A 57,671-nucleotide genomic window follows, 5' to 3' on the forward strand; every position below is an offset into this window, starting at 1 on the left:
CCGTCCATGCCAAATTAATGAGGAGTGGTTTCACTACATCGCCCGTCGTATAACCTGTATTGCTTAGACCCAGCAGATGCACAAGCTGACTGCTTGGCATGTAATCCAGCACTTTGAAGACCGGATAATCCTTCACTAGTACTTCTCCCCACGGTGCCCCCATAAATATGAACGCCACAGGGAGTATAGATAATGAGGATTCAAGCAACGTCTTGGAGAATAAACCGCAGATCGTCCCGGCTGCAGTGTACAGAATAATCGAAAGAATGATTACTGCCACAAATGCCCATATATTAGCTGGCTCATAGCCAAATAATAATGTAGAAATAGCGAGAACAACAGCAGACATGACAAAGACCAAACTGCTTTTACCGATTAGTACATCCATGGTCGTAGCCGGTGTCATCATTAATGACCGTAAAGTGTTACGTTCCTTCTCTTCCGCAATCAAGCAGGCTTGTGCGAAACATGTTAGCAATACAAACGAACTATTAAAAAGAAAACCGCTGGCTCCAGGTAAAGACGCACCTGCCCTCTTGAAAATCAGAGCGATAATAATAGGAAAAATCAGCATAATGGACAGCGCGTAGTTACGTGAAAACTCTTTGTAATCCTTCACAAATATCGCCCGGGCACGTTTGTATGAGATACTCATAGTAGCTCACTTCCTGTCATTTTAATAAAAATATCACCTAGACTTGGCTCTTTCGTTTCTAACCGGTCAATTAGCCCCCGCTTCATCCAATCCGCGATTTGGTCAGCCGCCCCCTCATCGATCGGGAGCTCGTAGGTTTCCCCATTGATTAAGTCCACACTAATTACGTTCTCCCGGTGCTGCCGTTTAAGTTCCTTCGGTGAACCGATGGTTTGGATTTGACCCTGATACAGAATCGCTACACGGTTGCATATCAATTCTGCTTCAGACATATCATGCGTAGTCAGAAAAATCGTAGTTCCTTTCTCATTTAAGTAGCGTAAGCCTTTATAGATATGTGCTGTGTTTACCGGATCTAGAGCCGAAGTTGGTTCATCCAGGAATAATAATTCCGGCTCATGGATAATCGCGCATGCCAGCATGACACGCTGACGCATCCCTTTGGATAAGAGGTTAGCTTTCTTTTTGCGCTCCCCGCTTAAGTTTACAAACTGCAGCACCTTGTCGACCGCAGATTTGGGAAGATCATATAACTTACGATACAACTCCAGATTTTCCTCAATACTTAACCTCTCATATAGACCACTGTTATCCGTCAAAATGCCAAAACGCATCTTCTGAGCAGACTGCTGCATCATCTCCGCCGGCTGGTCAAATACACTTGCCTGTCCACTTGTCGGATTTAACTGTGCCGTTAGAATCTTAATTAATGTTGTTTTGCCTGAGCCACTCGGGCCAAGGAAACCAAAAATTTCACCCTTAGGAATTGAAAAAGAAACATCTGCTAACGCATCCTTTTCTCCAAATCTCTTATGGATACGTTCTACCCGGATAACATTCATTAACTCCACATCCTTAGTGTTGATGGCTTAAACATATACAGATTACATGCTTCCTGCCATCAAAACGCGCCGAAATGTAGCTGTAAGCGCCTGAATGGTACCATTTAAATGTTAAGAAGTGCTTTTAATTCAGGCAATTTTGAACGGGATAACGGAACCACGGCATCTTGACCTGTATTTAATCGCAAGCTGTAGCTATTTTTCGTCCATGTAATAATCTCTCTTACTTTTTGCAGATTAACAATGTAAGATCGGTGACACCTAAAAAAACCGAAATTTAATAATCGCTGCTCGAGCTCGGTCAGCGTCAACGCACAGTCATAATTTTCACCGCCCACATGAACAAGGATTGACCCCTCTACACTTTCTATAAAATCAATTTCAGGCGGATTAAATAAAATCACTTTATCATTTCTTTTGGTAGAGATCTTCTGCAAGGTTATATTGGCCTCGTCTTGTTTCTGTACTTCCTGCTTATCCTCGTCGAAGTCCCGAATATCCAATGGATGAAATCCCGATTCGTTCAACCGATAAATGGCATCACAGGAAATAAGGGCATCCTCTAAATTCGAAGTTAAAATTAAAATCTGCTTTTCTTGAGAAAGATCATCCAGAATCCGTTTGAGTTGACGACAATCTTGCTCTTCCAAGTAAAAATAGGGTTCCTCCAGTACAAGTGTAGGCTGATGCGCAAAAAAGACACGCAGCAAGGTCACATACATCCTTTTCGATGAGCTTAGATCCTTGATCTTTACCTTCCGTTCTTCTTTTAAAGCAAAATAATCTATCAACGAAGCGGTACGCTCATTCCTCTCTGTTACTCTGATTAGAAAAGTGATTAGTTCCTCCACCGTTAAACGCATATACTCGTTTTGCCCAGCCCGAAATAAATAATATTGGGAATGATCCCCTAATTGATTCATTAAAAGCTGCTTTCGCTTCAAGTCCGTTATGATGCCAACCGATTGGTTCGGTGTCATATTTAATTCGATCTTCGGTAGAAATAATTCCCCATTATAATAAATTGGTTGAAATTGCATGCCATCCTCCCGGTCAGTGCTGCTATAGGGTATACTTTTTCAATTTTGTTCCTGTTATTTCCTCCTCGATAAATACGATTTAGGTAATATTTAATGCAAATATTAGTAGTCAAGGCATCTAGTTTACCGCATCTCTAGTGAGCAGGAATTCCCTCAACTTAAATTCCTCACTGAGATTTAATACATTTATTTCGAAAATTTTGGAAGAGTTTTGATTTTGTGACTAAATTCACATAATAAGTAGATTTAAAATTATAGAATAACATTGTAAATAAATGGGTTATTAGGGTATCTAAAGAATCAATGGATGTCATTAGGTTTGGGTTAACAATTTTATCTAAAAGCATCTTTCTTCTAGATAAAAATAATATAAAGGAGGTTTACATATGTCGAGTGAAAATCAATTCAAAACTCGCTCCGTGAACGACGACAAGGATCTATGGACAGAATTATTTGATCAGGTAGAAACATTGGAAAATCGTGACGAAATGGCCTGCATTAATCTTTGTTGCTGGAATTGTTGTTTCCAAATTTGAGTCGATGAAAAAAGCCGTTCTCTGCGGCTTTTTTTTACGAATAATTCTTTAATACCCAATATAAGTGATTCACAATAAATTATACAATTAAACAATATTTTTTAATAATTCCAAAATTGTATAGAGGTGAAAATATCATGATAGTAAATAAATACCATTTAAGATATGAGTTTGATGAAAAAAACCTTGTTATCAATACTTTGACAGGTGCTGTAGATTTTTTCTCTGCAGAAATGCTTGATTTACTGGATTCAGCAGAGAGTTGGGAACTATCTAATTACCCGCCTGAGCTTAAAGAAGACGATATCGAGTTCTTATTGAGGAGAGGCTACATTTTTGAGAATAATGAAGATAAGGAGCGACGATTAAACCAAGCATCACAAATCATGAATTATGATCAATTCATGCATTATATTATTTGTCCGACTTATGCCTGCAATTTTCGTTGTACATATTGCTTTGAAGATCATTTGCTTCATGAGAGTACACGCTTCATTACCGAAGAACAAATAGAGCATGCGTTTTCCGCAATTGATATTCTGCATAAAGAAAGCGGAATGGACAAAGGATTAATTAACCTATTCGGAGGTGAGCCCCTCTTACCTCCCGCCAAGAACATGGTAGAAAAAATCTGCGAAGAAGCGGAAAAACGAAATTTTATAATCGGTTGTAATACAAATGGTTATCACTTGAAAGCTTACGCCGACATTTTAGAACGCTTTCGCGATTGTTTAAGTGTTATGGTTTCTGTCGATGGCCCTGAGGAAATACATGATAGTCGGCGCTTTTTATCTGGAGGACAGGGTACATTTCAACGGATACACCAAGGCGTTAATGAATTATTAAACCGTAACATCCCTGTTATGATCCGGATTAATATAGATCAAACTAATATTAAAACTGTACCTGAGTTAATAAAGTACTATCATCAATGCGGCTTCTTCGGGCATCCTTCCTTCTCAATAACCTTTGCTCCTGTAACAGATCATACTTGTCTAGGTCTGAGTTCTACTTTGATGAAAGGTTATGAGATTGCAAAGTCTTTAATCCGACACGTCCCTAACTTTACAGAACTTGAAAAACAAAAGAAGATCGGCCTTAGTCCTGAAATGTTCCGTTTCTTCCGGACAGGCATGTTACTTGATCCTGAATTACAAGATAGAGTTGGGATTATTTCGCCACAACTTGTCTACTGTGAGGCTACTGAAGGAAAAACCTATGCTTTTGGACCTGATAATAATATGTATGCATGTCCGGATTTAGTGGGAAAATCAGAATATCGCATCGGCCAGTTCTCCCCTGTTTTTACGAAGGAACCCGTTTTTGACCAATGGAGAAATTTTAATGTTCTACAAATACCCAAATGCAAAGACTGCTCTGCAGCAATGATTTGCGGCGGCGGCTGCGCTGCACAAGCTTTATCAACATACGGAGATCTGGACCTTCCTTGTTGTCCGGATGCAAAGAACATGCTTGGTCAATATCTACACGAATTGCAGGAGGAAGCTGCACAATACGAGGAGGCTAAATCATGATCAAAAGCACATATAATTCTATTCATCCTATTAACAATGGGAATTATATCTTGATTAATTCTCTTAGTGGAGCAGTAGATGTAGTGGATGGTCTAGTAAAGGAACGGCTAGATCGGATTGAACAGACTAATCTGCAACGAGATAATCAAGATGAGGTTGAACTACTTACTTTTTTCAAAAAAAGAGGGTATATCTTTCATAGCCTTGCAGAAGAACAACAAATACTTTTTAAAGTTAAAGATGCAATGGAAAAAATGACGGCAAAGAGTAAATGGGGTATGACCTTCAATGTTTGTACAACATATGCTTGTAATCTAAGGTGCCCCTATTGCTATCAAGGCCATCAAATTCATGACCATAATCATGCATTAGACTCAGATGAAATAACCAAAATGTTCGAAGCTATTACTCAAATTATTAAAATGGAAGAAAATCGTGGCCGCTTCATAGGAGCACAACATCGTATGGTTTTATATGGAGGAGAACCACTTCTTCCGCAGACTAAAAATACAGTTAAAGAAGTGGTAGAACGTGCTGTTAATGAATATGGTTTCCGTATGTGCGCTATTACTAACGGGACATTCTTGCATCAATTTTTAGATATTTTTCAACCTTACCGTGACCAATGGGATTTCTTTCAAATTTCACTTGACGGCCCCAAAGCTGTTCACGATAAACGGCGTATCATGGCTGGTGGACAAGGAACATTTGATCGTATAGTCCAAAATATTGATATGGCCCTGGAACGAGGCTTTGCCGTTGCTACTAGGACAAATGTTAACAAAGAAAATCTGGGTCATCTGGTCGAACTGGCTAATTTCATTGAACAAAAGGGCTGGAATAAGTTCCCCCACTTTGGTTGGCAAGTCACGCCTGTTACTAATCACTTCAGTGAACCAATGCCCGACCACTTACCTGAACATGAACTGTTGATAGCCCTATATGAAATGTTCGGCGACTTGGATTCTTTTATTGATAAATACAACGCAAGACTGGGATCAGTGATAAACATGCGCACCTCACGAATTAGAAACACGATCCGATCTTTTGATTGGAGCAGGATGGACGATATGGATGCTTGTACTTCCTCGGGGGTCACTAGTGTTCCACATTTTAAAGAATGCAGCGCGCGCGAACAACGTTTCTATTCATTTGGGACAGAAGGACTTATCTATGCCTGTCCCGACTCTGTAGGCCGTGCAGAGACCGCCGTTGGATCATTTTTCCCAAAATATGAGCTGAATTCTGAAGCTCATCAGCAATGGGACCGGGGAATTACAGATTCCAAGGAATGCACGGAATGCTCTATCTCTCTCTTTTGTGGTGGTGGTTGTGCTTATGCCAATTTAATGAGGAATGGAGATATTACAAAGCCCTATTGTAATTATGCCAATGAAACAATAGATGTTTATATCAAACATAATAAACACCTTTTCGAAGAATTGGGTACCGTCTAAAGAAAGAGGGGGATAATTATGAATGCGATAGCAGCAACAAAATATCCCCAATTAATACCCTATATTATCCATGAAATGGATGTTTGGGAAGAGGGGGCTCGCTATTTAGTTCACTTTGACAATGGTCTACAAATGAAAGTAACAGAAAAGATTTTAACCATTTTTAACTGTATGGACGGAAAAAAGTCGCTTTTAGAGATTTCTGAGCAATTATTAGAGAAATATGAAGTTGCCCCACGCTTAGAAGAGCTACAATATTTATTAGAACATCTTCTAACTGAGAAGGGTATCGTTGTAGGGAGCGAAAAAATAGCAGAACATTCCTCGGCCATCCGTTTTCGTACTCCACTATTAAATGCAAGCCGACTGGAAGGCTGTTCCCAACCCTTTCAGCATCTTTTTTCTTTAAAAGGTATTTGTATTTTTGGAGTTCTTATGAGTATTGCCCTCTACAACTACATAATAAATTTAAGTCTTTCTGCAAATAAAGCAGATTTAGGTTCTTATCTTTTTTGGATTATTACTTTTTTCATGATTTTGTTTTCGGCTATATTCCATGAATTTGGGCATACAGTGGCGGCTTTTAAATATAATGTTAAACCAAGAGATATGGGGATCGGATTGTTTTTTTTAGCCCCTGTTCTTTTCGTGGATTTGAGTGATGCTTGGAAAGCAAGTAGAAAAGAGCGAGTAGTGATCGACCTTGGAGGTATATATTTTCAATTATGGATATTTATTATATATGAATTATCATCTATAATAACAGGGAGCAATATACTATTTACTGCCAACCATTTTATTTTGCTTTCCATTATTAGCAATCTAAATCCATTATTACGTCTTGATGGTTTCTGGGTACTTACAGATATCCTCGGAATTCCCAACCTGCATACTAGAACTTTTACATTGGTAAAACAAGGATTATTGGGATATGTATGTAGGAAACGACTTTTCCGCGAGAAATTTAGATTAAATATTATCAATATGAGCAGTACTTACAAGAAAGTGTTTTTAGCGTATTCCTCTTTATACTTAATTGTTTTCAGCATTGCTTTAATGTATATGTTACGTTTTATTTTTTCATTTACTTCCCTCTTTCATTCTTGGAACTGGACAAACTTCAAAGGCCTTTTGATAGTGATTGTGATATTAATTCTTCATTTCACCATATTACTTATTAAAAAAATTAACAGAAAGAAGGAAAATTCAGTTGATTGTAGAACAACCGATTCTGGCCATCCAAAATCTTAACAAAGAGTACGAATCCGAAGCCGGCATAATATCTGTTCTTAAGGGAATAAATCTGAAGTTTTACAAAAGTGAGATTGTAAGCATTATGGGACCCAGCGGCAGCGGAAAATCAACCCTGCTTGGGATTATGGGATCCCTAGATAAGCCTAGTACAGGGAAAATCGCACTTGAGGGTAAGTCAATCGAATCTTTATCTGAAGAAAAACTTTCTGATTATCGCGCACAAAAAATTGGGTTTGTTTTTCAATCCTTCAATCTAATCTCTACAATGACCGCTCTTGAAAATGTAATGCTTCCCATGTTCTGCATCAAAGGCACCCGACATAGTGAAATACGTAAAAAAGCAGAAGAAATGTTGAAGCTTGTGGGGATGGGCGATCGGATGAAGCACCTGCCTAATCAACTATCCGGCGGACAACAGCAACGTGTCGCTATTGCAAGAGCTCTGATTAATAAGCCCTCTCTAGTCATTGCTGACGAGCCAACCGGCAATTTAGATCGTGATTCCGGACAGAAAGTTCTTGACCTTATCTTCCGCTTAAAACAGCAAATGAGAATGACCTTCATTATTGCTACCCATGATCCAGAGGTTGCTTCAAAATCCGACCGAGTGATTTACATTAGAGATGGAAGGGTTGAAACTGAGGATCCTTGTCTGAGTAAAGGAAGGTGAATATCTGATGATATGGCTGAGCTCTGCCGGGAGAAGTTTATTACGTAACAAATTAAGAACAATTTTCACTATATTGTCTCTCATTATTGGAAGTGCAAGTTTCTTTAGTATGTTCCTATTATCTGAATTGGCGCCACGTTCTATTGAGAATTCTGCCAAACTGCTATTAGGTGGGGATGTATTAGTCCAGTCCTACCTTAAGCCACTACAGAGCAATATAGTGAATGATATATTCCAAGACATGGGAGAAATCGACAGCCATTCATCTTCATATGTCGGACAGAGCATGGTGCAATCCAAAAATAAAACAACAAGCGTGATCTTGAAGGGAATTGATACGAAGACTTACCCTTATTATGGGGAAAATCAATATCCTGGCATCCGTTCACTTCAAGCAAATGAGGTCCTTCTTGCTGATAATGCAGCAGATCGCCTACAGGTAAAGGTTGGAGAAAAAATTTGGTTGCCGAGCGCGTCTGATGGAAGTCTGCATGAGTACAAGGTAAAAGGATTAGTACTTAATGTTCAAGAGTCTTACGGAGATGCGGATATTTTTGGAGCTGCTTATCTTCCGTTGAATGAAGCAGCTAATCTGCTAAACGCTCCAGCCGGAAGCACAAATGAAATTCTTATCCATTGGAAAGCGGGCACACCAAAGACTTCTTGGCAAGCAGAACTTGAGAAGCATCTGCCAAGTGCTACACTAACGGACACGAAAGAGCGGACAGACGAAAGCTTGGCTCAAGCCAAGACCCTTCTTTTACTTTTACAATTGTTCAGTCTGCTTGCACTGGGAATCAGCGCTTTGACAGTTTCAAATACAATGAAGCAGGCAATGAGCACTAGAATGCGCGATATTGCAGTTATGAAGGCAATAGGTGTACGCTCTCGCTCAGTTGCCGGTACCTTTTTAACAGAAGGTATTCTTATCGGGACGATAGGAACTATTACTGGAATAGTAACAGGTCTTCTAGTGAGTACTTGGTTAACTTCTTACGTAGGCAAAATGTTAGCTATACCGTTGTCTTGGGAGTTTTCATGGAAAGTCACAATTGTTACCTTCGCAGTAGGAATGCTAATGGCACTGATATCAACATGGATTCCTCTAAAAGGAATGCTCATCGTCTCTCCTATGCAGCTATTGCTTGAAGGAAACCATCAGATCCCTTCTTATCGGGTACGCTTTTGGAAAAGAGGACTCTTATTATTACTGATTTCGCTAGTTGTAGCATTCTACTTACAAAAAACACTTTTTCTGGGTTCAACCGAATCCATTAGTTCTAGAGTCGTTCTATCTTTTTTAGGGATTCTACTGATTATTATATTGGTAAGTATATTTGTGAAGGTATGTTCTTCTGCTTTCTCTTTCATTTTCAGAGTGGTTGGAAGCATGAGGAAACTCATCTCTCCTCGTTGGTTTATCCCTTTTCATAATTTATCATCTGGAAGAAAACGATACGGACTATTGGCTCTTATCTTGAGTGTTGGTGTTGCATCAGCAGTATCAAGCGAACTTTTCGCTGATAACTTAACTCAGTCTGTCAGTCAACAGTTAGAGACCGAGGCCAAAGGAAATCTACTCATCACAAGCTCCTTAGTAGAGTCTGAAGCAGTCAAGGAAGCTTTTCAATCTCTCGATATTAAAAAGTGGACAGAGGGTGTCCAGATGAACGGTCTTTTAAGTTCAATTAACGGAAGTGAAGCAACTTCTCTTTTTCAGCAAAAGTCAGACGGGAATAAGTTCTTCGCTTCCAATAAATTGAGCATTGAAGGTGTTGACCCTTCACTTGCATCAAGGTCCTATTCCATTATTGGTGGACGTGACCTTATAGAAGATGATTCATCGCACAAGACCGCATTATTATTGGAAGATTATCAACAGTTGGGAATTAAGACAGGCGATACAGTTGAAGTTACAATGGGAGAAAAGAAGATTCCTTTCAAAATTGTTGGCTTTTTTGAATCAGGGTTCGTAAAAACAGTAGGTATGAGAACAACTAAAGATATATTGTCTAAATATGGGGCGCCTAACCGGGTAATGTTTTCTATTGACGGAGGGACCCTGACTACGGGTTTACTCTCTGAATTAAACGGTGTACTTCCAGCATCCGCTATGGCGTATTCAGTATCAAGTACAGCCTCCGAAAGCTTAAATTCAATGATACGTATGATAAGTGTATTCTTCTCTATAGTGACTTTATTTGCCTTCATTACAGCGATACTTACCATCGGGAATCAAATTGTGATAAGCCTTTTAAGAAAACGCAGAGAAATTGCAATCATCAAAGCAGTGGGAGTATCCAATGGTAAGACATTACGGTCAATCTTGTTAGAGAACTTTGTTTTATCTTTAGTCTCAGGAACTGCTGGTACAGGGATAGCTTTGTTGTTAACGACTGTAGCTCTAAAACTTATGTTCAAGTTACCTGTCCTGGTTGATGTTAAATGGGTGATTTATGGGATTGGCCTATGTGTTATAACCACACTCTCAGTGGCTTGGATAGCGGCGAGGCCTGCTCTGCTTACTAAACCTACGCAGCTCTTACAGACCAACCAGTTATGATCTAATAAGGCTCTAATGAATTGGTACTTAAATAGTTACTGTCCCTCTCTATTACGCAGAGAGGGATTTTTTTATACCTTGTCATAACTACGTTTGGTGTAAAAATACATTAATTTGTGATACGGTTCACAGTATTTTAATTGCCTCAATACAAAGCTCGATCCTCACTTCATTTCCGACTATAATTCCACCCGTTTCCAGAGGCGAGTTGAATTTCAAACCAAATTCATTACGATCAATACTGGCTGTTGAATGAAATCCTACACGTTCCCGTCCGCGTGGGTCCTTGTTTAGTCCTTCAAATACAGTATGAAAAGTAACAGATTGGGTTACTCCATGCAGAGTTAGATTGCCTGTAAGTTCATATTGCCGCTCACCAGCAAAGACGCAGTTGGTGCTTTGAAACGCAATGGTTGGATACTTGGCAGCATGAAGGAAGTCGTCGCCCCTCAAATGTTCATCTCGCTGCGCTTGGCGAGTTGTGATACTATTTGCGTCTATGGAAGCCTGAATACCCATAGTTGTTAACTCGTTGGGATCAAAACTTAAGATAGCCTGGAAACGCTCAAATACTCCTTTGATTTTATTAATCATTAAATGCGTCACCGAAAACTCGACGGAGCTGTGGTCCGGATCCACTTCCCATTTGATATTACTCATGAATAAATTCCACCTCTATAATAAGATTATGAGCAAGGTCACCCTATCTCCAAAACACTGCGCTACTCGCTATACCCCTAATATACAAAAACGCTACTGACAACGTTGTGTCAGTAGCGTTTTAGCATTTTTGCGGCTTCCTCGTAAATCCGATTTCAGAATGGTTCCCCATTGAATCCGTAATTCCTTTTACCCGAATATCCACCATCGCAATAAACATTGAGCTGTGTGTGAACAGTCATAATCTGCAACTAGTCGAATCTTTGCAACGATTCAAATAAACGCCTTAAGTTATTCAATAAGCTGTTCTTTTCCTCTAGAGTCCAGTCATCCAAAGCTTCATGCAAAATGCGTTCACGGGTGAGGCTAATCATTGCATTGATTTCCTCCCCGCTTTTCGTCAATTCAGACACACGAATGCGGGAATCTGCACTTGATGGATACGTATGAACCAACCCCGCGTTTTCTAACTTATCAATTTGCCGGCTAACACTCGAATAGTTTTTTCCCATCATGGCGGCCAAATCACCAACACTAGTCGGTTGGAGATGCACGATGCCCACAAAGACACGAAAGGTTGCTGCTTCCAAATTTACGCCAGCATTAGCAATCATCTTCTTATCACGGTCTGGCCTATTGATAATGGAAACTAAATCGATCAGTGCTTTAAAAATATCGTTTTCCATTTTATTTCACCCTTACAACAGGACGAGGCATTAGCGGGGCATTCCAAGCCTCTTCAATATCTTCTAGAGCGAACTCTTTTGTGGTAATTTTTATCTTCCCCTCGGCAGCCATTTCAAAGACACCTCTAACAGCAGATAGCATATCAGCTTTAGAAACACTCTTATCTCCGCTACCTACGAGTTCGATTGTTGATGAGCGTAAAAGAGATGAAGGTAAATGAATGCTTTCTTGGCCAGATGAAGTTCCAATGCTTACAAAACGAGTTGAACGATCCGTTTTCGCCTTAACAAGAGCTGACATGATAGCGAGTGCGCTGTCGCCCCAAAGATAATCCAATATAACATCAACACCTTCAGCAATAACTGGCATTAGGGCGTTTTCAAACATTTTTTGACCGTTGTCGGCTGTCATATCAAATGCAATAGCCTCATCAGCTTCAAGTGCTTGCAACTTCGATTCGTTGCGTCCTGTTACAATGACCTTCTTGGCCCCCAGACCCTTAGCAATCTGAACTGCTAAACTACCGGATGCACCAGTAGCGCCATTAATCAATACAGTTTGACCGGATTTAAAACCAGCTCGAAATACCAATGCAGCCCATGACGACATAGCAGGGTTGGCGATAGCGGCAGCAGTGAGATCATCAATACCATCTGGTAAACGGACAGTCAGCTTTTCGTTGACGATTGTTTGCTCAGCCAAACTGCCATATGGTGCAGTAGGCAGCGCAAAGTAAACACGAGACCCATCTTTCAAAGTTCCTACACCGTCGATACCGGCTACAATTGGAAAGTTAACTTCAGAAGAGTAGTGCATACCCATTGAACGGAACTTGCTAACTCGACTCAAGGCTGTGGCCGTAACGTTAATTATAACTAGCCCCTCTGTCCCAACGGGGGAATCACAATGACCCATTACGGGAATCGTCCCCTTATCCTTTACGATTGCTGCCTTCATATTTACACCCTTCTTCCACCCCATATTATGTGCATATTGCACATAATAAAGTATAACACAAATTATGTGCAATATGCACATTTTATTTGGAATCCATATCCGAACGCAAGTCCATTCTTATTTCCAAAAGAAACGGCTGGTCAGGTTCCCCTGATCCAGCCGTTTTTTGATTACTTTAATATTACATTATCGATTAGTACTGCCGTATCGTAGATACTATCTCCTTGATCCCAAACATGGAACCGAAGGACAATGGAGCCCTTGCCGGCAAATTGGCTTACATCAAATTGTACATGCTTCCAATTCGTCATGTATGTTGTATGATCCCCGCCGTAGAAATCAATCGCTACTTTGTTCTCTTCAATCCAATAGGCCGTGGATTCATTAATCGATTCAGCCCCGATAATAACAGAATCATTGCCATAGACACTGGACGTCACTGTATTGCCGCCATTCATGTGAGAAGTAATGAGGGAAGCCGTATTAATGTATACACTGGAAGTTACCGTTGCTCTGAAGGTGTCATTGAATTTGCTTCCAACGAATTCCTTAGGCTCCTCAGAAATGAAATTGTAATCAAACGATAGGGTTGTTGCACCCGCTGGAACAATGAAACTTTGCTCGATATAACTATCTGAATTGTAGTCATATCCTCCTTGATCATTGTTTTCATACCCAAGGCCAGTGCTGATAATAGCCATGTAGTTCCCCTCTGTCGGTTTAAGCGGTCCCAGCTTGGAGATCACCCGAACATCGCCGTTTCCATTCCAGCCGGTCCAAGTTCCGTTTTCAAAGGTTCCGTTGATGACCCCTTCGGTCTTAGTGCCAATGCTGCTTCCTTTCATGAAGAATGCTGCCAATCCATCGTTTGCTCCATGGGCAGCCACTGCTGCTTGAAAGGCTTTTTCGGTTGTCATGTTCTCATCGTTTAAAGCGGTAAATACGGATTTAGCAATAGCTTGATCATATGCAAGCTTTACATAATCGGTATATCCATAATAAGTGCCAGCACCATTGTTGATGAAGGCATCTGCCATGGAATCGTTGTACGCGCTGCGGCAGCTGCCATTATATACGATGGTATCAGGAAGCATATCGTTGTACCGTGTAATAAAAGACGGTGTAATAGCATAATAACCGGATATAATAGCCAATCTTCCCTTTTTCAAGTCCAACTCATAGGTCTTTTTGCTCTCTGTCGTTGCCTTTTCTCCTGTCAGGAACATGACTTGCGGTCCAGCGTATTTGAAATCAATGCCGTATTTATTATGGAGCTTCTGTAGCACTATTTCATCATAATAAGTATCTCCGTGGGTATCCAAGACCACGACGCCATACTGATTCAGTCCTTTAAAGAAATTCACGCCCGCTGCGGTGTCCTTTACTCTTTCCACAAGGAAAGGGTAACTCGACTGGTCAAAGCTGTGATATACAGCGTCATAAACAGTCGAAGATGGAAGTGTGCCGGAGAACGGAGAAATTACAGCAACCCGCTGGCTTCCTATGGTGGCTACAGTTTGTTCCACATTTTGCGTTAGCGCCTCAGCCGCCAATGCAGTACTGGACGCAGCCTCTTCTACGGTGCTGCTTAACCCTTTTGTATTCTCAGGAGCTGCGGATATCCCCCCTAGAATCCCGTTGTCCAGCAAATACCAGATGCTTCCTCCTTCACCCGAAATTCCAGCATGCTCTACTTCTGCTTGGGTTTGGAGCCAAGCTACAGTTTCTTCCTTTGCTTTTTGCAAATTACCATATGAAGTAGCCAGTTGATCAAGCTTACTCTGTGTATTATTTTCAATGATTTCCGTTTGTGCAAGCTGTTCATCCGTAAGATGCTTCATTACAGATAATTTAAAAACTGTGCTGCTTGGCACATCTCCCACAAACGCCTGCAGATTTATGTAACCCTCCGTACTTTCAGTCAATACTGCTTTGCCACTGTACAGCCCGTCTGCCTCAAGACTGTCTCCATGGGCTTCCAAACCGTCATCGTACAACGAAATGATTTGGGAAATCACTTTGCCGCTATCATCTACTTGATAGACACTAGCGATTACCGTTCCTGCCGCATTAATCGATGAGCGGAATATAACTTCTGTTGGCTCTTCCACATAAATGGCATCTGAACTCTCCCCCTTCACCACAACCTGGAGAGCATTTGCCGGTGCCGGGGTTGCCGGTGTCGGTGTCGATGTCGGTGTTGGTGTTGGTGTCACTGGTGTTGGTGTCACTGGTGCTGGGGTTGCCGGTGCTGCCGATGCTGGCGTTCCCGGACCTGAAGCTCCCGGCGCTGGTGCTGTCACAGATGTCCCGCGGTCAGTTGTTGCCGGGGTGGCAGTCGGTGTTACCTCAGGACTCTTGCCCTTATTAACCTCTTCAGCCAGAAGCTGTTTGGATTTCTCGACATATACTGACTTATTGGTTTTGAACTCATAAGCCAGACGAGCCAGAGCTTGGCGCTCCGCATGCTCTTTGGGTTTGAATTTCAGGGTGCCGTCACTGCCTTGGACCCCGTTGATGAAACCATTTTTAAAGGCAAGGGATACTTGCGCTTTTGCCCATTCGGACACCTCTGAGATATCTGACAGCTTGCTATCAACCGGAAGCTTCTTCGCTGTTTCATCCAATTCGAAAGCTCGGATGAAAAATACGACCAGCTCTTCACGGGTGACATTTGCATTAGGACTGAAGGTGGTCGCCGATGTCCCCTCCGTAATGCCTGCCTTTACCAATGCACCTACATAACCGCGATACCAACTGTTCGCGGCAACGTCTTTAAACGGTGCGGCTTGATCAGCATTTGCTTCTAGACCCAACGACAGGACTATGATTTTCGCCAGTTCGGCACGTGACATAGCCTTTTTCGGTTTAAAAGAGTTATCTTCATACCCTGAGATTATTCCTGCTTCAGTTAATGAATGAATCTCCTTTTGCGCATAAGAGCCTGTGATGTCTTTGAACTGTGCGGCCTCACCAAACACCATATGTGGCGTAAGAGTGCTTACTAATAGGGCAAACACAATCATCAGACTGAGTTTACGGCGTGCTGCTTGGAATAACATTGTTTCTTCCCCCTTCTTACTCTAAAAATATCAATGAGTCTGTCGTCCTAGTGAGTTCCAAGGATGGCATTTTACACCATTATTCGACAACTTCTTGATTCTACAATAGGACCAGGGTAATTGACAATGTCTATTACATAAAAAAAATAGATATATTTGTAGACTGGAGATTAAATGGCATAAAAAAAAGACCATCGAGTATAAGCTTGGATTGATGGCGATTTAATCTTTTATCGTATTATTCTTCACATGCACCAATATTTTACAATGATAAGCTTAACAATGTATACCTTATGACATTTTAGGAGGTAGTATAATGAGCAAGTACGACGAAGCCATGAAGCTGCTGGAAGAACAAGTGGGTAACAAGGACGGCCTGATTACTCTGTCTACCATCGCGCTGGAACCCGGGGCCAATGGTATAAGCCGTCCCGCCGCCCGCATAGTGGACGCCTATTATGAGGACGGCGCGTTCTACACCGTCACTTATGCGACCTCAGGCAAAATGCGGCAGATCGCCCAGAACCCCGAAGTCGCCGTTTGTATCATCGTCGAAAACTTTACGGCCGATGGTATCGGTGAGAACCTGGGCTGGGTATGTGACGAGAATAACGCCGAGATGATGACTAAGTTGCGCACTATATTCGCCGATTGGTATAACGAAGCCAATAACGACGAAGACCCTAACACATGTCTGCTGCGCATTCGCCTGACAAAGGGCCTGTGGAATGACGCCCATAAAGGGATCAGAAATGAGATTGATTTTATCAATAAGACGGCAAATTAAGTGATCTATGTGATAGAACAGTCAGCAAAAAAGGTTCATCGCAGCAGTCCGCCGCGATGAACCTTTTCATAAGAACCAACTAAATGATAACAACTACATTAGAACTTTATAAAACCCGTAAGGCCTGGGAATTGACTTCCCGGAAATCCCGGAAAACCTGGAAATCCCGGATTTTCACCCTCTCCGCCTTCTCCGCTTCCTTCGTCAGGCAAGATAAGCTCATAAGTCACATTTTGTGCCGGTACTAAGTTCATAGCATACTCATCAATTTCCGGTGCCCCGTCTAACGCCTTCCATCCAATTCCAGTCACTCCTAATCCCCAGACAGATTTACTTGGAATCGTGAATTGTACGCCGAAATGATAGGTTTCCTCATTGATTAGCTTTTCTTCTTGTGTAAATGGATCAATGTAGATAAATTTCATTTTATACACATTTCTATCATAATATAGCTGGAGCGTCCTACTGCCATCTTCACCCCGGCTAATCTTCTCTTTCTGAAAATACTCGGGAAGCTGCGCACCAATTCGTGAAGTGAATCTGAGCACAACCTGTATGTCCCGCTGCGAATAGCTGTGCTCAATGACCTCGGCGATTCGGTCATCGGGCAGCTCTCTTTTTACAAAAGGCGGTCCTGCTTCAGTTGCTTGATCCGCACGAGCTTGAATCTGCGGTAGTCCCCTCTGACCCGGCAAAAGCCTATCACATACCAATCTCCATGGCGAAAGTCAATCCAGCTTGGCTCTACCGTTCGCTCCAGGTATTCCATATCCCTGTTGATATAGTCGAACACCAGCAGCCTGTTATCCGTGATGGCCTTGCTTATGATCCCAATGTATTCTTTAATTTCCTGCTCCATGCTGAAATGGGACATATCCAGAGTCAGTTTGTGCTTCTCGGGCTCCCGCTTATAGGTATGCTCAACCTTTAGCATAATGTCATTAAAAGCTTCGTTCCTGCCAAACAAGCCGTGTAAATTCTTCATTACAGCTACAAACGTATGAGCTTCATCCCGGTTTAAAAAGAGGCCGCTTATATTATAGCTGTCCATAATATAGTATCCTCCGTCCTTGCCGCTGGACGAGGCAACCGGTATGCCGGCTTCTCCTAATTTTTCGATATCCCGGTAGATCGTCCGCAAGGATACCTCGAAATGCTCGGCAAGCTCCTTGCCCGTTACCGTACCTTTACCGGAGATGATCAGCAGCATGGAGAGCAATCGGTCAACTCGCATGATTGTGTGTGACGTCGGGTAACGTCTCCTCCTCTGGGTGAAGTAAGTGAATCATATATTCTCTTGCTTTAATGCATCAATAATATTCTCCTTTTTTACTTTAGCTCCGGAATAAACAACCGCAGAGCTGACAATGACAAATACACACACTATGACAGACAGAATGCTCATCCAGGGCAGGGTGAACCCATAGCTGAATTTGTTCGCAAATGCTTTATAGATCAGAACCATCACGGCGAAACTGACAGGAAGCCCATACAAGAGCGACTTGACCCCATAAAAAACACTCTCATAGTTCAGCATTTTTGCAAACCCCTTTGGCGTCGCGCCTACGGATTTCAGCATCGCGAATTCCCGTTTGCGAAGAGCCAGCCCTGTTGAGATCGTATTAAAGATGTTCGCAACAGAAATCGCAGAGATTAATACGATAAAACCGTAAGAAAAGACCTTCATCAGCAGAATCTGTTGTTCTTCTCTTATTCTGAATTGATATACATTGTAGACATTCAGATTGGTCTCATTCATCGCTTCAATTTCCTGCTGCGTTTTCACCGGTTCCGTGCTTTTCAAATGGAGGTACATCGAAGCGTTAGCCAGCTCCTCGCCGTCTGCCAGCCGATTCATGACGCGTTCCGACACGATCATATTTAACCCGCCTACGCCTACCGGGCTCATCCCCATCGGTGCCTTATCCGTCAATGCGGCAAATATCACTTTATTTGCCTTCGTTTCTTCCCCGCTCGCTTTAATAAAACTCGTTAGCTCGATATGTTGTCCGATATTCGCATATATGGACTTCGTCTGAATATATTTCCCCGTATCTATATCTTTGTAATGAATCGTATCCATCACGATTGCGGCGGGATGATCCAGATCCGTAAGCTGTTCGTAATCTGCGCCAACCGCTCTGGCATAGGCTTGCAGGCTCGAATCATTCATTGCATATAGCTTAATTTCGTAAGGGTATTTCCCGTCTTGCAGCATACTCTTATCCTGCTTAACCTTCTCTTGCAACTCGTCGGCGATGCTTGCTGCATCGACCCAAGCGTTCCCGACTAACTCATGACTCACGTTGTATTCCGTGACGCCAACAAGAGATACAAGCGATTGCATCAACCGGTCATCTAGTCTTTCGCCATTACTGGACGACACTTCAATATCGTAATTGATGCCTTCCAGCGACAATGCCAGAGATTGTGTCAGGCCAGTCGTGAAAAACGATATCGTCAAAAACAAAACGATGCTGATGACAAGCGAAAAAAGAATAACATGATGTCTTCGTTTGTTCCTTTTTAAGTTTTTCAGCCCGATTTCTGCTTCGATTCCGAAGAGCTTACGAATAATCTTCGACGTCTTCACTGCTTTGGCCGTAAGCTTTACGTCAGTGGTTTGGCGAATCGCGTCCACGGGAGATACCCTGGATGCTTTAACCGCCGGGAGATACGCCGAAACGAAAATCGTCAGCATCGAAACAAGACAAGTAATCAAGAGCAATAACGGCGTGACGATAAGCCTCAGCTTTTCACTAGTCCATAATGCCCCTTCAATCATTGTGTTCATGAACGAAAAGGCGATTCCGATTCCAGCAAGACCGCATAAGATGCCAATGGGAATGCTGATCAAACCAATGACGATACCTTCAAAAAATACGGAATTTCGCTTCTGCCTTTTCGTCGCCCCCACGCTCGCGAGCATCCCTAAATGGCGGGAACGTTCCGAGACGGATATCGCAAAAGCGTTATAGATGAGTCCAACCGAGCCAATTATAATAGTCCCTATAATGATTGCCGATAATGAGAACATCATGCTGGATGAGGCCCCGCTGCTGGACAAGCCATAATAACGAAGCAAATCGTCATTATATTGGACAGTGTCAATTTGGTTTTTCTCAGCCAGCTTCTCCGCATATGCGAACAAGAACGGATTGACCCGCTGCAAGACCACCGACGCATCGACCCGATCGTCCCCCCCGATGATATGATCATCGACATAGCTAATGATCGTATAAGCCGGGGCCCAAGCCGTTTCCGACACCGGATGTTTAATGAAGCCTACCACCGTATAATCCCTAATTATGCTATGCTGTAATGTCTCGGTTAATGTGCCGTCTTTCCTGCGCAGCGGTTCCGTCTGATCCAGGGGATGATCGCCCCCTTGTTCGAATCGGTCGCCGACGCGAAGCGTTAGACGGTCGCCGATTTCGTACTTCACTTTGCCATTTGTTGCAACAGACTCGGAGATCACAACCTCCTTGTCCGTGTGCGGAAGGCGTCCCTTGCTTATTTCAATCTGAAATTGTGTGAACCCTTGCACATCATATTCCTTAATGGACAAGTACGGCTTATTGGAATTTTGTCCCCCTTCTAATGGGGCATACCCAAGGTCTCTTGTGATTGCAACCGTTTTGGTTGCATCATCGCCCTGTATCGCCGCAAGCTGTTTCTTGGTTATATCTTGATACTGAATATGCCACTCCCCTGTATCTGTGATAGTTTGTCTGATCATTAAATCCGCAAAGGAAAAAATAAGCGTAATGACAGCGGTCATCATGGATACCGAAATAATTACGCCAAAAATAGTCACAAGTGTTCGTCTCTTGTTCTGCTTCAGATGCCGGATGGTTAATGTATTGACAATATTCATCGCCTTATCACCTCGTTTTTGGCAATCCTCCCATCTTCAATCGAAATGATTCTGTCGGCTTGCAGGGCGATCCGTTCGTCATGCGTGATTACGATCAGTGTCTGATGATAGGTCTTATTCAGCATTTTGAATAAAACGACGATCTCAATGCTATTCCTGCTGTCCAGATTCCCGGTGGGTTCGTCGGCCAGCATGATCGCAGGATTGCCGATGATCGCCCTGCCAATCGAGACACGCTGCTGCTGTCCACCGGATAGCTGATTCGGCAGATGGTTTAATCGATGCTGCAAATTCAACGTATTCACAAGATCAGCCAATTGCTTTTGATCTACCTTTTGTTGATCCAGCAAGAGCGGCAGCGTAATATTCTCTTCCACCGTCAGGACGGGAATCAGATTGAAAAACTGGTAGATCAGCCCGATTTGCCTGCGTCTGAAGATGGCCAGCTGCGTTTCGTCCAAGGTATACATATCCGTATCCTGAACATACACTTTCCCGCCAGTCGGTCGATCCACACCGCCCAGCATATGAAGGAGTGTCGATTTCCCCGATCCGGAAGGTCCGATAATTGCGACGAATTCACCTTTTTGGACCGAAAAGGAAACATCATCAAGCGCCTTCACCGCCGATTCGCCTGTGCCGTATATTTCGGACAAATTTTCAATTGTTAAAATCTCCATTGTCATCCCTCCTTCCCTAGATGCTCAATTCCAGGTATATACCATCTCTCTATATCCAACATCCCAAAGGGTTTCATTCCCCTCAATGGTTATCTTAAGCTCATTAGCCCCGGTGAGATAAAGGATCCTCATATCCGGCTCATGGAGCTGATCTTCTGCAGATACAGACAGGAGCTCATGCCCGTCAACGGTAACCTTAATGCTGCCCTGAAAATCCTTATGATCAGGAATTCCATAATTCAAGCTAAGATACAGATCTCCCTTATTACCTAGCGAATACGTATATGTTTCCTTCTTTTTACCTTCGATGCCATACACATTATATTGGGGTGTCACGTCTTGACCGCCAATCTTAAGACTGTTCTGTTTGGTTCCCGTTAATCGATTTCCGGTACTATCTTCCCATTCGTTTATCGCTACAAAAGGGGCCAACTCTTTGGTGAACACTTGATCAGCTACTCCTAAGACCCCCCACACGCCGAGCATTAAGACAGCACTGGCAATTCCCGTAGCAGTGATATTTCTCCAGTAGTTTTTTGTACGGAAGCCAATCTTGTACGCCCCGAATCCAATAGCAGCGCCCAATGAGTTCTTTATGACGTCGTTCGTGTCAAAGCTGCCGAGGAATGTTAGTGCCTGGATGGTCTCCACCACAAGAATGGACAGGATAAACCCTGTCATGAAGCGAACAAAGCTGGTGCGGTATAACAACGGAAACAGTATGCCAAAAGGTATGAAGGCTGCAATGTTTCCAATACCCACCAAGTCCATCAGTGTCGGATGTAGAAGATCGGAAAGACCCGGCACCCTAAAAAAATCGTCCGGCAAAAAAATAAAGGTGTACTGACTGGTTAGATCTACCTTATCCGCTCTGCCGAAAGCAAAAAACATAAAATAAAGAATAATCAGGGTGTAGCCTATGGTGATAAAAAAAGTAATCTTGCGCTGCTGCTTCATTTGCATGGTTGTACCTCCATCGTTCATCTGATGAATATCATTTTATCTGTCCAAAATGACTTTACAGTGACATTGGAGGTGACAGTTTAGTCACTTATGGAGTGCTGTTAAATCACATGCTTATAAAATTTGATCCGAAACTCTGTACCAGTCCCGCTGTCGCTCGTTACATCAATCACGCCGTTCTGGCTTGCAATGATGCTGTGAGCCATCGCAAGTCCTATACCGATGCTTCCTTCATTAGCATTCTTCCCTTTATAAAAACGTTTGAATATATAAGGCAAATCCTCTTTCGGAATGCCCTCTCCGTTGTCAGCAATAACGATTTCCGTAAATAGCACGTTGTCGGAAAATGTGATGGTAATCGCACCGCCCTCAGGTGTATGCTCCACTCCATTCTTCAAAATATTGATAACCGCTTCAGCAGTCCAATGGAAATCGCCGTCAAAAGAGACGTTGTCATCCCCTGTGATGGAAACGGTCTGTCCCTTAATATCCATCGGAATCATAACCGGATCCAGTGCATTTTGGATTAGGGTTTTCATGTGTATTCGATCTTTTTTGAACGGGATAGTTCCCGCATCCATTTTCGCTAGCTTTAATAAAGATGAAACAAGCCAATCGATCCGTTCAAGTTGAATGCGAATATGATGGGTGAACTTCGTTCTTTTGAGTGGAGGCAGATCAGGGGCGCTTAACAGATCTGCCATGACTGTCATAGAGGTGATCGGTGTTTTGAGTTGATGTGAAATATCGGAGATGGCATCGGTCAGTTGAAGCTTATCCTGCTGCAATAGAGAACGATGCTCGGAGAGCATGCGTGTCACCTTGTAAATATCATTCTTTAAGATGCTAAGCTCACCTTCTTGATTATCGCGAGGGTCAAGGGAGGCCTGGCCGCTGCTAATCTCCCGTAAATAGATGGACAGCTTCTCTAGCTCGTAATAGTGAACTGATCGATGTCTTCGGCGAGCACCTTTCGGGCTGAAGCGGCATTATGGCAGAGAACAGTCCAATAAACCTCTTGCTGCAGCGAATATTCCAGTCCCGACGCGATCGTCTTATCATCTTCAACTAATAATATTTTCATCTGAAGTTCATCCTTATGATTGGATTGAATTGCACCTGTCTCGGATTTACTTATAGTATTCCCCAAGATTTTAGAACATTTAATGAATTCAACGACTACACAATCTCTTTATTATAATGCCCTCTTGTGTCTGTTTCCTGATTAAAGACAGCATGATTCATTGAGCCATTTAATTTGCCTGACGCCATATTAATGACTTTCACAACCTGCTCTTTTGATTCAACTGTGAAGTTTAATCTGAGCGCCTCAATTCCTTGGATATCTTGTAGCTCATCTAAAAGATTAAGCGTCTTCCCGTTAAGGAGAGTCGTTGTACAATCATCATGGGAAATGATAGGGAACGTTCCGTGCTCATCTTTTAACTCATAGCTCTTCGTTTTGCAAATTCTGCATTGATTCATTTTTTTCATCGGACAATATTTCGTAAACATCAAAGGAGCCCTGCCATATACAATCATTTCCAGTGCAGGATAGCCGTCATTTTCTTTAACATAGGCATTCATTAAATCTTCAATTTGGCCCTTATTCAATTCATAAGATAAAGTGACTCGCTTTGCACCTAATTTATATAATTCATAGCAACTAGTGGCATTAATAACATTTAGAGAATAGTCCGTAACAAACGGGTTTGTTTCTCTATAGTGATTAATCCCCCCATATCCTCCAATTAGTAGCTGTCCTTCTTGTTCCTTATAATCATTCTGATTTCTTCTAACCACATTTTCGTAATAGATTTCCTTAATTCCACAGCTCACGCAAGCATCGTACTGTTCCTTAGTCGTTACAGAGGCCGTAAGGTATGGTTTTCCAGGGGCAAAGCTTATTTTTTCTTTTGCTTCCAAAGCCTTGGTTCTTTTCTGCTGGCTGTTAAGCTTTAAGTCATACAAGCCCAGTACAATATCTCTTCTTGCTGCATTTAACAGTTTAGCTGGAATAAATGCATTGCATTCCTCATACTCGACATGATTAAGTTCGAATATCGTATCATTTAATCTTGAGAATTGCTTGATTACCTGGTCTTTTGTTGTTGGATTATTAATGGCTTCGCCCAGTATTTCCTCGCTTTCATAGGAATAATTAAAGCCTAAGCCTTCCGCATCTATGAAAAGCTTTGAATCTGGACATGCATATACTCTAATATCGAGGTCAAACCGCTTAAATTCTTTTTCCAGTGATGCTTCTAATTCTTTGTTATAGAAATAATCCTTCGTTTTATATACTAAATCTCCCTTAGACATCTTTTCTTTGATTTTGATATAGCAGACATCCTCTGCTTTGTTGATTAATTCGCCATCTTTATCGTACAGTTTGGCAACCGTTAAATTAACATCTTCATTGTTGTGACTGATTCGAATGGTATCGTTCTGATTTAAAGGACGTGTAAGTGTTATTTCATACATGTCTTTAACAATCCCGCTGATTGTTCCAATTTCATAACCAAAGTTATTAGGTTTTAAGATGTTTGTAATATTTCTCCTGTCTTCGTGAAACAAATACCCTTTAGTAAATGTTCTATTGAATGTTTTTTTCAGATTTTCTTTGTCTTCTTCGGTTATTTTATGATCTAAGGCCTTGCGGTATTTGGATACAACATTAGCAACATACGTAGGCGCCTTCATTCGGCCTTCTATTTTTAAAGAATCGATTTCTTTTAAATCATGGATATAATCGATGGTGTTTAAGTCCTTAGTAGATAGAATATAGCTTTTCCCTAAAGATGTATCTGTTGTCTTATCGATTAGTTCATACTCCTTACGGCATGAACCCACACATCTTCCGCGATTTGCGCATCGATTGCCGAGCAATCCTGACATTAGACAATTTCCCGAATAAGATACACATAAAGCACCGTGAACGAAAATTTCTAAAGGGATTTCAGCTATTCTTTTGATCTCTTTTACTTTTTCAATCTTGACCTCACGGGACAGAACAACTCTTTTAGCACCAAGTTCTTTAAATAATAAAGTTCCATCTAGATCGTCTATTCCCATTTGAGTTGAACAATGTGCTTCCATATCAACAAAGTTTTTAACGATATAATCAAAAGCAATCAGGTCCTGGACGATAATGCCATCAACACCGATTTTATTTAATTCGTGTATCTGCTCTTTCATCTCTTCAACTTCGTTTTCAAAAACGATGGTATTCATTGCAACATAGATTTTAACGTTCCTCAGGTGCGCATACGTAACAGCCTCTTTTAACGTTTCTAAATCAAAATTAGACGAGTATGCACGTGCACCAAATTTTTGCATTCCTAAGTATATTGCATCACAACCATTAGATATTGCAGCTTTTAAAGCTTCCATATTTCCTGCTGGAGCTAATAATTCAGACATTTTTTCCTCCTATGACCCATAAATTGTACGCTAGTTAAAGCGACATTTCTTTATTAAAGATATTTTTTGTTACGCCTCAAACTTCAGACTATTTCCATTAATCATAAAATAAGAAATATACTTAAGCTGCAGCAAAACGCACAAGTCAATGGCTTGTGCGCTTGTTTTAAATGACCTCATTTGCTCTAAGGGACGTATCTCATAATAATTCTTTAAGTACATTTTTCGCCACGCGTATCTCCTGAATATCGCTCTCAGCTGAGGTAACCATAAACTCTTCACTCCTCATGTATAGAGAATTATTTGGCTCCTGAAGCCAAAATTGAGCAGGAATTATGGGTGCCTATCATTGCCAAGTAGCTAACATTTTATTTTACATAAGTATGAGCGAGCATCTGGCGCATTGATTAGCAGCCTTAAAAGAGCCTCCACTAAAATCGAAGTGGAGGCTCTTTTTACATTTTTGTTATTTCAATTGTATTGGCTTTAACCGTTATGCTGTGCAGTTCAAGTCATTTAAACTAATATTGAGTTCTGTTCTCCGCTTTACCACTATTTGTGATACGGTTCACCGTAACACTCTAAAGCCGAAATTTTAAGGGCACGCGAAGTGGATCCTCTTCCTCGACGGCTGGCGGCCGGCTTCGCCAAAGGATTTACAGGGATCACTTCCATCTATCCAACTCTACTTCAAGATATTCCAGACCGTACACCTCAAAAAAACGAAAAGAAGAGCCCCTTAAAGGCTCGCTTCCTTGTTCGTCACTCTATCAATCGCAGCTCCCTGGCACGGACAACGGCTTGACCCCGCCGCTTCACGCCAAGCTTGCCGATGATTCTAGATACATGCGTCTTGACCGTCGTTTCGGCAATACCGAGCCGCTCGCCAATCTCTCGGTTCGATAGCCCTTCTGCAATATTTATTAAGATTTCGTACTCCCGGTCGGTCAGTGGATCACTCAGCTCCGTTTGATTGAAACTTGGGACAGGCCACGAAATATTTTCTACGGCACCCCCAACTTCGCCTTCCAGCAGCTCGACATAAATCATCCGCGTCGCGACAAGCTCTAACACCTTTACGTCCCGATCCGTAAACACACCTGTTAATTGCCGATTTTCCAAGTAGAGTAAATAGAAAGCTTGATCACCCGGAACCGCGATCGGCAGGCACAATATCGATCTGGGCTGCTGTGCTTCAATATAATGATCCTTCACCCAAAAACTCCGAATCGCATCATAGAGAAGTAGCGGCTTACCTGTCAACGCAGTATGACTCAAAACACTCTCTGCATACAATCCGGATACCGTCTGCTTATCCGACCGATCTGATCCGCCTGCTTCAATAGCAAACCTCTCACCTTGGCGGCTCAACAAGAGACCCCAATCGGCGCCAGACTGGCGAAGCGCTGCTTCCAGCAGACTTGTCATCCAGTTAGTCTGCTTCGGCTTGCTAACCCCCTCAATGAGTTGTCGCACAAGCTCATACTCACCTGTTCTCGCCTCCTCCTTTCCTTCCCCTGAAGTATTCAGCTGTGACATGTCCATACGCTTACGGTCGCTTTCCACTTCCTGCTCCAAGATCTGCTCCTCATGCTGCCTGGCAGCTGGGTAAACCAACAGATCGGCATATTTGCCTTTGATTTGGGCTACCTTGGAGGTGATACCCCATTCGGCGAAAGCGGCACAGGCATCCATCATGTTAATCATCGCACCGGACCCGCTAATTAAGTCATCTTTATAGCAGATTGCAAGCCGTTCGCTGGCGATCCCTTCTATTAAAGCGTATTTCTCAGCTCTCGCCTGCCCAATCGCAGCCATATATCCGTGTACCGCAGCCATCGGATTTCCAGCCATTCGTTCGTCCTCCGCTTTCATTAGCAGATATGCGGAAGACGTGTTGCCCAGAAATCCTCGCCAGCTTTTCATTTTTCGTAATTGACGACGTATAACTTGCCGTATCTTCTTGCGTTCTTCCTCGTTTTTCTCCAAAAATAAAGCGGTTAAGCTCAAACTCTCATAAAAGCGTTGCTTGCGAATTCTTGTCCAATCCAGTGACAACTCGTTCTGCCTTCCCCGCTTCGCCCAGTACAACGCTTCCTCATAATTGCCCGACAAGTAAGCCACTTCTAGCTTGCAGACACAACCATAATTATCCTCTTCCTGTTGCTTCGAAGCTCCGCTTGACGGAGCCTGCGAAATGGAAATGAAGTCTTCCCTCTTGGATTCGTCCTGCAGTGCTAACACGTAACTCTGTGCGATCCGTACTATTTCCTGTGTCTTGTCGCTGGCGAACTGTCGCATATTCTCCTCATAATACTGGAGTAACTCCTTTAAAGCATCCAGGTCACCGCTGTATGTCACGAGACAGGCAATCAGGGCCAGATTGGCGAAATTTCTTTCTCCGCTTTCTAACCCTTGGCGCATCGACTTATACAGCATGATGAAAGCATCCGATGGCTTGTCCATTTGCTTAAACATTCCACTCGCAAAATTAAATGAATGTTGGTTCCTGAACTTGGAGACATTAACCATTTCCGAAAATAACCGTTCGGTGATTAAAGGCGCTTGCACATAGTTTGGAAGCACCCTCTGTATGATCAGCTCGTATCCTCCGATCATGACGGCAAGTGATTCATTTAACCCTTTCTGAAGCCCGTAACGGATAAACCGAGCATAGAATTCCAGCAGCGCTCTGGCGTCATGCATAAAGAGAGGAAAAAATAGCTGCTCTAATAACAGGCATAACTCCGTATGCTCTTCATCAAGAGCGTCGGACAACAGATAAGTCTTATTGCGTTTTCGATACAACATAAGCCCTGTCCGTGTCACTTCCTTGGCGATGGACAACAAGGAGCTATTCTCCTGAAGCTTCCATCCATAAGCCTCCAGCGCTTCTTTTCCAATTGCAATTGCCGCCTCATTGTCCACAAACGCGTGAAATTGAATCAAGGGCACCCATATGCGCGAACGCTTCGATCGGCTCATCCCCTTAGTGTTCTTATTTAAATCCGACAATAGTACTCTCGCCCGGTCGGCTTGTCCGCCCATATACTCCGTCCAGGCTAATACCAACCGAAGTTGAACATTGAGCTCGCCCGATTCGAGCTCTTTATATTCCGTTAATAGGCGAATCCCATTCTCTGCATATTCTTTCCCTTTTACATAGCGGCCATCAGCTAATGCCTTCTTTCCCGCTTGATGATTACACTCAACCAACTGCCGAACCTCTTGCCCTGACAGAACCGATACAGCTAGATTCAAGTGATCGATTGCCGTCAGCGAAGTATTATCACTCCACTTAAGAAAGCTGCGTTGCAGCAGCTGCCCGATCCTACGGTGCCTGTTCGCGTTGCGTCCTGAATCGAAATCATATGCCATTCGGTGAATGAACTCATGGACGAACAAATAGATTCGATCCTGTCTGTCTCCCTGCTCATCCTCACGATAGATGATTCCTTCTGCCTCTACCTCTTGTAGCCCACGGAAAGCGGCATCCGGCACCATGTCGCATGCTTCGGCAAGAATCGACAACCGGAAGGCAGAACCAATCGCGGCAGCCATGGCTAGAAGCTGCTTTGTATCGTTCGATAGCTTAGTGAAGCTCGCCTCCATCAGACGGAGATTCGCTTCTAGATCTCCCATTTGCCGGATGACTTCCGGATCCCATGACCACTGATGCCTATTCTCGTCAAAGCTGAGTTTTTTCTCTTGCAGCCAGCCTTCTAGTATCAGACGTATCGCCCGAGGGTTACCACCGCTTTGATTATAGACAGATCTGGCTAGAAGACGAATACGAGCAGAATTTTCATGCAAGGCATCGGAGACATATTGGATCACCTCTTCGTATGTCAGTGGCAGGAGGGCCACTATTTCCTCCGAATTGGTACGCCATCTCTCAACTAACCAGGTAATCTCAGGGCAGTGATTCGAATTAGGTTCTCCCAGAGTGGGAGCTTGCTCAACTGCCGTCCGGCTCGTTGCAATTAGGAACAAACCGGGTACCGTATGCTTCACAAGTGATTGAAGTACCGCATGCGATCCATGGTCGGCCCATTCCAGGTTATCAATAAACAGGACAAGCGGGGGCTTGCATTCGGCCATGCATTGCATGAGATGTGGCAGATGATCTCTGGCACGATCCCAGCCATTCTCTTCGTCCGCGGCAGCCGATACCTCCTTCTCGGTTCCAAACAGCGAATGAATCTCGGGCAAAATAGAGGTGATTTCCCTCACATCTCGTCCAAACTCCGCCTGCAGCTTTATTTTAAACTGTAAAATGACATCTGCCGGCTCACTCCACAGCTGATCCACCCATTGTCGCAAAGCTTGAAGAATCGGTTCATACGGTGCAGTTTGCTGAAGAGGTTCTGCTCTCCCTTCAATAAACATGCCTCCACGCCGAGCGACCTTTAACTGTAATCTGCGAACGAATGTCGTTTTTCCAATTCCCTCCTGGCCGCTCACCCATGAAAATACGCTCATCCCTTGAGCCGCCTGCTCAAGTTTGGCCTCCACTTGCTCTACTACAGCGCTGCGCCCGTACCAATTATCGGATAGACCTAGCGAACCAATTTGGTCTAGGCGGCCTACTTCGAAGGGCGTCAGCGATCCTTGTTTATTCAGCATGTCCCGACACCACTTCAGATCCTCAAGTAACCCGTAAGCGCTCTGGTACCGATCCTCCGGAGATTTAGCAAGTAACTTCATTAAAATATTTTGCAGCGGCTCTTCTCCCTCCAACCGATTATGAGGCTGAGGCTTCCTGCTAATATGTACATTACTCCAATCTTCACCGTCTTCAGGAAGAAAAGGCAGTTGTCCGGTGAACAGCTCATAAAAAATAACGCCTACTGCGTATAGATCGCTGCGTTCATCCGGCACACGATTAATCCGTCCTGATTGCTCAGGAGACCGATAAGCAGCATTACCTACCCCGATCTTTATCATGCGCGCCGTCTTTTCATCCCATTGAATACTGATGTTAACGGGGCTCAAGCATCCGATCATTCCATTCTCTTGATGCTCACGGAGCACCAATTCCGTCAATGGGATGGAGAGCTCAATGAAGCCTTCAATCTCTATAGGAGGATCCGTTATGTAATCTTTTAGTTTCTTAATCATAGCCGACAATCGTACGCACCTACCTGTAATATAATTTAAATTTTGAGTTATAGATGGTTCGAAAGATCCTAATCTCTTCGGTTAGGAGTATAAGTTATATTAAATTGTATATTAAATTATATTTTAAATCTTAATCTATGATGCTTTTGGAGTCCATTAGTTTTACTTCATCCCCTGTAAGTTGATTCAAATAGGCTACTATGGGCGCACGAAAAAAAGACACCCAATCTGGGTGCCTTATAGTGTTCAGCTTAGCGAGACTATTGGCAAAAACACTTGCATTCGCCTGACTATTTGTGTTGAAGCAACCGTAATATAAGTACCGCCGCCTCAGCCCTCAAAGTAAATAGGAAGTGTCGTTACCGAATAATTGGCTAACGCAACGATCTCTTCATTACGATTAACCGCGACTACACGCAGATTATAAACCGTTTCTGGCTTAAGACCCCTAAGTGAAACATAACTGTTTGAGGTGGATTCGATCAGCTCATCATTCATATAAACCTGGTAGTTGATCTCCACTTCCCCATATTCATCCCAATAGAGTTCAATGAAATCAGACTGGACTTCAGCCCGCATATCCTGTATCTCCCCATAGTACGTGAACCGTAACGAGACTGCCGTCGATCCGCCCTTTCCATCATTGGCCGTAATATGAATTTCTGATGATCCGTTACCAGTTGGCGTAATCCGTAATTTAGCTCCATCCAAAGCTACTTCTGCAACTGCCATATTGCTCGAATCAGCTGTGAAACTTAACGTATCGCCATCTGAATCACGGAAAACCTCACTCACATCGATTTCAATAGGTTCATTAGAGCTTACCATTCTATCGGATATGGGTTTAACCACCTCAGGAGCAGTATTGGTTGGTGTTGGTGTTGGTGTTGGTGTTGGTGTTGGTGTTGGTGTTGGTGTCGGTGTCGGTGTCGGTGTTTCGGTTGGTGTTGGTGTCGCTGTTGGTGTTTCGGTTGGTGTAGCAGTGGCCGTAGGTGCCGCCGTTGCTTCAGGTGTGGCGCTTGGCGTCGTTATTGGACCTACATTCCCCGAACTGCTTGGCGCTGAGCTTGCTATTGGCAATGTTGTTTTGCCAGTGTTTCCTTTTTTCATTGCTACACCGCCAATCGTCACTCCATCGGCTTTGTTATCTATTGTGGTTACGCTTCCGCTGCCTTGAATTGCTGTAGCTCCAGCGCTCGCAGATAGGATTAGTGCCGCCACTTGTGAATTGTTCTCCAATGTTAAATGGGTCGGACTTCCCAGAGTAAGGCTGCCGACAGTTCCAAGGATTCTTAACAAAGAACCGCTGACTGCTGAGTCTGCTGAACGAACCGCTCCAAATGTTCCGCGAAGCGAAATATTGTGAGGAACGACATCCATCTCAACATCCCCAAACCCTGCCCCGGTAAGATCGCTGCTTTCTTCCAAGATTGACCCAGATAGCAGCTGCACAGTACCCACAGCTGTCGACCCGCTGGCATAAATCCGAACCTTACCATTAGGCTTGGCTACTTGAAGCAGTCCAAGAGAAGTATGGTGTAAGCCGATACTTTGCTCGCCGCCTCCCCGTACAAAAGTAGTCCCTGTTACCTTTACACCTTCAAGCTTTGCATTCCCTTCAGCTATCCCCTCGGTTAGATAAAGATTACCTTGGATGACCGTGTCTTTAAGAATCACATCAGCCCGATTAATGACTACATTGCCCTTTACTGTTCCTAGTGAAGTCTCTCCTGATTTCAGGAGGAGTCCCGAAACCATTCGATCAGCCAACTGAGCTAACTCTGCACGGGTGATCCCACCATCAGGCTTAAACAAACCTCCAGGATAACCTTTTACATAACCTGCACTCGATAGAACGGCTATTGCTTTTGCGGTTTCATCGCTGACTCCGTTCAGATCGGTGAATGCTGTTGTACTGCTTTTGTCTGCATTGAAACGAAACACTTTCTCCAATGCTAACGCTGCCTCCGCGCGCGAAAGTGCTTTTGAAGGATAAATATTGTTCTTCTGATCACTGCTTAAATAACCAGCTGCAATCCCTTTGGCTATATCATTTTTATACCAGTCTGTGGTCTGGACATCAGCGGGAACCTTATCCGATTGCTCCTGATAATTAAATATACGATTCATAATAGCTGCGAATTCTGCCTTCGTGACTTCCTTACCCGGACGAAACGACCCGTCGTCATATCCGCTTATGATCCCATTTGTGCTCCAACGCTGTAATGGACCTGCGGCCCAATGATTTGGAGATACATCGGTAAACGCTTTCAATCCATTGATTGGTTCATTTTCCACTTTCGTTGCCGCTGAATCAGGTGAGTTTTCCTTTAACGCCTCTGCCGCTGAAGCATTCATGCTCCCAACCGGTGATAGCAGCCCGGTGACAAGGAGCATAGCAGCAAGTGCTGCTGTGAAATTCCTTTTCATCCTAAACATCACTCCTCGAATTTCGTAATATTCGTAATTCAAGCGAAAAATCGAAATCGGTTTCGACAATGCTATTGTTGCTTAGTTTTCTATTTTTGTAAAGATGTAATTTTGAATTTTTTTACATAGATTATTTTGGAGTAAATCTGCATAGTGAAATATATATTTGACTTGTTTCGGCAATAATAATAGACTGAAAATAATTGAATTTTCATTCACCCTATTCATAATAACTCGCAAATAACCGCTCTAGAACAGTCTTTTTCTCAAATTTCAACGATTTAGCGGAGGGTGGCATTATTAACTATGAATATCAAAATGATTGCCGAAATGGCCGGCGTTTCTGTCTCGACTGTTTCGAAAATTATGAACAATTACAGTGATGTTTCCGAAAAGACCAAGCAAAGAGTTTTGGAAATCATCGAACAAACCGGATATTCACCTTCCAACTCCGCCAAGACACTCGCAACTAAGAAGTCGAATCTGATCGGGGTTATTTTTGCTGGCGAGCTTAATGTCGAATTTACACATCCCTTTTTCGTAGAAGTGCTAAATTCTTTTAAAAAGCAGATGGGCGTTCTGGGCTACGATCTCATTTTCTTTTCCAACGAGAAATTCATCAGCAGCGGCGATTATTTCGCTCGATCTGTTCATTTTAATGTGGATGGATGTGTCATTATTTCCGGACAAAAGATGGAGCCTACCATCCGCGATCTGGATATGAGCAGTATTCCTTGTATCGGGGTCGACCTTGAGCTAAAGGGCAAAAAATCCGGCTTTGTGATGTCAGATAACTTTCAGGTTTCTTCCAAGGTCGTGGAGCATTTTTATCTGCTTGGCTATAGAGAACTTGGATTTATCGGAAGTGCAGCGGATTCAGATATTTCTAACCTGCGGGAATCCGGATATGTCAAAGCTATTGAAAGCTTCGGCCTCACTTTGAACCGTCAGTGGTTTGTTCATGGCGACGATTTCTTTGAGCCCAGCGGTTATACGGCTATGCAGCAATTAATTCAAGCCGGAAATTTACCAAAAGCCATTTTTGCGGCTTCTGATTTGCTGGCTCTGGGAGCCATCCGGGCTTTGAAAGAACACGGTCTCAGCGTTCCTGAAGATATTGCCATTATCGGATGTGACGACATTGAAGCCTGTAAATATACCAGTCCAAAACTGTCGACCATCCGCCAGAACAAAGAACGGCTTGGCATCCTCGCTGCCCATATGCTCTATGACTTGATTAACAATCAGTCTGGCGGTGGATCATTTGTAGTGGAGCCTGTGCTTATTGTGCGTGAATCCTGTGGCAGTCAATTAAATACTTAGTTAATCAACAAAAAAAGACAACGGCTTATGTAAGCGGGTTTCCGCAAACGGCGTTGTCTTTTTATTGATTATCGAAAATGTTTCGTTATCTATCTTCATTGGTCTCTAGCTGGTCGAACTCCACCTCTTAATATGGAGTAGGTATCCCTACCTGATGATCCAAATTCAACTCAATCAATTGTCCTGCCTGGGTTAATCCGGCACCAAAACCATACATCAGGATCTTTTGTCCATTTTGTACCTTGCCCTCGCGGATGCCCAAATCAAGTGCTAAAGGAATCGTGGCAGCCGAAGTATTCCCGAAATTCACAAGACTGTGCAGCACCTGCTCCAGCGGATAATTTAATCGCTCGCATATTGGCTCAATCATTCGCATATTAGCGCTGTGGGGAATAAACCAGTCTACTTCCTCCAGACCTACCTCCGCTTTTTCAAGCAGCTGTTGCACACCTAAAGGAACCGTTCTGACCGCCCAGCGAAACACTTCTCGTCCGTTCTGTACCAGCATTTGTGTATCTACCAGCTCAATATTGTTTACAGTATGGGCAAGCCCCGTACGGTAAACATGATGTGCCCCACCGCCATCACTTGCCAGCTGGAAGCCTAAAAATCCCGTCGTCTGCTCATCACTTTCCACAAGCACTGCTCCAGCGCCATCCCCAAAAAGAATACATGTACTGCGGTCAGTATAATCCGTAATCTTGGAGATCGTATCCGCACCAATAACCAGTACCTTGCGATGCATTCCTGAAGCCACATAACTGTGAGCAGTATGCAGTGCATAGACAAAACCTGCGCATGCTGCACTCAAATCCATAGCACCAGCAGTCTGCGGAATGTTAAAACGATTTTGAATCAAAGAAGCTACTGAGGGAAAGGAAAAGTCAGGTGTACTCGTAGCTACCAGGACCATATCGACATCCTGAACGCTTCTTCCATAACGAGTCATAAGATCCTGCACAGCTGCTGCACATAAATCACTTGTATACTCATCCTGCCGACTAATTCGGCGCTCACGGATTCCGGTCCGTTGCACAATCCATTCATTATTTGTATCTACGATCTGCTCCAGATCGGCATTAGTCAGTCTTTTGGCTGGGACATAGGTTCCGATAGCGGTAATTTTTGCACCTGTCATTCCAATCACCTCTTCAATTAGTATCTGATATTAGTACTTGGTACTAATTATAACTCTGTGCCTGCTAAAAAGCAAAGAAGGCCGGTAAAGCATCCTAGCTTCCCGGCACTTCCGAAACCTTACGAACCCACTTAGAAACGTTTCCTATTACGCTGCTTTCTTTTTCTGACGAACAATATAATCGCAGTTGCAATAACCACCACTAAAATGATAAGCACAATCACGATATTCCATACATTAGGCACATAAACCTGCATTTGAATTGGCTCTGTATCCGCTAGTGTAACATTCCAAGTAAGGGTTCTGCCGTCCTCCACATTTGCATTATTGTCTCCATATAGATCCACAGGTAACGTTAATTTAAAGTCGAAAGCCATGTTTTGCAAAAAAGCCCGAATAATCGGCTTCGATAAACTGAGCGATCCCATATTATCCATTATGGTGTCTATGTAGCTATTTAATTTGGGCTTCGCCTCAACGTCATATTTGGTATAAAACCAATTATCTTTGGTATCTAATTTCAGGTCCACAATATCCAAGTCACCAGAAAGTGCTTTCATATCCTCAAAAGAGGCATAAGATTTCACGAATTCATAGACTGTAGATTTTCCATCTTGGCTTTTCTCTAGCTCAATCCCCTGATCCTTAAGTTTGTTTACCAGAGCATCTTCCATTTTTCCGCTAATCAACGCTTCTGCACGCGAATTCACTTTCATGTTCACTGCAATATCTACGCTTCCGTTCTTATTCACTGTGACATGAGCAGTGCCTTTAGAACAGCCTGATAATAGTACAAGCATTAAGAGCAGCCCTAGTAACGAAAACCCTCTCCATTTTGACAACAACATTTCCCTCAAACCCTTCAGTAACATGTATTTATATAACGGCTACCCATTCTATAAAGGCTAACTCATTTATATCATAGAATCAAACTCTATATGAATGAATAATCAAATTTGAGAACCGTCAAACTTAAACTTTATACGCGCATAAAAAAGAGGCCCTCACAGAAGTAATCATTTCTACTCATGAGGTAACCTCTTTCATAAAAACAGCACACGTAATGTTACTTCGAACGCTAGTTGTTCATACGATGCTCAATGTTACTTGGAGTGCCTATTGTTACTCAAGATGCTCATTGTTACTTGGAGTGCTCGACGTTACTCGGGATGCTCAATATTATTCGGAGTGGACCTCTGTCAAGAAAGTGGACAGTCACGCAACAGACATTCTAGTCAATTGCTCAGCAAAACGAACTGGAGAAAGATACCCCAGCGCGCCATGCATTCGCTTGCGGTTATAATAAAACTCAATATATTGAAAAAGTGTCTGGTAGGCTTGCTCCTTAGTTTTGAATCGTGGATTACAATAAATGAGCTCCTTTTTCAAAATGCTGTGCCACGACTCGATACAGGCGTTATCATAACAGTTACCTCTGCGGCTCATGCTGGACTCCATGCCATACGCTTTCAACTGCTGCCTGTATTCATGAGAAGTATATTGAGAACCTCTATCGGAGTGATGTAATAGACCCTTTTCCGGTTGTTTAGCTTCGTAAGCATCTTGTAAGGCGCCCGAAATTAAGCTAGTTTCCATATGGTTCTCCAAGCGCCACCCCACGATTTCGCGCGTGCAAAGGTCCATCACACTAGCCAGGTACAAGCGCCCTCCCCGGCAAGGAATGTATGTAATGTCGGTAACCCATACTGAATTGGGTTTGAGTATTTTAAATTGCTGGTTCAGCGTATTTGGGGCAATCGGATGGTCATGATTGGAGTCGGTGGTCTGTACGCGATACGTTTTGGAGACAATGGAGCGAAGCTTCATATGTCGCATGTACACACTCACCGTGCGTTCGGTAACGGTATAACCTTCTTGATGTAGCAGGCGGGTGATCTTCGGACTCCCATACCGCTTTTGATGGTCTGCAAAATGATACTGAATTCGCTTCATTATCGCAGCCTTACGAAGCATATGCGTACTGTTTTTTTCTGTCCGCCACTTGTAGTACCCGCTCCGTGACACATGTAGGGTCATGCACATCTTCTCCAAGAGAAACTCGGAGCGATGTTTTTCAATAAACTGGAATCTCAGTTCCTTGGTTTGCTGAAGATGTGCACTGCTTTTTTTACGATCGCTAATTCCTCTTCCACATCAGCAATCTTGTTATCTTTTTCTTGAAGTTGTCGGCTCATTTCTTTCAACTGTGCCTCGAGTTCCCGTACTCGATCCACGCTAGCTGCCGGTTCATTCTTTAGTTCTCGATACTGGCTCATCCATTGATGCAGGGTACTTTTTGGGATGTTGAGCTCTTCCGCCAAGTCGCCCACTGTCTTTGTTTGCTCTTGAATGAACTGCACTGTCTGTTTTTTAAATTCTTCGTTATACCGTTGTCGATGTTCTCCCATGTGAACACACCTCCGTGGACTCATTATCGCCAGTCTGTTAACTACTGTCCACTTTTTATTCTAGCTTCAGAGTGCTTATTGTCGCTTGGGTGCACGGTGTTACTTGGACTTTCAAAGTCGCTTTCGGACTCCAGAGTCGTTATTTCCGCACAAACGTCTCTTTTCATAAGCTATCGGACTCCAGCGTCACTATTGGTGCAAAACGCCCCCATTAGGAGCCATTTTACGAGGAATAGCGCCTCTCCAGTCCGAAACTACCCGTAAAAGGCTCTAAATTAGCAAATAGCGGCATCTGAGCCCGAAAGCACAACGCCAGCCAGCCCGCAACCGCCCTACTACCGCCTCCCGCAACCGCCTTACTACCGTCCTCCCGCAACCGCCCAACTACCGCTCTCCTGCAGCCGCCCTACTACCGCTTACTCCGCCCTACTGCCGCAACAAACACTACTCAACAAACAACGTCCGACTCTTAAACCACTCCATTGCCCATCAAGCTAGGCTTATAGAGTCCCGCTTATGTGGTTAACGAGGTGCTTCTTTTCCCGGCTCCATGTAGTGAAGCATTCTCTTCACTCAAGCCGATATCCGCTTGGCGGAGAACCTTTCGCCCCCTCCAGCGCGCCAGAACAAGCAAGCCTCTCACCAATTCGTCGGCTATCATACAACAATAGATACCCATAAGTCCCCAGCCGACGCTGATTCCTAACCAATAGGAGCAGCCCACGCCAATTAGGGACATAGACACGATGGAAGTATACATCGTATAACGCGTATCCCCGATAGCGTTCAGCGCGTTGCCGAGGGCCATATTCAGCATTTTGGAGGGCTGGAGCAATAGATTTAGAGCTAACAAAGAAACCCCGATCGCAATAATCTTCGGATCAGATGTGAAATAACCGAGCAGCTGTTTTCCGAACAGGAATAGTAACAGCATGTTAGCTGACACAATGCTCAAACCAATAAAGAGTGTACGATACGCACTGCGATAAGCTTCTTTCAATTTGCCTGCTCCAAATAAATGAGCAATCTGTATCTGCCCCGCCAGCGCAAAAGCATAACCAAGTGTGAAGCAAAAGGACTCCAAGGTATTAAGATACGTGCGTGCTGCTAACGCTTCGGCTCCAAGTGCAGCCAGAAAGGAATATACAATAAGCTGGGAGAATACCCAACAGGAAGAATTGATCCCGAGAGGCCAGGCAATCTTCAAAATTTGCTTGAACAGCTTGCCATTGAATATGCGGAAATCTCTAAGTCTAACCTTGATCTCGAAAGAACGCCGGAATAAGGAGTAGAGAATAATCACTCCGACCAGTCTACTGATAATACTGGAGATCGCGATGCCCGCAAGGCCTAGCTGTGGCAGACCGAATACACCAAATATAAAAATATAGTTCAGAATAATATGAATGACATTGATTATAATCCCTGTGTACATCGGTCCTTTGGTATTCCCTGTGTTACGGATAGCGGTACCGAGGGAAGCGATCATCCCGACCATAAAAAGTCCACCGCCGACGTAGGAGATATAGACATTGGAAAGTGACAATAGCTCAGGTGCTATATTTAGAACCCCACCAATAGGGCCCGCATAGAAAAACAACACAATACTCACGACAATCCCCAACACGAGGCTAACCGATACTCCCATAATAGCAATCGTGCGCGCTTCACCAAAACGTTTGGAACCCATTCTCTGCGCGATCAGAATCCCCGCTCCACCCGCAAATGTTGTAAAAAGCGTGGTCAATGCACCGAACAATTGATTGGAAATGCCGACTACGGCGACTGCATCATCAGAGATACGGCTGACCATTAATGTATCTACCGTACCCAGCAGAGTCTGTAGAAATACCTCTATAAATATAGGCCAAGCCAATACCCAGAGTCCAAAACCCTGTCTTTCTTTTTTCACTATACAAACCCTCCTCGTAAACCATGCCTACAGACTTAGCCTAAAAAATAACATCTTTATTCATTAGGTCAGACTAAATTATAGATGATATACTTTGGATGATGGTACAGATTTCAAACCAATTATTACATTATTCCAACCTCACTAAAAGGAGCTTCTGACATGAACATCTTGAACTTCACCGTTCCTCCGTTGCTGTACTACATTGTAAGCGGATTCCATACTTTCTCCCCCGGCCATTATCATATGAGCCGCCATAATACCCGGGTGTTCGATTTGCTTGTAGTTAAACAAGGCAGTTTATATATGAGTGAAGGCGGCCTCCCTTTTCAAGTAAAAGCGGGTCAGGCGCTCTTGCTTCGTCCAGACAGCCATCATTTCAGTACGGACAGCTGCAAGGAATCCACCTCTTATTATTGGCTGCATTTTCAAACGGTGGGTGAATGGAATATGACCGAGGATACGGCTGCTGCGCTTGAGAAGGACAACGTCAAAATAGAGAACTCCCTGCAATCTGACGAATTTGATATCCGACCGTTTAGCTTACGCCTGCCTCAGTATACGACTCTGCTGCAGCCGTCCAAGATAGAAGAGCTGCTCTCACAGCTGAATCAGCTTGTGCCTAATTCCCATTTAAGCGATACTCCATTTCAGCAGCAGCTGTTGTTTCAGGAGGTTATTCAGCAGTTATCCGCCTCCCTCAGCCATGAGCGCCCCTCGCCCTCCAAAACATGTGCAGAGCAAGCGGCCTCCTATTTACGCAGCCATTTTCGTGAGCACATCACTGCGCAGCAGCTAGGGGAAAGCCTAAGCTTTCACCCTGTATATATCGCTCGTTGCATGAAGAAGGAATACGGCTGTGCGCCGATGGAATATCTGCTGCATTATCGAATTCAGCAAAGTAAACTTTTGCTGATGCAGACCAGCTACACGATTGCCCGTATAGCCGAGGAAGTCGGCTTCAATCAGGCCCCTTACTTCAGCTCCAGCTTTATTCGAATAGAAGGGACCACTCCGCGGGAATTCCGCCAACGCTTTTCGTAGATCCTGAAGACTCTAAAAAACACAAAAAAAGGGATGCTCCCCATTTGGCTTAGGGAACATCCCTTGCTACTTTTATTATTTCAAACCCTTCTCCTGCACATAAGCGTCCCATTGCTTGATATATTCGGTCTGGATTTTCTCAAGGCCTGCTTGCTTAGCCTTTTCCATAAAGGTGGCTAAACCCGCATCAACATCCTCTACTAATCCAGCTTGCAATGGATACAGGTATTGCTTTTCCACCTGCTCTAGTGCTGCTTTTTCCGCCTGATAGGAGGTATAATCCTCAGCAAAACCCGTGAAAATATCCGGCTTCTGAATTTTGTCGAGCTCAGCGAAGATTTCCTTCACGCCGTCATAGGATTTATCAAACAACATGAACTCCGGATTCCGCCATGCCCAGCCGTTCATTCCCTCGCGTGTAAAACCGTTCGTTGAAGCATCTCCAATAAGTTCATAATAGCCGTTCGCATCAATCTTATAGTTCTTTCCTTCCACACCGTATTGCGTCAGCTGATTATAACGTTTATCCATGACCATTTTTTCATAGAAGGCCAGCGCACGTTCAGGGTTCTTGCTGCTCTTCGGAATGGCGAAACCATTATGAATAGGATGAACTGGTGTTGCATAACCAATGGTATTGCCATAAGGATAGTAACCTAGATCCCAATCCGGATGTGCTGCTTTCACCTTCATCAACGTATCGTTGAAGCGAGTCGGATTATCTCCGAAGATGCTTGCTGCCTTGCCCGCGATAATCGGTGCCTGGATGGTATCCTTCAAGTTCAGGACGTTTTTGGAAATCAATCCGTTTTCCTGCCAGCGTCTCATCGTCAGCAGCTCTTCTTTATGTTCCTCCGAGCCCCAATAGAGATAAGCTTTTGAAGGATCATCGTACTTAATACCAATACCGTAAGGCAGCGGACTGCCGACCTGTGCGGTAAGTGTTGAATATACATCATGAATGTTACCTCTTACATCACTGTTAAAAGAAGCCGGCGACATCTGCGGTTCATTTTTCTTGATTCCTTCCATGTATGCTTCATAGCTAGCCAGATCTGTCGGCTGAGGCAGATTGTATTTCTTGCGCAGATCCTCACGCCATACGAAGCCATTCGTTACATACTCCTTATAAGTCGCAGGAACGGTGTAAATCTTGCCATCAATCTTCACGGCATCCCACATTTCCTGTGGTACGAATTGCTGGAGTTCTGGGGCAGCTTTTGGCAGCAGATCATCTATAGCCAAAAAAGCTCCCTTTTTCGCATAAGCCTGATATTGTGTCCAGTCCGCGGTGAAGATCAAATCGATCGATTGGCCCGACGACAGCAGCAGCTTATATTTCTGATCCCAATCTGTCCAGGTTGTATAATTGAATTTAACGGTTGCATTCAGATCCTCTTCAGCCATTTTGTTAATTTCGGCTTCAATGCTTGAGAGATCCTTCGGCGCATCGCCTAGCATATAGAATTGCAGCTCTACCTTTTTGGAAGTGTCCAGTCCGGTCTTCTCCTCAGTAACTGCGTTCGTACTTTGTGCTGTGTTTCCTCCGCTATTGCTCTCTTTTACCGCCGAATTGTCTCCGTTTGCAGAATTAGAATTCCCCCCGCAGCCTGCCAGCAGCGTCAAGCCCAATACTGACGTAAGCAGAATAGACATGCGTTTGCCCCGTTGTTTATTCATCTGAATCCTCCCTTTTCACTATGCTTCTATGTTAGCCGACTGTACCTTAACCCGGTAGTGGGCAGGTTGCGGTTCTAACCTTTCACAGCGCCGATGGTTAGGCCTTTGACAAAATAACGCTGAACGAACGGGTACAGAAAAAGAATAGGTCCCGTCACGACAATTGCCATCGCCATTTTGGTAGACTCAGCAGGGACCTCCGTAGCCAGTGACACCCCGGTTCCCGCCCCCATCTGTGCGATAAACTGTGCTGAATTAATAACATTGTACAGATAGAACTGCAGCTGATATTTATGCGTATCATTGATGAACAGGGAAGAGGTGAACCAGTCATTCCAGTAATACAAAGCCAGAAACAAACCGACTGTAGCGATGCCCGGCATGGAAAGCTTGAGTACAATCTGCCAGTAAATACGGAAATCACCGGCCCCGTCTATTTTGCCAGAATCGAATAATTCCTCAGGAACTGCAGATTTGATGAAGTTTTTCATTAAAATGATCAAAAATGGCGTCATCAGACCTGGAAGCACCAGTACCGCATAGGAATCCAGCAGACCGAGGTATTTCGTAATCATGATGTACCACGGGACAAGTCCTCCCCCAAACAAAGTCGTAAAGTATATATAGAAGGAAAAGCTATTTCGATATTTGAAATCTTTACGCGCCAACACATAACCCGCCATAGTCATGAAAAAAAGTCCCATTACCGTTCCAATCGCAGTTGTGCTGACTGTGACCGCATATGCCCGCAGCACCTCATCCGGGAAGATGAATACCGTCTTGTAGCCCTCCAGTGAGAACTGTGCCGGAATCAGATGATAGCCATCGCGGATAATGGACTCATTGCTGGTCAAAGACGCAGAGATAATTAGCAAAAAGGGCAGCAGGCAAGCGATCGACAGGCCAATAATGACCACATAGGCAATCCAATGAAGCATTCGCGTATATTTATCCTTTTGAATTTTCATTCCTTATCCTCCTAGAACAGGGCGTAGTCATCGTTTATTTTGCGGATAATATAGTTGACCGTCATAATGAGGACGAAGCCGAACAAGGATTGATAAACCCCGGCAGCCGTTGCCATGCCCACATCAAAGGTTACTTTAAGCGAACGGTATACATAGGTATCAAGGATATCCGTCGTATTGTAGAGCAGCCCGTTATTGCCTATTAATTGATAGAAAAGATCGAACTGGCCCTTCATAATACTGCCGAGCGCAAAGAGCAGCAGCACCACAAAGGTTGATTTCAGCATCGGCACCGTTATATACCAAATCCGTTGGAAAATATTAGCGCCATCAATTTTGGCCGCTTCATAATATTCGTCACTAATCCCCGTAATCGCCGCCAGATAAATCACCATGCTGTAGCCAAGATTTTTCCATAGATAAAAGATAATGATCAGAAAGATCCATGCCCAAGGTTTACTGTAAACGTCGACCGGATCAAGGCCAAATTGGGTAAGCATTGTATTCAAAAAACCGCTGTCATAATTAAACAAGTTGTAGACAATTACACTGAGAATTACAAAAGATACGAAGTAAGGCAAAAACATTACCGATTGGCTAATCTTTTTAAACCATTTTCCATTGAGCTCACTCAGCAGGATCGCACAGACAATTGCCAGCACATTCCCTAGTACAATAAAAGCAATATTGTATCCTATCGTGTTCATCGTGAGCTTCACCAGCGTACCGGATCTCCAGAGGAACTCGAAATTCTGCAACCCGACAAACTTGGAATTGAACATACTGCTGTTGAAGTCGAATTGAGTGAACGCATAATAAATGCCTACCATTGGAAAATAGGAATTCACCAGAAAAAAGATCAAGGTGGGCAGCAGCATCAGAAACATTACCCGATTGTGCACCAGCTCATACAACAATCCTTTCTTCTTTCTTGTCGTTCGTAAGCGTGCTCTACCATCAGCCTGGATGCCAAGTTCGACGTTTGAAATTCCTTTGGATGAGGTTTGGCTCAAGATCTCTCACTCCCCTTAATATAGAAACTGCATAATTCCACTATAGGGGGATTCTTCTGAACACAGAAGTGAAGCTTACAAGCCTTACTGCACAAACTGGCGAAACAGGAACTGAACAATCAGGATGTTTATGTAAAAGTCTTCGGAGACCCACAGAGCTTCTCAAGCTTCGCTAACCCCGTATAATCCTTGTAGAAAAGGCTGTTTTGTACATGAATATTTAATTTGTTCACTCCCTTCAGATTGGAAAAATGCAGGATTATAAGGTTGCTCCACTGTTCCGTTCACTCTTGGGGACTTATAATAAAGGAACTTCATAATATGAATTCATCCAGAGTCTTGTCCGAGTAAGTCATATGATGATCAGGGGGGACGGTATGAAGAATAATGATCTACGGAGAAAAAGACTACTGTATGGCAAGCTGCTCACTACCATAACCCTGTGCATATCGTTAACCCTTCTTATCTCTACGTTTGTTTACTATACGTACTACATCGGTGTCGAGAAGACGCAGACCTTCCGCTCCGATCTAAGGGACCTGACCCAGACCGGCAAAAAAGTAGTCAACATGGCTGAAGTCGCGCAAACGCTTTCATTTCAACTGTATCGAACCAGCACGATTTCTCATCTGTTGTTCTACAACAAGCCTTCTATTTATGAGGTAACCGCAGCGATGTCCGATCTCGGAAACTACTTAAATTCCATGCCCTATATTGAATCCATCTATGTATATAATCCGAATAATGACACGGTTTATATTTCGGCAGCACAGGGCCAGAATGGCGTATTCACCACCCGCGAACTGGTGGACACTGAAATTATTCAGATGCTGAATCATTATCAGGATTACAAAACATTCACGCCGATTCCGCGAACCTATTCCGTAAATGAACCTGAGAAGAAAACCATCTCAGTCTATACTTACCTCTGCTATGATGCCATCAATTGGGACCGCTCTATTAACTCTGCGGTTATTGTTAACATATCCGCGGCTTGGATCAATAAAGAACTGGCTAACGGCAATACACCCGGTAGTGGCAGTACCTACATTTTAGATGACCAAGGCCGTTTTCTGTCAGGAAATAAGCTGACACTGGAGAAGCTCTCCGGGGATGAAAACAGTTGGCTGGAGCATCAAGTAAAAGCACGTTCTGCCGGCTATTTCACTGCCCCTTTTAGAGGGAATAAATCACTGGTGTCCTATACTTCGCCCGATTCGCTTGGCTGGCAATATGTGCGCATTACTCCTTATGAGGTAATTACTGAACAGACCAATCATATCCGCAATACTACACTTCTGATTTCTTTAATTATTTTATTGTTCGGTCTTGTTATTTCTAGGGTACTGTCCAAACGGCTTTATCTGCCGATTGATTCGATCGTAAGCCGAATGAACACCCTTGAGGCAGATAAACGCAACAGCATGTTCACGATCAGGCAGAATTCATTACGCAATCTGGTGCTTGGTATTAAATCTCCTCATAACAGCCGGCAAAATGATGTTCAACAGCTGGGTATTTCTTTTAATTTAAACGAGGGCTACCGGCTAGTATTACTACGCATTGATGAGTACGAAGCTCTGCGAAAGGAACGAGGCTCTTATCTCCTTCCGTACAAGTTTGCCATCATGAATATTGCCTCAGAGATCTGTGGACAGACTTATCAGGTGGAAACTGTAGATATGAATGACGATAGCGTGGTCATGTTGCTTAGCAGCATGACCTCCACTGAACATCTGGATACCGAGCTGATTGAAGTGCTGCTGCGGCAGATCCGCGTGGCCTGCTGTGATTATCTAAAAATCGGACTGTCGTTAGTGTACAGCCCCATCAGTGATAATCCAGATGTACTAAACCGGCTGTACAGTCAGGCCAGAGAAGCTTCCAAACATAGACTGTTTTATGGTCATGGCAGCTTGATCAATGCTGAGCGCATTAGCGAGCTTCAGAACAATCTTTACTCCTATCCGGCTGACAGCGAGAAAAAGCTGGTCGATGCGCTCACAAGTGGCAGAACAGACGAAGCCCGCAGTCACTTCTCCGAAATGGTACGTGAAATGGAGCAATATCCCTATCATGTGCTGGAACTTACTGTTTCAAGGGTGACGCTAACGATTAAACGAATCGTCGATAACATCAAGAAGCTTAGTCCTACCTCCACCGAAGGGATGATGGTGATGCCTTCGCTTGAACATTATGAAACGATAGAAGAATTTGAAGCGGCTTTTTACCAGCTTTTCGATCATATTCAGGAATTCCAAGCGGATAAGCGTAGCTCCAAGCAAAGCGATCTAATCCGGCAAATCAACCAAACCATTCAGCAATCTTACATGGACCCTTGCCTAAGTCTGAACCAAATCGCTGATGAACTTAATATGTCTCCGATTTATGTCAGCAGACTTTATAAGCAGCAGACCCTAACCACTATTGTGGATGTCATCATGGAGGTACGGATGAAGGAAGTTTGCCGCCTGCTTGTAGAGAGTGATTTGTCGGTATCGGATATTGCTGAAGTAACTGGCTTCACCAGCAGTTCTTATCTCCACCGGATGTTCAAACGCAACTTCAGCCTTACACCAATAGAATTCAGACGGACCAAAAACAGTTCATAACATGAATCACCTATCCCCCAAAAAGAAGGGTGTTCCAGCAGCCTTTAACCCAGCCTTTGGAACACCCATCGATATCATATGAAATATTAAAATACCTTCGCAATATTTGCTTCATTCTCACCTGCAAGAATGGTGTATTCTTTGGTCAACAGATTCGCTTCAAGCTTCGCCACACTGTTCTCATTTTTCCAAGTGATGTTCAGCTCATTCTCACTACCTTGTTCAATCTTGATCTCACCATCAAAAGCTGGACAGCTATTTCTGAATTTTAACAATGCGAACAGCTTTTGAACAACAGGACGTTGTACCTCAGCAGCAATTTCATCTTTAGAATAATAATGGCGGTTAATATTGCGTCCTTCTTTTGTGCTTTCGAGCAGCTCAATATCATTCTCGCCAGCGAATAGACCTACATAATAAATCTGTGGAATACCAGGGGCGAAGCACTGAATAGCTCTGGCCAAAAGATATGCCTGATCATCATTGCCAAGTGCAGAATAATAAGTGCAGTTAATTTGATAAATATCCAGATTATTATAAGCGGCGGAGCTATATTTTTTCTTAACATTCGCTCCTTGGCTATATAGGCTTTCTCTGGTCATTTCAGCTTCTTCGTCGGTCATCAGGTCCTTAACATCCACTACGCCGATGCCGTCATGCGTATCCAGGGTAGTGAATTGTTTTCTCGGACAGATTTCCAGCCAATGCGCAAGCCGATTTACTTTTCCACTATACAGAGCATGTAATACCAACATTGGCAGGGCAAAATCATAGACATAATAATCCTTGTCTGCAATCTTCAATTGAATGCTGTAATGCTCATGGATTTCCGGAAGAACAGTTACGCCATAAGGTGCTACTACTTCTTTAGACAAATTCAACATTTCCCAAATATCCGGTTCTACGAAAAAGCAGTTGGTACCGATCTTTTTGTTGGCATAGGCAAAAGCGTCCAGCCGGATAATCGATGCTCCTTTATCAGCAAGAAAGGTCAGATTGTCTTTCACGAATTTCTTCGTAGTTTCCGTAGTCACGTCCAGATCAATCTGCTGCTCATCAAACGTACACCAAACCTTTTCCTTCGTCCCATCTTTAAAAGTAACCTCTACGTATGGCGCCCGCGGTTTACGTTTATAAATTAAATCCACATCAACCTCAGTTGGTTCACCGTTAGGCCAGAAATCCTTGTAACGAATGAATAAATCCTTATATTCCGATTCATCCTTCTTCTCAAGGAAATCTTGAAAGTATGGAGACTGCTGTGAAATGTGATTGATCATGAAATCATACATCATGTAGAACTTCTGGCTCATCTGTTCAATTTCCGCCCAGTCGCCAAAAGCTGAGTCAACCTTGGTGTAATCCATCGGGGCAAATCCCCGGTCGCCCGAAGAGGGGTAAAACGGCAATAAATGAACCCCACCCACGACTCCTTGCAAGTGTGTATCCAGTACTTCGTTTAGTTCTTTTAAATTGTTTCCCATGCTATCTGCGTAAGTGATAAGCATAGCTTCATTTTTAATCTGCATATTGGAGTTCTCCTTCTATTTCAATTTATACACTCTTGCTTCATAAGGTCTGAGAAATCATCAAACTAATGTAATTTAATGAAAGCGTTCTCCTAAGAATCCTGTTCCTCCCTAGATGAACGTTTATTCAAAACCAATTTTATAGATGCGCAAATAATATGTCAAACGTTTTCATATAATTATATTCATATAATATAGACAAAATTATTGATATTTAATATTATACCTAAATATTTTGTGGTAACGTATAACATACCTATTATAACTATCAAAAACAATCTATGCTTTTACAATTGTTAGTCTTGATTAGTGTCAACAATCCAAGAAACGTTGTAGAATATAGATTAGAGCATTTTATGAAACGGGGATGAGGGTATGGCAAGTATTAAAGATGTTGCCAAGGAAGCGGGCGTTGCTGTAGCTACCGTGTCCAGAGTAATGAACAACCGGGGATATATCAGCAAAGAGACGCGTAAAAAAGTTGAACAAGCGATGGACGCCTTAGATTATCATCCTAATCAAATCGCCAGAGCCTTACAGAAGAATCAATCCTTTTTTATTGGGATTATTGTTCCAGATTCGAACCACCCTTTCTTTTCCGATCTCATCAAGTATGTTGAAATGAGTGCTAATGAAAAAAACTATAAATTGCTAATATGCAATTCTCTTGACGATCCTGAGAAAGAAGCCAACTATATTAGCATGCTTCGCCAGAATCAAGTAGATGGCATTATCATGTGCAGCCACACCATGAATATTGAAAGCTATAAAAAGGTCCCTTTCCCTATTGTCTCTTTTGACCGTTTTATTTCCTCCAACATTCCTTGTGTGGGATCGGATAATTACCGCGGTGGTGAGCTAGCTACCGAACATTTGATACAGCTGGGCTGTAAACGGTTGCTACATATCTCCGGCCCGCTAGATCTGGATATTCTAGCGAATCGTCGTCGGGATGCTTTTGTCATCACTAGTATGAAACATGGTGTAACCTACGATATTATCGAAGGTGCGCACAATAAGCTTACCTTTGATTATTTTTGGTCCTTTGTCACCGAAAATATCTCTCCAGCCCAACTTCGAGAATATGATGGAGTATTTTGCAGTAATGATATTGTGGCTTATGCTTTATACATTTATGCTGAACAGCAAGGCATTCGAGTGCCCGAGCAACTGAAAATCATCGGTTATGATTACCACAGCTTTACCCGCATGCTTCAGAGTCCTAAATTGACTACCATTATGCAACCTAGTGATCGGATCGGGGTCATGCTGACCAATACTCTCCTGCAAATGATCGAAAGTGCTGACGGAGAGCTAATCAACAACACTACTGTAGACGTAACTCTTATTAAAGGAGAGACTACTTAACGTATCTATTAAAAAGGTAGACTACCGTAATTAGCGGTGGCCTGCCTTTTTTTTGTATTGCTTCATTAATAACGACTTTCAGGAATAACGGCTTTCAGGGCAATTATTGTAACAACTTCCGCTTCTCAGAATATGCTGATTGGGCAGGTTCCCATTTTTTAAAGGAATGAACAGGAGAAGTTCAAGGAGGAGATATAGAAATATGCCTGATTACAGACCATTTAAAGGCGATGCTATCCTAAACAAGCATGGAAGGATCAGCAGTCCTATTAGAAAGAGGGAGTGTAACGCACTATTAAAAATAGTCACTGATCTCTCTGCAGTGGTACCCCCCGTACTTACGAATCCCACAACACTTCATATTGTCAATCTCCAAAGAGTGTTAAGAGAGCTATTGGAATTCTTGCATACTTCTAAGTTATGCAGCCCTTTTAGAACTGAGCTACTTTCTGTAGTAGAGATAACCATTGTATCGACCGAAGTCAGTCCCTTCTCAGTCGTAAGCGTTGGCACTAATCTTCAACTGCTATTAGCTGAGTTATTATCTTTTATTCTCGCCACGAAGATTGACCCTAATTGCAAAGATCAGCTGATTATTCAGATCAGACATATTCAGGCTTCTATTACACAAGCAATTGGATTACCTATTAAAGGTGTGACTGGACCTCAAGGGCCACAGGGACCACAGGGACCTCAGGGGCCGCAAGGATCTCAGGGGGTTCCGGGAGCAACGGGAACTACAGGGGCAGGGCTGCAAGGAATTGTTGCTTTTAATCCTGCATTAAGCCCTACTTATCCTGCCGGTCAAGTAGTAACCTTCAATGGTAGTACCTATATAGCTACTGTTGCGGGACCAACGGGAACACCTGGAAGTTCACCAGATTATTTATTAATTGCTGGGGGCTCCACAGGCCCCCAAGGACCTCAAGGCCCTCAAGGAACACCGGGACTTCAAGGACCTCAGGGGCCGCAAGGGGTAGGGCTGCAAGGGATTGTAATCTTTAATCCTGCACAAAGTCCTACTTATCCAGCAGGTCAAGTAGTAACCTTCAATGGCAGCACCTATATTGCTACCGTTTCTGGACCTACTGGAATACCCGGGAGTTCACCAGATTACTTGTTAATCGCTGGTGGCGCGATGGGACCTCAAGGACCACAGGGTGTGCAGGGGATTCAAGGGCCAACAGGTGCGCAAGGACCAGCAGGTCCAGGCGTAGGAGCAACTGGAGCGACTGGCTCGACTGGCGCTGCAGGCTTGGCAGGCCCTGCTGGTGCAACGGGCGCGACTGGCGACCCCGGCGCGGTCGGCGTTGCCGGAGCTACGGGTGCAACGGGTGCGACTGGTGATCCCGGTGCGGTCGGCGTTGCCGGAGCTACGGGTGCAACGGGTGATCCCGGCGCGGTTGGAGCTACTGGCATTACCGGAGTCACTGGTGCAACCGGTAACGGTGCAATTATTCCGCTGGCATCCGGAGGACCTATTATTATGACCACGGTTTTAGGTGGTTTGGTGGGAACAACAAGCCTTGTAGGCTTCGGAAGTTCAGCCACAGGCATTTCTCTTGTTGGCGGTAATGTTGATTTAACAGGTACTCTCCTTGGACCGCTTATCAACTTTGCATTCTCGACTCCTCGTGCAGGAGTGATAACATCCCTTGCTGCTTATTTCAGTAATACCATAGCTTTATCGCTGCTTGGTACTACAATAAATGTAACAGCACAGTTGTACCAATCGGCCACACCAAATAACACATTTACTGCTATTCCAGGGGCATTAGTAGCGCTCCCACCTATCACAGGTACTATTAATCTAGGAACTTTTGTCAATGGAATTACAAATGATATCAATTTTGCTGTAACACCACAGACACGTCTGCTTATGGTATTCTCAGCCACTGCTACAGGCCTCACCCTTGTAAATACAGTCACTGGTTATGCAAGTGCTGGCTTTACGATTGTATAATCATTAAAACAAATTCAAAAAAAGGCATCTGCCATTCCTTCTAAGGAGTGACAGATGCCTTTTTGGTAATATGCGGTACAATTACTTGATCTTTCGGACTCAAATGCCGCTATTCGTTAATTTATCCCTGTTTAGAGAGATCATCGGACCTGAGAGGCGCTATTGGGCAGAAATGGTGCTCAATAGCGTCTATTTTGTACAAATAACGCCTATGGGGTCCAATAGCAACTCAAAAATAGGAAAATATTGCAAATAAGAGCGCTTGAGTCCGATAGTCTGTCAATGCCACTCCCCGCTCTTCTTCTCTCCTACTCATGTCCGGAGGCTGAATCCCTATTACCGAAACCTTCCTTTCCTTTGGTCTCGATCAGGAGCTGCAGATACGCTGCTTATTACACCTCCTTCTATACACTTACAATCACTACTTAGAGTCTACTGTTTCTTTCCCACGTCGGATGAGCTGCTTACTATGCCTCCCTCTATACACTTACCTTAACTACTTAGGTCTACCGTACTCTCCCACGTCGGATGAGCTGCTTACTACGCCTCCTTCTATACACTTACCTTCACTACTTAGGGTCTACCGTTCTTTCCCACGTCTGATGAGCTGCTTACTACACCTCCTTCTATACACTTACAATCACTACTTAGGGTCTACCGTTCTCTCCCACGTCGGGTCAGCAGCTTATTACGCCCCTTCTATACACTTACCATCACTACTTAGGGTCTACCGTTCTTTCCCACGTCTGATGCGCTGCTTACTACGCCTCCCTCCATACTCTTACCATCACTACTTAGGGTCTACTGTTCTTTCCCATGTCGGGTGAGACGCTTACTACGCCCCTTCTATACTCTTACCTTCACTACTTAGAGTCTACTGTTCTTTCCCATGTCGGGTGAGACGCTTACTACGCCCCTTCTATACTCTTACCTTCACTACTTAGAGACTACTGTTCTTTCCCACGTCGGGTGAACTATATTTGATGCTGTGGTAGGGTAGGGACATTAAGTGGCGTTCTAGGTACAATATGCTTGTAAATGTTCAACATCCACCGGTTAGTAAAATACCAAAGGCTGGCTCATTCGTAGATTTCACTACTGATGAGCCAGCCTTTAGTTAGATATCCATTATATTAGGGAAATCCTCCCTAATATTCATCGATAATCGCTTTAAAATAAGGTTTTTAGGGAAATCCTCCCTAAAAATTCTTGCAAATACCCATTTATGGCTAAAAACACCCTATTATTAGGGAGGATTTCCCTAATCCACGTTCTAGGAGCCATAATTCCCTTCACTTTAGGGAGAATTTCCCTAATCCACGTTCTAGGAGCCATGCTCTCTATCACTTTAGGGAGAATTTCCCTAATTCACGTGCTAGAAGCCATAATCCCCTTCACTTTAGGGAGAATCCCCTAAAGTTCTACCCAGAAAGACGTCCCATAGCCAGCTCATGCTCCCTGGCTATGGGACGCCTTTTTCCACTTAAACGCTTCGCTTGTAAAGGTCTCCCTATAGATCAGCTAATCTGCTGACTGCCCTGCTGCTTCTCTAAGAAACGTTGAAGAATCGCATTGAATTGCTCCGGCTGGCATAGATTACTTGGATCTAATGCGTTCGGAATAATCGCCAACTGCGCATGTGGCAGCTGAGACACCATTTCCTTCATACAATTCACTCCAAATTCATTAAAGTCCCCTACAATACATAAAGCAGGACGTTTAAAAGCCTTTAAGCATCTGGTGTAATCAACATGGCTTGTAGCCAGTCTTTGCCGATATAGCTCCCGGGGACGTTTGTCCAGCAGCCCTCTTCTAATCTCATTGTAGGCCAGACTCCAGCGCTCTCGGTACATCATCCGAATCGAAGGCAACACCAGCTCGCTTGGGAGATAATACATTAGCAAACTGCAATATGCTGCCATAGTTTGTATTTTCCCTACAATTGTTGATCCGTGAGTCCTACAGAAGCTATCCGCGACCACAATGGCTTTCACACGCTCAGGATATTGTTTGGCAATATGCTGAACGACTAAGCCACCATAGGCGATTCCTACAAAAACTGCTTCACGAATACCTAGGTCATTCAACAGCATAATCAAATCCAGACATTGCGTCTCAATAATCTCATGTGGGGCCTCCAGCAGTTTACCAGACTTGCCATTCCCCCGTAAATCGCACAAAATCACTTTATATTTATCGGAAAAATACTCCAGCTGTGGTTTGAACATACTGTGTGTTAATCCATGTCCATGGATAAACACAACCGGAGTGCCAGTTCCATTGATTTCATAATAGAGCGAAGTTCCGTTCAGTTTAGCGATAGGCAAAGGTAACACCTCTTTCATAATAAATTCTACGTCTATATCTGCTTAAAAACGCAGCAAAAAACCACAGAGGGATTCTCTGTGGCTATTCATCACTAAACACGCCATTCATCCTCTCTCCATACGCTTACGAGGTTAGCTGTCGGATTCGGGCAGTGAGAGTTGCCCTACCTGCAGGGATGCATGTTATGCACCCGGAACAGGATTCACCCCATAACCAGTGCCGACTCTCACATCGGCTGCCAGTTGTTGGTTCCCCCGCTTTCCAGAAACGGAAATTAAGCGGATTGCTTATGTAATTGTAAATTTAAGATAATTGTCAGTTCTGAGATGAATCATACTCTTGTAAGGTTTGCTTGTAAAGGAGGGCTCTGGTCAAAATAATGTTGAAAGCAATGCTTTTCATTTCATATTGAGCATACTCTTCATTTTCTCTTTCTTTTGCTCTTGTTTACTCGTTTTATTTAAGAAAATGGCTCTGAACCAAGCCAAACGGAGGTTAAAACACCAGTACTTTCTATATAAAGGCCATCCTTTTCACTGGAGATATGAAAAAAGCTAAGCAGAATCAGAGGTATTCCCCTGTCCACTTAGCTTCCTCTTACAATACTATGGCTACAAAAGATCGGCGTTTTTCAATGCATGCTCCCAGCTTGGAAAAAAGAACAGCGCACTTCTCATAAGCTCAGGATCGCTCTGCTTTACTTGTTTTTTACTGATCGAGCTTCCGTCGCTTTGCAGCTTTTTGATCCGACTTAATACTTCATCAGCCTCCAAAGGAATTTCCATTGAAACACTCCTTTCTCAGTGACCTGTTTCCCTTCATTTTCTCCATAATATGTTTATTTATTCCGTACTCTTTATTTCCCCAGATTAAACCATCTGATAGATGGGTTGTTCAGCAATGAACCGGTTAGAAAGCATGGGATATTTGTCTGCTAAGATTTCAGCTAAATATTTCATCCCCGGCGCTTCACTCTCCGCATGACCTAACATGATGAGCGCTTTAGATCTGCCTTGGTGCCCTGCATCCCGCACATATTCCGGAGTCTCCCACTCTGGTCCCTCTCCAGCAATAATTAAATCAAGATTGTGATCATTAAAATGCGGAATAGCCATCGTCCCGCCTCCTCTGTAACCTACTAATATCCCTACGCGTTTGCAGGACAGAGACAGGTCACCGGCAGCGCGTACATAAGAGATCCCTAGCTTACTTTTAATATATTGAGCAGCTTCCAGTACAGTCATAGCAGGAATAGTGAGAATCGTAGCAGCTGCTTGCTGCTCTTCCACGTATGCGGACCAATCTAGTTCTCGCAGTAAACCCACCATAATTCCATCCGGCTTTTGCCGATGCCAATAATCATGATAACGAAAAATAGCAATTTGGGAATGTTCGATCAGACTTTTTTTCGCATGATAAACCGGATCACCTTCTAACCACTCGCTCGCCGCATGATGGCTATAAAATACACCTTCATGCGTGATCAGCAAATTGGCTCCTAACGCTATTGCTTGCTCCACAACATTTTGTGTGGCAGAGAAGGCCGTAATAATCCCTGTGACTTCAGTTTCCGGTTCCCCTGGGTTCAGAATATCGACAGTGCCTTCTACCTGTTCCACAGTTCCCATTAAATCTTCCAGAATCGCTCTAATCGTGAGGCTCACTATCATCATCCCTCGATTCGAAATCTAATAAATCTTTCTGCCTTTAAGATCCTCAATTCCGCTCTTGCGGTAAAAATACGTATTGATCCGATCTCTCCATTCCTGCGCATGCTCTGCTTGCTCTTCAAGACGTTGCTTCACTTGCATATACAATCCACTATCCACGCTGCCTTCAAGTGATTCCCATGTCGCTAGAAGCTGTGCAGCCTGCTCTGCCCCCTCGAAATGAGTATCGTAAATATGTTGTATAACCGTTTGCCCCGATTGCAGAACATGCGTGTATGGAACATGATGAAAGAACAGCAACAGCTCTTCTGGACAAGACGCTAGATTCTCATAGTTTGATGCATTAAGACCCATATACTGTCCACTATAACCCGTTCCCGATTTGACTGAACGATCCACACCAATGCCTTTATGATCCGCATAATGGTACGTTCCCCACTTGGCGTATTCATACCCATCCACATTCGGCCCATAATGATGATCCGGATTAACCATCCAACCCACACCTAATGGAGCTGTGTAAGATTCGTAAATCCTCCATGAGTCCATCAACATCCCGCGAATAGCAGCCACTAGACCTTCATCAGTGCCAAAGGTAAGCCGAATCCATTCCTCAGCTATTTCTTTTGCCGTCAGCTCCGGATTCCAAATTAATCTTCCATATCCATACAGATTAGCTTGAGCTAACCCATGCCCCGTCCAGTTCATGTCATCTCCAACATTAGTTACAGCAGCCACACCATTATACTTATTTCCCCACACCGATCCGTCCACAACATGTTTCACAAGCGTAGTTTGCCCTTTGGCATAAGTATTGAAATCAAGGACTTCTTTCCACTGTGGAACAAGATAACAGAGATGCCGCTGCTGCCCCGTATATTCTTGAGCAATCTGAAACTCCATCAGATGACTGGTATGTTCCAGTGCGCCAAACAGCGGAGATACCGGTTCTCTGACTTGAAAATCCATCGGTCCATTCTTGATTTGCAGCACTACATTATCATTAAATCGGCCATCCAATGGTTTGAAATGATCATATGCCGCTCTGGCCCGATCTGTCTTACGGTCACGCCAATCCTGCTTGCAGTTATATACGAAACAACGCCAAATCACGATTCCGCCAAACGGCTCCAGTGCTTCTCCCAGCATGTTGGCGCCATCTGCATGGTCACGCCCGTAAGTGAATGGTCCTGGTCGATTTTCTGAATCCGCTTTGACCACAAACCCGCCAAAATCAGGTATCGCCCGATAAACCTCACTAGCCTTATCTTTCCACCATTGCCGCACCGCTGAATCCAGTGGATCAGCTGTCTCCAATGCTCCGATCTGTATCGGGCTGGCGAAGTTAGCACTGAGGAATAGCTTAATTCCGTATACGCGGAATATTCCTGCAATTAACGCGATATCAGGCAAATATTGCTCCGTTATAAATAGAGATTCAAGCTCATGAACATTCACATTGTTAATCGAAATCGCGTTGATCCCCACAGAGGACATCAATCTGGCATAATCACGC

39 protein-coding genes, 2 pseudogenes and 1 riboswitch (2 of these 42 running past the window's edge) are annotated in these 57,671 nt (G+C 43.6%); of the genes and pseudogenes, 11 read left to right on the forward strand and 30 right to left on the reverse strand.

Features of this window, described 5'->3' with window-relative positions; all coding sequences use genetic code 11:
* From NSS82_RS29915 to NSS82_RS29925, 3 genes are all read right to left on the reverse strand, one after another.
* On the reverse strand, positions 1–655 hold the 5' portion of the coding sequence (locus NSS82_RS29915; protein ID WP_038573909.1) for an ABC transporter permease. Its footprint begins 56 nt before the window's first position; only the first 655 of its 711 coding nucleotides appear in the window; the start codon lies at positions 653–655; its stop codon lies beyond the left edge, outside the window.
* Positions 652–1,497 carry an ABC transporter ATP-binding protein gene (locus NSS82_RS29920; protein ID WP_038573911.1) on the reverse strand — a complete coding sequence of 282 codons (846 nt, stop codon included), beginning with the start codon at positions 1,495–1,497 and terminating at the stop codon, positions 652–654. Before NSS82_RS29920 ends, NSS82_RS29915 begins: the two co-directional genes overlap by 4 nt.
* Positions 1,498–1,601: 104 nt before the next feature.
* Positions 1,602–2,537: a LytTR family transcriptional regulator DNA-binding domain-containing protein gene (locus NSS82_RS29925; RefSeq protein ID WP_038573913.1), complete on the reverse strand. Its 936-nt coding sequence runs from the start codon at positions 2,535–2,537 to the stop codon at positions 1,602–1,604.
* Between the two features lie 673 nt (positions 2,538–3,210).
* Between NSS82_RS29925 and NSS82_RS29930 the strand changes: the two genes are divergently transcribed.
* Genes NSS82_RS29930 through NSS82_RS29950 form a run of 5 tightly spaced genes read left to right on the forward strand, consistent with a single transcriptional unit; the run spans position 3,211 to position 10,552 of the window.
* Positions 3,211–4,608 (forward strand): radical SAM/SPASM domain-containing protein, encoded by a 1,398-nt coding sequence (locus tag NSS82_RS29930; protein ID WP_076272983.1) that lies wholly within the window; start codon positions 3,211–3,213, stop codon positions 4,606–4,608.
* Positions 4,605–6,065, forward strand: coding sequence for a radical SAM/SPASM domain-containing protein (locus NSS82_RS29935; protein WP_036682397.1), 1,461 nt, complete (start codon positions 4,605–4,607; stop codon positions 6,063–6,065). The genes NSS82_RS29930 and NSS82_RS29935 overlap by 4 nt, the downstream gene beginning before the upstream one ends.
* 18 nt (positions 6,066–6,083) lie before the next feature.
* The gene (locus NSS82_RS29940; RefSeq protein ID WP_052097394.1) at positions 6,084–7,316 is read left to right on the forward strand and encodes a hypothetical protein; all 1,233 of its coding nucleotides are present in this window, start codon (positions 6,084–6,086) and stop codon (positions 7,314–7,316) included.
* Positions 7,276–7,989, forward strand: a complete 714-nt coding sequence (locus NSS82_RS29945) for an ABC transporter ATP-binding protein (protein WP_036682398.1) — start codon at positions 7,276–7,278, stop codon at positions 7,987–7,989. Before NSS82_RS29940 ends, NSS82_RS29945 begins: the two co-directional genes overlap by 41 nt.
* Before the next feature lie 7 nt (positions 7,990–7,996).
* On the forward strand, positions 7,997–10,552 hold the full coding sequence (locus tag NSS82_RS29950) for an FtsX-like permease family protein (RefSeq protein ID WP_051491238.1): 2,556 nt from the start codon (positions 7,997–7,999) through the stop codon (positions 10,550–10,552).
* A gap of 126 nt (positions 10,553–10,678) precedes the next feature.
* On the opposite strand, the gene NSS82_RS29955 is transcribed toward NSS82_RS29950, so the two are convergent.
* The 4 genes from NSS82_RS29955 to NSS82_RS29970 all read right to left on the reverse strand — a co-directional run bounded on the left by NSS82_RS29955 (position 10,679) and on the right by NSS82_RS29970 (position 15,918).
* The gene (locus tag NSS82_RS29955; RefSeq protein ID WP_076105142.1) at positions 10,679–11,212 is read right to left on the reverse strand and encodes a YceI family protein; all 534 of its coding nucleotides are present in this window, start codon (positions 11,210–11,212) and stop codon (positions 10,679–10,681) included.
* Between the two features lie 251 nt (positions 11,213–11,463).
* Positions 11,464–11,898 carry a MarR family winged helix-turn-helix transcriptional regulator gene (locus NSS82_RS29960; protein WP_036682401.1) on the reverse strand — a complete coding sequence of 145 codons (435 nt, stop codon included), beginning with the start codon at positions 11,896–11,898 and terminating at the stop codon, positions 11,464–11,466.
* 1 nt (position 11,899) lies between these two features.
* A complete protein-coding gene (locus tag NSS82_RS29965; RefSeq protein ID WP_036682403.1) occupies positions 11,900–12,856 on the reverse strand; it encodes a quinone oxidoreductase family protein in 957 nt (318 codons plus the stop codon).
* 170 nt (positions 12,857–13,026) lie between these two features.
* Positions 13,027–15,918, reverse strand: a complete 2,892-nt coding sequence (locus NSS82_RS29970) for an S-layer homology domain-containing protein (RefSeq protein WP_076272984.1) — start codon at positions 15,916–15,918, stop codon at positions 13,027–13,029.
* Positions 15,919–16,234: 316 nt separating this feature from the next.
* Between NSS82_RS29970 and NSS82_RS29975 the strand changes: the two genes are divergently transcribed.
* Positions 16,235–16,705 (forward strand): pyridoxamine 5'-phosphate oxidase family protein, encoded by a 471-nt coding sequence (locus NSS82_RS29975; RefSeq protein ID WP_076099768.1) that lies wholly within the window; start codon positions 16,235–16,237, stop codon positions 16,703–16,705.
* A gap of 98 nt (positions 16,706–16,803) precedes the next feature.
* On the opposite strand, the gene NSS82_RS29980 is transcribed toward NSS82_RS29975, so the two are convergent.
* The 10 genes and pseudogenes from NSS82_RS29980 to NSS82_RS30025 all read right to left on the reverse strand — a co-directional run bounded on the left by NSS82_RS29980 (position 16,804) and on the right by NSS82_RS30025 (position 33,199).
* Positions 16,804–17,400: a hypothetical protein gene (locus NSS82_RS29980; RefSeq protein WP_256718545.1), complete on the reverse strand. Its 597-nt coding sequence runs from the start codon at positions 17,398–17,400 to the stop codon at positions 16,804–16,806.
* Positions 17,325–17,915, reverse strand: coding sequence for a helix-turn-helix transcriptional regulator (locus NSS82_RS29985; RefSeq protein WP_256718546.1), 591 nt, complete (start codon positions 17,913–17,915; stop codon positions 17,325–17,327). The genes NSS82_RS29980 and NSS82_RS29985 overlap by 76 nt, the downstream gene beginning before the upstream one ends.
* Positions 17,916–17,990: 75 nt before the next feature.
* Entirely contained in the window at positions 17,991–20,582 is a 2,592-nt protein-coding gene (locus NSS82_RS29990) for an FtsX-like permease family protein (RefSeq protein WP_076272988.1), read from the reverse strand.
* Positions 20,579–21,262, reverse strand: a complete 684-nt coding sequence (locus NSS82_RS29995) for an ABC transporter ATP-binding protein (protein ID WP_076272989.1) — start codon at positions 21,260–21,262, stop codon at positions 20,579–20,581. Before NSS82_RS29995 ends, NSS82_RS29990 begins: the two co-directional genes overlap by 4 nt.
* Positions 21,263–21,286: 24 nt before the next feature.
* Positions 21,287–22,225, reverse strand: coding sequence for a VanZ family protein (locus NSS82_RS30000; protein WP_038573933.1), 939 nt, complete (start codon positions 22,223–22,225; stop codon positions 21,287–21,289).
* A 101-nt stretch (positions 22,226–22,326) separates the two neighbouring features.
* Positions 22,327–23,166, reverse strand: a pseudogene (locus tag NSS82_RS30005) (sensor histidine kinase); the annotation flags it as partial.
* A pseudogene (locus NSS82_RS30010) lies at positions 23,163–23,309 on the reverse strand (DNA-binding response regulator); the annotation flags it as partial. The pseudogenes NSS82_RS30010 and NSS82_RS30005, both read right to left, overlap by 4 nt.
* A 95-nt stretch (positions 23,310–23,404) precedes the next feature.
* Positions 23,405–25,648 (reverse strand): U32 family peptidase, encoded by a 2,244-nt coding sequence (locus NSS82_RS30015; protein ID WP_076099773.1) that lies wholly within the window; start codon positions 25,646–25,648, stop codon positions 23,405–23,407.
* Positions 25,649–26,410: 762 nt separating this feature from the next.
* Entirely contained in the window at positions 26,411–30,769 is a 4,359-nt protein-coding gene (locus tag NSS82_RS30020) for an AAA family ATPase (protein WP_143759054.1), read from the reverse strand.
* 330 nt (positions 30,770–31,099) lie between these two features.
* Positions 31,100–33,199, reverse strand: a complete 2,100-nt coding sequence (locus tag NSS82_RS30025) for an S-layer homology domain-containing protein (RefSeq protein ID WP_341109925.1) — start codon at positions 33,197–33,199, stop codon at positions 31,100–31,102.
* Between the two features lie 306 nt (positions 33,200–33,505).
* Here NSS82_RS30025 and NSS82_RS30030 point away from each other — a divergent pair, with 306 nt between their 5' ends.
* Entirely contained in the window at positions 33,506–34,522 is a 1,017-nt protein-coding gene (locus tag NSS82_RS30030) for a LacI family DNA-binding transcriptional regulator (RefSeq protein WP_036685366.1), read from the forward strand.
* Positions 34,523–34,649: 127 nt separating this feature from the next.
* Here the strand turns inward: NSS82_RS30030 and NSS82_RS30035 are convergent, their stop codons facing one another.
* From NSS82_RS30035 to NSS82_RS30055, 5 genes are all read right to left on the reverse strand, one after another.
* Positions 34,650–35,660, reverse strand: a complete 1,011-nt coding sequence (locus tag NSS82_RS30035; protein ID WP_076272732.1) for a ketoacyl-ACP synthase III — start codon at positions 35,658–35,660, stop codon at positions 34,650–34,652.
* Positions 35,661–35,791: 131 nt separating this feature from the next.
* Entirely contained in the window at positions 35,792–36,508 is a 717-nt protein-coding gene (locus tag NSS82_RS30040; RefSeq protein WP_178944219.1) for a hypothetical protein, read from the reverse strand.
* Positions 36,509–36,875: 367 nt separating this feature from the next.
* A complete protein-coding gene (locus NSS82_RS30045) occupies positions 36,876–37,802 on the reverse strand; it encodes an IS3 family transposase (protein WP_143766314.1) in 927 nt (308 codons plus the stop codon).
* Positions 37,751–38,068 (reverse strand): transposase, encoded by a 318-nt coding sequence (locus NSS82_RS30050; RefSeq protein WP_036683594.1) that lies wholly within the window; start codon positions 38,066–38,068, stop codon positions 37,751–37,753. The genes NSS82_RS30045 and NSS82_RS30050 overlap by 52 nt, the downstream gene beginning before the upstream one ends.
* A gap of 514 nt (positions 38,069–38,582) precedes the next feature.
* On the reverse strand, positions 38,583–39,983 hold the full coding sequence (locus NSS82_RS30055; protein WP_076213680.1) for an MATE family efflux transporter: 1,401 nt from the start codon (positions 39,981–39,983) through the stop codon (positions 38,583–38,585).
* Positions 39,984–40,142: 159 nt separating this feature from the next.
* Between NSS82_RS30055 and NSS82_RS30060 the strand changes: the two genes are divergently transcribed.
* The gene (locus tag NSS82_RS30060; RefSeq protein ID WP_076104896.1) at positions 40,143–41,024 is read left to right on the forward strand and encodes an AraC family transcriptional regulator; all 882 of its coding nucleotides are present in this window, start codon (positions 40,143–40,145) and stop codon (positions 41,022–41,024) included.
* A 75-nt stretch (positions 41,025–41,099) separates the two neighbouring features.
* On the opposite strand, the gene NSS82_RS30065 is transcribed toward NSS82_RS30060, so the two are convergent.
* From NSS82_RS30065 to NSS82_RS30075, 3 genes are all read right to left on the reverse strand, one after another.
* Positions 41,100–42,710: an extracellular solute-binding protein gene (locus NSS82_RS30065; RefSeq protein WP_143758575.1), complete on the reverse strand. Its 1,611-nt coding sequence runs from the start codon at positions 42,708–42,710 to the stop codon at positions 41,100–41,102.
* A gap of 68 nt (positions 42,711–42,778) precedes the next feature.
* On the reverse strand, positions 42,779–43,672 hold the full coding sequence (locus NSS82_RS30070) for a carbohydrate ABC transporter permease (RefSeq protein WP_036685379.1): 894 nt from the start codon (positions 43,670–43,672) through the stop codon (positions 42,779–42,781).
* A gap of 11 nt (positions 43,673–43,683) precedes the next feature.
* Entirely contained in the window at positions 43,684–44,559 is an 876-nt protein-coding gene (locus NSS82_RS30075; RefSeq protein ID WP_094903677.1) for an ABC transporter permease, read from the reverse strand.
* A 503-nt stretch (positions 44,560–45,062) separates the two neighbouring features.
* Between NSS82_RS30075 and NSS82_RS30080 the strand changes: the two genes are divergently transcribed.
* Complete coding sequence (locus tag NSS82_RS30080; protein ID WP_076104894.1) at positions 45,063–47,297, forward strand: AraC family transcriptional regulator; 2,235 nt, start codon at positions 45,063–45,065, stop codon at positions 47,295–47,297.
* A gap of 86 nt (positions 47,298–47,383) precedes the next feature.
* Here NSS82_RS30080 and gtfA read toward each other — a convergent pair whose 3' ends face one another.
* A complete protein-coding gene (gene gtfA / locus NSS82_RS30085) occupies positions 47,384–48,826 on the reverse strand; it encodes a sucrose phosphorylase (protein ID WP_076104893.1) in 1,443 nt (480 codons plus the stop codon).
* Between the two features lie 375 nt (positions 48,827–49,201).
* On the opposite strand from gtfA, the gene NSS82_RS30090 reads away from it, so the two are divergent.
* Positions 49,202–50,194 (forward strand): LacI family DNA-binding transcriptional regulator, encoded by a 993-nt coding sequence (locus NSS82_RS30090; RefSeq protein WP_036685385.1) that lies wholly within the window; start codon positions 49,202–49,204, stop codon positions 50,192–50,194.
* Between the two features lie 202 nt (positions 50,195–50,396).
* Positions 50,397–52,157 carry an exosporium glycoprotein BclB-related protein gene (locus NSS82_RS30095; RefSeq protein WP_076104892.1) on the forward strand — a complete coding sequence of 587 codons (1,761 nt, stop codon included), beginning with the start codon at positions 50,397–50,399 and terminating at the stop codon, positions 52,155–52,157.
* 1,517 nt (positions 52,158–53,674) lie between these two features.
* On the opposite strand, the gene NSS82_RS30100 is transcribed toward NSS82_RS30095, so the two are convergent.
* From NSS82_RS30100 to NSS82_RS30115, 4 genes are all read right to left on the reverse strand, one after another.
* A complete protein-coding gene (locus NSS82_RS30100; RefSeq protein ID WP_080742622.1) occupies positions 53,675–54,502 on the reverse strand; it encodes an alpha/beta fold hydrolase in 828 nt (275 codons plus the stop codon).
* 87 nt (positions 54,503–54,589) lie between these two features.
* Positions 54,590–54,776, reverse strand: a riboswitch (cyclic di-AMP (ydaO/yuaA leader).
* A gap of 320 nt (positions 54,777–55,096) precedes the next feature.
* On the reverse strand, positions 55,097–55,270 hold the full coding sequence (locus tag NSS82_RS30105) for a hypothetical protein (protein WP_169744809.1): 174 nt from the start codon (positions 55,268–55,270) through the stop codon (positions 55,097–55,099).
* Between the two features lie 84 nt (positions 55,271–55,354).
* Positions 55,355–56,149, reverse strand: a complete 795-nt coding sequence (locus NSS82_RS30110; protein WP_370511300.1) for a Nif3-like dinuclear metal center hexameric protein — start codon at positions 56,147–56,149, stop codon at positions 55,355–55,357.
* A gap of 24 nt (positions 56,150–56,173) precedes the next feature.
* Positions 56,174–57,671, reverse strand: partial view of an alpha-glucuronidase family glycosyl hydrolase gene (locus tag NSS82_RS30115; protein WP_076104890.1) — the 3' portion only. It continues 557 nt past the right edge of the window; the window shows 1,498 of its 2,055 coding nt (coding positions 558–2,055); the start codon falls outside the window, past its right edge — the gene reads right to left on this strand; its stop codon occupies positions 56,174–56,176.

The organism is Paenibacillus sp. FSL H7-0735 (assembly GCF_038008505.1).
GTDB classification, from domain to species: domain Bacteria; phylum Bacillota; class Bacilli; order Paenibacillales; family Paenibacillaceae; genus Paenibacillus_AQ; species Paenibacillus_AQ odorifer.

Coding starts and splice junctions, on each gene's coding strand:
- NSS82_RS29920 (WP_038573911.1), bottom strand. CDS start 1,497: ATGAATGTTATCCGGGTAGAACGTATCCATAAGAGATTTGGAGAAAAG.
- NSS82_RS29925 (WP_038573913.1), bottom strand. CDS start 2,537: ATGCAATTTCAACCAATTTATTATAATGGGGAATTATTTCTACCGAAG.
- NSS82_RS29930 (WP_076272983.1), top strand. CDS start 3,211: ATGATAGTAAATAAATACCATTTAAGATATGAGTTTGATGAAAAAAAC.
- NSS82_RS29935 (WP_036682397.1), top strand. CDS start 4,605: ATGATCAAAAGCACATATAATTCTATTCATCCTATTAACAATGGGAAT.
- NSS82_RS29940 (WP_052097394.1), top strand. CDS start 6,084: ATGAATGCGATAGCAGCAACAAAATATCCCCAATTAATACCCTATATT.
- NSS82_RS29950 (WP_051491238.1), top strand. CDS start 7,997: ATGATATGGCTGAGCTCTGCCGGGAGAAGTTTATTACGTAACAAATTA.
- NSS82_RS29955 (WP_076105142.1), bottom strand. CDS start 11,212: ATGAGTAATATCAAATGGGAAGTGGATCCGGACCACAGCTCCGTCGAG.
- NSS82_RS29960 (WP_036682401.1), bottom strand. CDS start 11,898: ATGGAAAACGATATTTTTAAAGCACTGATCGATTTAGTTTCCATTATC.
- NSS82_RS29965 (WP_036682403.1), bottom strand. CDS start 12,856: ATGAAGGCAGCAATCGTAAAGGATAAGGGGACGATTCCCGTAATGGGT.
- NSS82_RS29970 (WP_076272984.1), bottom strand. CDS start 15,918: ATGTTATTCCAAGCAGCACGCCGTAAACTCAGTCTGATGATTGTGTTT.
- NSS82_RS29975 (WP_076099768.1), top strand. CDS start 16,235: ATGAGCAAGTACGACGAAGCCATGAAGCTGCTGGAAGAACAAGTGGGT.
- NSS82_RS29985 (WP_256718546.1), bottom strand. CDS start 17,915: ATGCTGCTGATCATCTCCGGTAAAGGTACGGTAACGGGCAAGGAGCTT.
- NSS82_RS29990 (WP_076272988.1), bottom strand. CDS start 20,582: ATGAATATTGTCAATACATTAACCATCCGGCATCTGAAGCAGAACAAG.
- NSS82_RS29995 (WP_076272989.1), bottom strand. CDS start 21,262: ATGGAGATTTTAACAATTGAAAATTTGTCCGAAATATACGGCACAGGC.
- NSS82_RS30000 (WP_038573933.1), bottom strand. CDS start 22,225: ATGCAAATGAAGCAGCAGCGCAAGATTACTTTTTTTATCACCATAGGC.
- NSS82_RS30015 (WP_076099773.1), bottom strand. CDS start 25,648: ATGTCTGAATTATTAGCTCCAGCAGGAAATATGGAAGCTTTAAAAGCT.
- NSS82_RS30020 (WP_143759054.1), bottom strand. CDS start 30,769: ATGATTAAGAAACTAAAAGATTACATAACGGATCCTCCTATAGAGATT.
- NSS82_RS30025 (WP_341109925.1), bottom strand. CDS start 33,199: ATGAAAAGGAATTTCACAGCAGCACTTGCTGCTATGCTCCTTGTCACC.
- NSS82_RS30030 (WP_036685366.1), top strand. CDS start 33,506: ATGAATATCAAAATGATTGCCGAAATGGCCGGCGTTTCTGTCTCGACT.
- NSS82_RS30035 (WP_076272732.1), bottom strand. CDS start 35,660: ATGACAGGTGCAAAAATTACCGCTATCGGAACCTATGTCCCAGCCAAA.
- NSS82_RS30040 (WP_178944219.1), bottom strand. CDS start 36,508: ATGTTGTTGTCAAAATGGAGAGGGTTTTCGTTACTAGGGCTGCTCTTA.
- NSS82_RS30050 (WP_036683594.1), bottom strand. CDS start 38,068: ATGGGAGAACATCGACAACGGTATAACGAAGAATTTAAAAAACAGACA.
- NSS82_RS30060 (WP_076104896.1), top strand. CDS start 40,143: ATGAACATCTTGAACTTCACCGTTCCTCCGTTGCTGTACTACATTGTA.
- NSS82_RS30070 (WP_036685379.1), bottom strand. CDS start 43,672: ATGAAAATTCAAAAGGATAAATATACGCGAATGCTTCATTGGATTGCC.
- NSS82_RS30075 (WP_094903677.1), bottom strand. CDS start 44,559: ATGTTTCTGATGCTGCTGCCCACCTTGATCTTTTTTCTGGTGAATTCC.
- NSS82_RS30080 (WP_076104894.1), top strand. CDS start 45,063: ATGAAGAATAATGATCTACGGAGAAAAAGACTACTGTATGGCAAGCTG.
- gtfA (WP_076104893.1), bottom strand. CDS start 48,826: ATGCAGATTAAAAATGAAGCTATGCTTATCACTTACGCAGATAGCATG.
- NSS82_RS30090 (WP_036685385.1), top strand. CDS start 49,202: ATGGCAAGTATTAAAGATGTTGCCAAGGAAGCGGGCGTTGCTGTAGCT.
- NSS82_RS30095 (WP_076104892.1), top strand. CDS start 50,397: ATGCCTGATTACAGACCATTTAAAGGCGATGCTATCCTAAACAAGCAT.
- NSS82_RS30100 (WP_080742622.1), bottom strand. CDS start 54,502: ATGAAAGAGGTGTTACCTTTGCCTATCGCTAAACTGAACGGAACTTCG.
- NSS82_RS30105 (WP_169744809.1), bottom strand. CDS start 55,270: ATGGAAATTCCTTTGGAGGCTGATGAAGTATTAAGTCGGATCAAAAAG.